Raw genomic sequence first — 57,671 nt, 5'->3', positions numbered from 1 at the left:
ACCACTGCAGCCAGCAGCAGGAGGGCATAGATAAAGACCGTGTAACGCAGTATAATCTTGTAACGGCGGTCCACCACCTGAAAGATAACCAGATTAGCCAACAGCGGCAGCAGATACTCTGACAGTATCATCAAAAACCGCCAGAACTGCGGAGCATCCAGCACATACTGCTTGGAATTGGTGGCACAGACCATCCATGTGAAGAACACTGACATAAAGGCGATGAAGGATTTATACAAGCGCCGCGGCGCCGCCGGACTGCTGGCATAAATAATCATCATTATAATCATGAACCCGGCCAGGGGAATGTTCATTACATAGGGCACGTCCTGGCGGAATATGCGCAGGACCTGGTCGACATCGCTGTCCAGCCAGATTTTACCAAAATAACCCAGGCTGTGGGCTGTGGTGGAATAAGCATGTATTCGTAAAACCTTGCCCCCGGCATCCTGCGGCAGCGACACAATATGCCAGCGCTGCCCGTATGACAGAAAGCTCGGCTTAAAATCCCCATACTTATAAACACACACCTCATCCACCCAGACTTCAAAAGCCTGGTCCTTGGTCTGCATGAGCAGCGAGGCATCATGGGGCAATATATCCGGCAGGCTGGTCTTTAACCATACGGTATTCACACCATCCGCCACCGGCGGTGTCTGCGGAAAATCCAGCAGCTGCCACTCCCCTTGCGCCGCTGCCGCAACATCGCTCTGCCAGTACCATCTGCCGGCCAGTTCAGCCGCCATGCCTTTGGCCGGGTGAATAAACAGCAGCGACAAAAAAAGGGAGCTGATAAACACCAAACCAGCCAACAGGTATTCCGGGAATCTCCTTGTCTGCATGTCTATCGCTCACCTCATTTTGCAAAAAGCTCCACCGGATTACCGATAGAGCTTTATTTAAGACTATTGTCGAGTTATGCCAGAACGCGGGCCAGACGCACGAGTTCCGGGTTAAGGGTTTTCTTATTGTTTACAGCGTCAAAGAGATTTACGCCCACAACCTTGCCTTCATTGAAGCCGAATACTACGTTAGTAGCGCCGGAAATGATGGCCAGGGCTGCCTTTTCACCCAACATGGAGGCCTTGATACGGTCCTCAATCGTCGGGGAACCACCGCGCTGAATGTGGCCCAGTACGGACACACGGGTATCAATGCCTGTCTTGTCCTCAACGACTTTGCCCAGGCCCACAGCGGAACCAGCACCTTCAGCTACCACGATAATGCTGTAGCGTTTGCCGGCATCGTACATAGCCTTCAGTTCATGGCACATTTCATCAAGGTCATATTTAACTTCCGGTACCAGTACATACTCAGCACCACCAGCAATACCGGCCATCATAGCCAGCCAGCCGGAATTACGTCCCATAACCTCTACCAGCATAATGCGGCGATGTGCAGACGCCGTATCACGGAGCTTATTGATGGCATCGACGATAGTGTTGGCTGCCGTATCACAGCCAATGGTGTAGTCCATGCCCCAAACATCGTTATCAATGGTACCAGGCAGGCCGACAATGGGCATACCAGTTTCTTTGGAGAGAAGGGAACCACCCGTCAGGGAGCCGTCACCGCCGATGATAACCAGACCTTCAATGCCACGCTTAATCAGATTGTCGAAACCTTTCTTACGGCCTTCAGGAGTTTTAAACTCCATGCTGCGGGCCGTGCCCAGGAAGGTACCTCCGCGCTGAATCATATCAGACACGCTGCGGCTGGTGAGCTCTTCGATATTGTCGTCAATCATGCCGGCATAGCCATCGTAGATACCATAGACTTTAACACCCTCATGCAGGGCAGTGCGAACCACTGCACGAGCAGCCGCATTCATTCCAGGGCTGTCGCCGCCAGAGGTCATTACGGCAATTGCTTTTTTAATCATGCAAACATCTCTCCTATATAGAAATCCATAAATAACACTATCAATTCATAGCATATCTACCTATTATTTTACGCAAGTAACCTGGAAATGTAAAGTATTTACGCGCAATTTGTTCGGTAAATATAAAAAAGGAAAATATTAAAGCCTTCCCCCAATGGGGGAAGGCTTCATTAAAGAAATATCTTACACCTTCATGATGCCCAGGGCATAGCAAACGATACCGAGAGCAAAGAGACCAAAGATAATCCAGATGGCGTTAACCTTGCGGCGCAGGAGAGCCATGCAGGCGAAGGTCATGAGCAGGGGAACGAGACCCGGCATGAGCTGGTCGAGGATACCCTGAACCGTAGTTACCACATGTTCACCCTTAGCATTGGTAATCTCAGATACAACTACCGGAATGTTAACGGAAGTCCATTTGTTTACGAGAGCACCCATAACGAACAGGCCGAGGATGGAAGCACCTTCAGTAATCTTCTGCAGCTTGTTGCCTGCCACGTCCTGTACAACATCAGTACCTTTAGCGTAGCCGTACTTAATACCGTACCAACGAACGCCGAGACGGATGAGGTTGAAGAGTACGAAGAACAGGATAGGACCGATGATGCTGCCGGTCAGAGCGAAGGAGGCACCGAGAGCAGCGGTAATCGGGCGGAGCGTACCCCAGAAAATCGGGTCACCGACACCGGCCAGAGGGCCCATCATACCAACTTTGATACCGTTGATAACACCATCAGGAATGTCAGCACCGTTGGCTTTCTTTTCCTCAAGAGCAGCCGTAATACCGATAATCGGTGCAGTTACGAACGGCTGAGTGTTATAGAATTCCAGGTGACGTTTGATAGCCTGCTTGAGTTCTTCACCTTCATACAGACGGCGCAGAATAGGCACCATACCAAAGCAGTAGCCGAGGCCCTGCATACGTTCCATGTTCCAGGATGCCTGCAGGAAATTAGAACGGACGAAAGTCCAGAAAAAGTCGCTAGAAGTAATCTTCTTTTCCATTATATAATCCTCCTCATAACCAACAATTAGTCGAGTTCGTCATCAAGATCGCTGGAGCTGGCAGCAGCAGCCGGAGCAGCAGCAACTTCCTGGTACTTAGGATTGAGCTGTACATAAACCACAGCGCAAACGAGGCCGATAACGCCCAGAGCAACCAGGTTGAAGTTCGTGAAAGCAGCGACAACGAAACCGAGGAAGAAGAACGGCATGAGGTACTGTGCACCCATCATGTTGATAACCATTGCATAACCAACTACTACGATGAAACCACCAGCTACCTGCAAACCACCGGAGATAACGGGAGGAATAGCATTGAGCATGTCCTCAACAGCACCCGTACCAACCGTCATAGCAACGAGCAGAGCGGGGATACCAACGCGGAGGCCCTGCAGCAGCAGTGCGCCATAGTTACAGAGGTCAATACCGAAGAGGTTGCCTTCTTCAGCATAGTCATCAGCTTTGTGCTGGAATACCACAGAAACAGTCTTACAAATGATAGCCAGAACCTGACCAGCAGCTGCCAGCGGCATGGCGATAGCGATACCAGTTGCCACATCCTGATGGCTGGCAACAACGAGAATCGTGGAAATTACGGATGCCAGAGCAGCGTCCGGTGCGATAGCTGCACCGATGTTCATCCAGCCCAGAGCCATCATTTCCAGAGTACCACCAATGATAATACCAGTTGTCATATCGCCTAAGATAAGTCCGGTAACAGTACAAGCGATCAGGGGACGGTGAGTCTGCATTTCATCGAGGCAGGAACCCATACCCGCAATCGTTGCGAAAATAAAGATCAGCAAAATTTGCATAGTGCCCATTATATATTCCCTCCATTATTTAAATCCTGTGACAGCAGGCCGGCATACACCCCAGCCTGCCGCCACAAAAATACGGCCAATTATTTGAGAACATCCATCAGCATAACTTTCTTATCCGTATCTACCTTGCGGATTTCCAGTTCAATGCCTTTTTCGTTGAGTTTCTTGAAGGATTCGATATCCTGGTCATCAACGGAAACAGCACCGGTAATCTGATGTTTGCCTTCCTTAAAGCTCATGCCGCCGATGTTGACACTCTTGATATCCACACCATGTTCAACCATGTAGAGCACACTGGTCGGGTTCGTGAACAGGAGCAGGCATTTTTCGTTTTCATACTTCGGGTTGTTGTAAACGCGTACTGCCTTTTCGAGGTCAACAACATGGGATTTGATGCCAGCCGGAGCAACCTGCTTTAAAAGCGTTGCGCGGATGGTATCCTTAGCCACATCATCATCGCAGACGATAATGCGGGTGCAGCCCGTAACCTTGGACCAAACAGTAGCTACCTGACCATGAATCAGACGGTCATCAATTCTTGCAAGTACAATATTCATTACAGTTCCTCCTCGTCATCATCAGCAATCTGGCTGGCATGGAAGGTCTGCAAGCCGCTGCGGCCAGCTTCCACTGCACGTTCCATCAGAGCCTTGATATCCGAACCATCATCAGCCAGCTGCGCGCTGCACATCTCGATGAGCATCGGCAGGCTTACGCCGGTAACAATGCCATATTTTTCATTGCTGATAACCAGACGGCAAGCGGCGTTGTAGGGGCTGCCACCGAACAGGTCATTTAAGAACAGCACACCATCTTCGCAGTCAAGACCTTTGATAGCCTCTTCATACTTAGCCACCACATCATCCGGGCCTTCACCAGGAACCAGCGTAACAGCAGCAACATTTTTCTGCTCACCACAGATCATTTCGCAGGAACGAACAAGTTCTTCAGCAAAGATTCCGTGAGTACCAACAATAATACCAAACATTTGCATTACCTCCTAAATATTTTCTCAAAATTACCATTTATGGTTTAATTTGAATGCTTTTGGCTTTTTTGCCTTACGCCCCTATATAATGCAAACAGCGTGCCAACTTTGTGTATCAAAAGCGAAATTTTATTCTTTCGTTTGTTTTCCCTAGGTTTTCCACGTTTTTTTCATAAAAATATTTGACTTATGATACTATAAATGATATTTTGATACACTTTAATACACTCTTCGATACTCTTTTTATAAAAATGACCGTCATCACGCCAAAAAAAATACACTATGACAAATGTCATTGTCATAGTGCATTATCTGTATCACAGCATATTCGCCATAAAATAATATTCATCTTCGTCAAACCGCAATTTCAGCGTTTCGTCAAAGATTTGTGCAGCCTTCTTCAAGGCTATGAGTTTCTTTTCGTCCACCGCTGACTTGTCATCCTTATAGACCAGCGGGCTGCGGGTTACAACGCGTTCCAAAGCACAGCCGCAATGTACCAGCAGGCGCACGCGCAGCGGATTGGACAGGTTTAAATGCAGTTCCTTTTCCAGCTGCCTGTCAAAATCCAGTAATACACTCATGACTTTGGCCGGATTCAGGAAGGTCAGGAATCTTTGCAGGGATTCTTCGCACAGGCGCTGTACGACCATAGTGTTTTTTCCCTTGCCATCAGCCACCGGCGACATAATATGTATGTCACTGCCAGCCACCAATTCCATGAGGATACGCTCCCCTTCCCCGTCAATCAGCTGTTCCAGCGGAATAAACGGTACATTCATTGCCGGTTTCTTCATGCCCACCGCCGCTACGATATGATACTCAGCGGCAATCTCCGTCAGGCGTTCCTCCAGGTGCATCACTCCCACGGGAATGACTTCCATAAACCTGCCGGCATGACGCAGTACATCTTCGACCAGCGCTTTTATCTTCATGGCTGCCCCGTGGCCTGACGAGCAAATGGTCACAATGGCGTCCTGTGTATTAAGCGGTTCTTCATGTGTATCAACAGCCTCATACCCTTTGAAACTGCGCAGGGATTCATAGATACTATCCAAATCCATACCGGCGATATCCACTTTGCGCATGGCCTCGAGTATCAACGGCGTCGATACCATGTCCAGCGTCCGTACCGGAATTTTGAGCTGTTCCGACAGCGAGGCCCCGATATTACAGAGCGAGCCCATATCCGCCAGTATCAGCACGCCCTTTTGGCATTCCATACCGCGCAGCATGGCCGTCGTCTGGTCCAAAATCTCCTGGGGATTGACCTCCAGCGGCATATCAATGGCAATGATATCCGTATTAGTGGAGCTGAACAGGCGCTTGGCCACGTCCACCATGGAGCTGGCTGTATTCTTGCCATGCGTGGCCACCAAAATGATGATTTTTTCTTCGAGTTCATCATCATTGGCCGACTCAATCAGCAGGGCGATGTATTCGATTTCCGCCTGCGGTACGCCGATATTATAGTGTTCCTCAATCAGGCCGCCGATTTCCTCTGCCACGCGCATGTACTCGGAATCCTGCGGCAGCGCCCCTTCAATCTCCGTGTAGGGAATGGTTTCCTTGGACTTGACACGTTTCAGGAACGCGGATAAATGCAGGCTGAACGCATAAAGGAATCTGTCGCGGTAACTGCGGTTCATGCGCTTTTGCACATACAGGGAAACCTGCTCCGAGAAATCCACCAGCGTTTCGTCCACTATCTTTAACAGCCGTTCCCGGGTGGTCATGTTGACGGAATGTTTCTTATTATATAGGTCTTTAACGTAAACATTCACATCTGTAGCCACAATCTGCTTGATGAGTTCATCGCTGATACCCTCACCTTTGAGCAGGGCCACCTTATTTTCCACCACCTGGTAAAGGTTAAAGCCTTCCTTGCTGCCTTCGTCTGCCAGCTTGAATTTACCGCCCGGCGGTGATACAAGGAGCGGTTCACTGACGTACTGCGTCAGTTCGGCCAGAGCCTGCCGGTTGGCCGACAGGGTAAGCAGCCCATCCCTGACACTGGCCGGCAGCATGCGGAAATCAGCCTCGATAAAGCTCGGATTGTCGATACCATTCAAAAAAGCCTGCGCACACAGCAGCTTGATATTGGATTTCAGCTGGCCGACATTGCCGGTACCGATGCTGCCAATCAGGGCTTTTACCGCCTCCACACTGATACGGATAGGCTTTTTGACGCGCTGCGCCTCTTCCATAAACAACAGTTTCAGGATATCCAGCTTTTCTTCCAGGGTGCGTTCGGCCAGCGGCTTAATCGTGATGATATTGGGAATACGGCGCACAAAGGTTTTGGTCAGCGCAGAATTAGGGTCCTCCGTAGTAGCGCCGATAATCAGCACCTTGGCCCGGCGGCTGCGCGTTGTTTCACCCAGACGGTTGAACGTACCCGTATCCATAAAGTAGAAAATCATTTCCTGCCCTTCCGGGGGCAGACGGTGGATTTCGTCCAGGAACAGCACACCGCCGTCAGCCGCCTCCACCAGGCCGGCCTTAGCCGTATCCGCCCCGGTAAAAGCGCCCTTGATATGGCCGAACACATGGGAGATGAGGAGCTGCGGATTGTTATAGTAATCAGCGCAGTTAAAGGTGATAAACGGAGCCTCTTCCCCAAATTTTTTCATGGCCTTGCCATAAGCAAACATCATATGGGCAAACAAGGTCTTGCCGACACCGGTCTGTCCCACAATCAGGGTATGCAGGCCATCAGGCGGATAGAGGATAGCTGCCTTCCCCTGTTCCACCTGCCGTTTAAGACTCTTATCCGCACCGATGAGCCGGGCAAAGGGATTTTCGTCCTGACCGCCAGCCCCGAACAGGCGCCGGCATTCTTCTATATCCCTGAACTGATACGGTCCCTGGTCCAAATCCACATTCAGCAGAGCAGCCAGCGTTTCCCTGTCAAAATAACGGACAGGACGGCCGGTAAACTTGACGATTTTATCCTGCCGGTGCAGTTCATTTAGTTCCTTGGATACGTTATTGCGCAAAATATCCAGCTTATCTGCTATTTCCTGCGCGTCCAGGCCAATCTGACCTGTCAGTTTATCCGCCGGCAGCTGTGCCGACTGTTCTTTTATATAGGTATAAATTCGTTCACTGCGTTTCACTGTATCACTCCTATCGATACTCTTCCTAGATAATATAACAGTGTATTAAAAATAGCAACTACAACCAAACAAATTTATGCCATCAACACAAAATAGGTACTTAAGTCCCTACGAATGCTTGCACCAACGCCTTCTAATTGTTATAATTGTATATAGTTTACGGAAAGTTTTATCTGATAAAGGAGTAGCCTATGGCAAACGTCTCCGCTATCATTCCCAAAGAATTCACTCCTACCGTATACGAAGCACTAGAAACACAAGACAACGTAATCTTTTTCCAATGGGATTTGACAGCTGATACATTCAAGCTCCGCAAGAATACCTGCAGGCACCGCTATGACCTGCCTGCCCGTTTTACCCGTGCCTCGACACGACTTGCCCTCGACGGTATAGTCCATCCCGACGATGCCAACATGCTTGAATCCTATTTTCACAGTATTTTTCATAATCACTCCGCAGACCAGCGTCATCAGCTGTCTGCCCGGCTGCGTCTACGCGGCCGCAAAAAGCCACAGTGGTTATGGTCAGAAATACGCCTAATTACATATTATAATGATAAGCATATCCCGGTAGTTGCCTTTGGCAACATTCGCAATATACAGGCCGAACGGCTATGGCAGGAGCGGATAAACCGCCGGGCCAGTATCGATGAACTCACGGGCCTGCTCTGTAAAGGAACAGCCCAAAAGCAAATCTGTACGGCCCTGCGCCAGCTGAGTCCGGAAAAAGACTCTGTCACCCTGCTCATTGTCGATGCCGACGATTTTAAGTCCATCAATGACACCTTCGGCCACCTCTTTGGTGACGCGGTCCTTAGGGAAATGGGCCGGGCCATCAATAGTAATTTCCGGCAAACCGATATCAGGGGACGTATCGGCGGCGATGAATTCATCGTCATGCTGCCAGGAATGGCCAGCCCGGAAGTTACAGCCAGGCACTGTGCCCGCTTGTGCCGCAGTCTGTCGCGAGTGTTTAATGCCGGCAGCAAAACTCATGCTTTTTCCATCAGTGTGGGAGCTGCACAGTTTCCACAGCATGGTCAAAGCTACCGGGAGTTATTCAATCATGCTGACCAAGCCTTGTACGAGGCCAAGCGCCGCGGCAAAGGCCAGTATGTACTGTACGACCATGATATGCCGATAAGTTCCGAGCTTATCGGTCGGCAGGACAACTCTGCCGCGGCCGTTTCATCATCCCAGGCAGTCCACGATACGGAACAGTCAGAAACCATTGTGGAACTGCAGGCGCGTGTCCAGGAATTGGAAAGCACCCTCAGTTGTATGGAAAAACTGCTAAACTCACTTTTGGTCAAACAGTAAAAAAAATGACACCAAACAGGATTTTGGGGATTATACCTGTTTGGTGTCTTTATCTATTTACGCGAACATAGGGAAGCCCGCTTGGTATTACTGAAAGGGGATTGGGGAACTAGCAGTAATACCTGTTGAACACTACATGCTTATTATATGTCATAATAACGGCCCCACAACTGTAAATTTATCCAATAATTGCCCCTCGCAGTTATAAAAAAATACAATCACCTGACATATACGCAAGTTATATGGAATGACGCACAATCCGCAAAGCCAGGCAGGCCACATAATACCTGCCCCGTACTTCAGAATGTGCCAGATTGACGCCCATGACCGTTTCAATCTTCCGCAGGCGGTTGCGCAGGGTGTTGGCATGGATAAACAGGCGTTCCGCTGCCTGTGGCAGGGATTCATTCTCCTGAAAGTATATCTCCAAAGTGTGCATATAATCCGTATGATTATCACCATCGTATTTAATCAGCGTCCCTAAGGTTTCCTGCACATAATCGTCCAATTCCTCAATGCGGATATGGGACAGCAGTTTCAAAACACCGAGATTCTCATAACAGGTGATACCGTTTTCCGGCTGCCGGAAACGCCCCAGGCTCAGCGCCTGCCGTGCCTCCTGAAAGCTGCGGCAGATTTCCGTCACGCTGTAATGCAGCCGGCCAATGCCCACGGAAAATGGCGGTATGTTCGGAAAGTCCTGTTTGACTTTGGCCACAGCGTCCGCCATAATTTGTGCCAGTTCACTCTGGCTGCGCGGCGGCGTACGGTTTTCCTCAAAGAGCACCACCAGCTGCATACGCAGCAGCATCAAAATCGGCTGCACAAACCGTGCCGACAGCACGCGCATCCACTCATTGTCCAGCTCAGCCAGCAGCTGGTCATTTTTATCTCCAGGCAGTGGCTTGTCAAATTCGACCACGACCACATGGTGCGGCTTATCAAAATTCATCTTCCAAAGACGCCCCATGCGGATAACTTCTTCTGCCGAGCTAAAGTTGTTATACAACACATCATACAAAAACGGGTCCCTGTGCTGCCGCTGGGTTTCCCGTATCTCCAGCTCATGCCATAGCAAAAAAGTCATGTGCCGGGAAAGTTCTTCCAGCACAGCCAGGCCATCGGCTTTCAGCTGCTCTGCCGGACAGTCAGCTATCAGCCAGCCCAGCACCCGGTCATCCTGCTCCAGTTCCCGTATCGTCAGTTGCGCAAAAACCGCCATGTCATGACGGATAAACGCCTGCCGGCGGTTGCGCAGCAAAGAGAGCTGCGCTGGCGGAAAAGCAGCCGTCTGGCAGCGCAGATCTCCCCGGTCATCTAATAACAAAAACTCTATATCTGTAAGCTGCCGGGCCAGAGTTATCTTCCCCTCAGGAGTATGCTCCTGCCATAAAGCCGCAGCTTTACTTTCTTTCCTCATTTTTATTTTCTTCCCCTCGCCAAAAACATATTGGCTCTTTCCCCTTAATAAACTTCAATGCCGGCTGTGTGTACTGCTCGACCATATTATCGCGGCGAATTTCCGCGTCGCAGTCAATCTGACACACGCCCAAAGCCTCGACAGGACATGCTTCGACACACAAGGGCATTTTTCCTGCCTGCAGCCGTTCCCGGCAGAAATCACATTTATCAACTTTCCCCGTCCGCGGCAGGATAACTGGCGCATGAAACGGGCAGGCACCCACACACCGGCCGCAGCCGATACATTTAACACTGTTATGCAGTACTATCCCGTCACGGTGTTTTTCATAACAGCCTACAGGACAAACCCGCATACATTCCGGGGAAACGCAATGATTACAGGCCATGGTCAAAAATCCCTGTTCCCGGCTTTTTTCCGACAGCAGGCGTACACGCCGGTACCCATGCAGGGTGTCCGGGTGCTTATGCTGGCAGGCTAGTTCGCAGGCCCGGCAGCCTACACAGCGTGATAAATCAACCGAAAAACCTAATTGACGCAGTTTCACTGCCCTTCCCTCCCTTAGAATTATGCTATACTATATATAGTATGATACCACAAAAATACCAGAAAGGGGGCTAAATATGTGGCCCAACGCACAATTGATTTAATCCGCTGCCTCTGCAGCTACCCCGGCACGGACTGCCAGCAATGTGCAGAGCACTGTCCGCAGCAGGCAGTCAGCCAGCGGCAAATCGACGCTGCCAAATGCGACAACTGCGGACTTTGCACCGCCCATTGTCCCGTGGGCGCTATCCTGAGCGATACGGACTATGACAGCGGTCTCAACAGTGTTCGCAGCCTCACGCCACCTGTTCTGATGTGTCAAAAAGCCAGCCATCAGGGCTTTCCCTGTCTGGGCTTTTTAAACCGCCGTATACTTTGGGCGCTGGCAGGTTTGCAGCCGCTGGCCATCGACACCTCCCGCTGCCAGGAATGCAAACCTGCCGTAGCCCGGTGGCTGGCAGCAGAAATCGACGCCTGTAATGACGCCCTGCAAGCAGCCGGCCGGCCCCTGCTAAAACTGGTAAAGGTCAAGCCGGCACCTGCCACGCCGCCGGCAGCGGTAGGACGGCGCTCTTTTTTCCGGTCGCTGTTTAAGGCCGCCTCCAACGAGGCCCAGAAAATGGCACAGGCCCAAAAGCAATACCAGTACGCCTTCGACCCTGTGGTCTGGCTGGAAAAACAGCACGCTGCCCCCTGCAGCCTGTTCCCCGGACTAAAAATCAACAGCACCTGCAGCCACTGCGGTCTCTGTATTAACATGTGTCCGGAAAAGGCTCTGCAGTTTAACAGCGGCCAACTTATTTTCACCGCGCAAAAATGCAGCGGCTGCGGCCTTTGCGTCAACAGCTGCCCTGCCCATGCCCTGCAGCTGCTGCCGGAGTACACCGGCCAGCAGGAAATTCACTGACAAAGGAGTTAGCAGTATGTTTCACCAAGATAATTACCAGGTGACCCGTCATATCTGCCCCCGTAACTGCTATGACAGCTGCCCCATGCTGGCCTACACCACAGGTGGCAGAATCGAAAAAATCACCGGCGACAACAGCGTGCCTGGCGCCTCCAGTCATCTCTGCGCCAAGGGAGAACAAATCCTCGCCCAGGTCTACCACCCCAAACGCATTCTCTATCCCATGCGGCAAAAAAAACGCGGTTCCGGACGCTGGCATAGGATTTCCTGGACTGAGGCCTTTGACCTCATCGCCCAGAAAATAATCAGCCTCAAAGAACGCTACGGCTCCACGCTGCCCCTTTGTCTAAACAAGTATTCCGGTAATTTCGGCCTGCTCCACTATGCCCCGGAGGGACTGTTCAATTCCCTGGGGCCCACCACACAGGTCTGCGGCACCCCCTGCTTTTCCTCGGGAATTGACGCCCAGCGGCTGGACTTTGGCGGCAACAAGACCATGCCCATAGAGCAGCTCCGGCACGCCAGGCTCATCATCCTGTGGGGTGTTAATCCTGCCTGGACCTCCATACATACCATGACTGCCATTTATAACGCCAAACAGCAGGGGGCCAAAGTCGTCGTCATCGACCCGGTATACACGGAAACAGCCCACAAGGCCGACTACTACATCCAGCTGCGCCCCGGTAGTGATACAGCCCTGGCCATTTTACTGCTGCAAATACTTGATAAGCGGCAGGCACTCCATGTCGATGAACAGCACGTCCTTGGCGCTCAGCCCCTGCTGACGTCTATACGTAAAGCCAGACAGGCGGAATTATTGGCCGCCGTTGACCAGCCACTCGCCACTGTGGAATTTTTAGCCGGTCTTATCGCCGACAGCCAGCCCATGCACATTTGGTGTGGCTTTGGCCTCCAGCGCCATATTCACGGCGGCCTCACCATCCGGCTGATTGACGCCCTGTCCATGCTCACCTGCAACATTGGCCTTCCCGGCGGCGGTGTCAACTTTGCCGATACCGGCATGTGGGATTTTCCCCAGCCTATCATCGCCAAGCGCCCGGATACCCGTTTTATCAACATTAACAACTTTGCCCATGAACTGCAGCAGCTGTCAGACCCGCCGGTAAAATTCCTCTGGGTTGCCTGCCGTGACCCGTTGCGGCAGGATATGGCCCTGCGCGATTTACGGGCTGCCTGGCAGGATTTGGAACTCGTGGTTACAGCCGATAAGTTCATGACCAAAACAGCGCAAATGTCCGATATATTCCTGCCCGTAACAACTGAATTTGAGTCACTTGATGTATTCGGCGGTTATTTCCGCCATTTTCTGGGTATCAACGAACCGGCTATCCCCCCACGTGGTGACGCCCTCAGTGACCTGGAAATTGCCCGCCGCCTCGCAGTGCGGCTGAATGACCTGGCCCCCGGCACCAGCAATTTCCCCGTCCATAAAAATGAATCTGAACTGCTGGACGAAGAACTGCCGCCGGAACTCTGCCAACAGATGGGCCTGCACAGCTGGCATGATTTATATCAAAAGCCTGCCCTGTTCCCCCATGCTGAGATTCCCTGGCAGGACCACAGCTTTGCCCATACCGATGGTAAATTCCACTGCTGCGAGCTGCCAGCGGACCTGCGACCGCTCCTGCCCTCCATCGCCTTTCCTTTTCATCTTATAACTCCGCATGTGCAGAGTTATATCAACGGCCAGAATCATACCAAGCTGGAAAGCGCCCCTATATATCCTGTGGTTTATATTCACCCGCAGCCGGCCCGGGAGCGCGGCCTGACCAACAATCATCCGGCGATTATGGAAAACGAATATGGCAGCCTGACCGTGACCATAAAGTTCTGTCCTGACCTGGCCTCAGACATCCTTCTCAGCGCCCAGGGTACCAGCCGGCATGGCGGCTTAAATGTCCTGAACCCCGGCCGCCCCACCGATTTGGGCAGCCTCAGCACCGGCGCTCCCGGCGTAGCTATTTATGATGTATTTGTAAATATCCGGACCTTAAGCTGACACCAGCACCTAAACAAAGCCGGAAGGTGATACCTATCTGCCGCTTGGACGGCTGCGCCGTCAACCGTTGCAGAAAGGCCTCACCTTCCGGCTTTTGAATATACCTTATTAACTTGCAATAGAAAACTTTAATCTATTAGCACAACCCCTGCTCCATAAAGCCGCGAATGGTCTTTATCACGCCATGCTCGGCATTGCTGGGTGCCACAAACCGTGCCGCCTCTTTTACCGGCGGAAAAGCATTTTCCATAGCATAGCTGTAATAGGCCGCGCCCATCATTTCTATGTCGTTCATATAGTCGCCAAACACCGCGCATTCTTCCGGTTTCAGTCCCAGCCGTTTCTGCAAAGCCTTGACAGCTGAGCCCTTGGTCGCGCCCTTATTGGTCACGTCCACCCAGTAGGCACTGGCCAGCACCACCTGCATGGAATCATAGTACGGCGCAAACAGCGGATAGATTTTTTCTGCCGCGTCCCCATCAGGCGTAAAGAAAGATATCTTGATGGGCTCCTCGGGGATATCCTCAAAGCTGTCCACCACTTCCACCAGCCGGAAATATTTTTTCAGTTCATCCATCTGTGCCTCTGGCTGTTTATCACGCAGCAGGTACACTGTCTCCTTGCCGCAGAGGACATTATAAATACCATCATGGTCATTCATACTGTTAAAGATTTCCGCCGCCAGCTTATGCTCGATAACGTCAGAAAACAGTTCCTGCCCATGCTGGCGCACGATGGTGCCATTATCGCTGACAAAGATAAATCTGTCCTCATACTTCTTAAAACTTTTCAACAACGAAAAATACTGCCGTCCGCTGGCCGGTGCAAACTGCACACCACGTTCATGCAGTTCTTCCATTACTGCGTCAAATTCCTCCGGCAGCTGGCCGTTTTCATCCAGCAAAGTGCCATCCATATCGGACAAAATCAACTTTATCATGCAAATCTCCTTATCTCGTACTCATAAACAATACCAAGTATAACAAATCCCTGTATACATGTCGATAGTATACAGGGATTTTTGTCTTAAATAATATTGTTAATGGTCCAGGCCAGCAGATGGTCCTCTACCGCACAGCCGACATGGTCGGCAATTTTTTTCGTATCGGCATGGGCACCGGCCGCAGCTACACCCACATCCGCGGCGACCAGCATTTCATTGTCATTGAGGTAGTCACCGCAGGCAATAATCTTTATGCCGGGCAGCTGCTGGCGGATAGCGGCCACCATGGCCCCTTTGGACACGCCCCGGGCCACAAACTCATAGTAATTATCCTCGGAGTAAAACCCGTTGCCCAGGGCAGCTACGCCCATTTCTGCCGCTAATACCACATATTTTTCCAAATGTGCATGCTGGTCACAGGCAAAGAATTTAAGCCAGGGCGTTTTGCCGGTATCAGTCAGTTCCGCCAGTTCCGTATGGGCATAGCGGTAATATTCATGTGGCAGCCGGGGGTCATCATTGGCCGCCGGCGTAATGATATGGCAGTTATCCGCCGTATAGACCTCCAGGCAGGCCTCTGGGAACTCCTGCAGGCACCGCCGGGCAAAGGCCGGCCACCGCTGCTGCTCATCACCGGCGGTCAGTGGCATGGTTTTCAGCACCTGCTTATTTTCCCAGTCATACAACATGGCGCCGTTAAAAAACACCGAGGGCGCATTGATGGGCAGGTCTTTCACATAGCCTGCTGACGCCTCCGGGGTACGGCCCGTGGCTATGGCAAAACGTCCGCCCTCTGCCACAAACGCCTCTATGGCCTGTCTGTTCTCCTGGGAAATTACACCGCCCCGGGGAATAAGCGTCCCATCTAAATCCGAAATAATCATTTTTCCTGTATATTTTCCCATAATGACACTCCCATCTATGCTAACAATTACAGCCGTATGCCCTCGGTTATTTCCTGCATAAAAGCCTTTGGGGTTGTATGCAGATATTTCTTAAAAGCCTGCGTAAAGTTTTTGTAATCGCCAAAGCCTGTCTTTTCCGCCACTTCATAGACGCGCCAGGTACCGGCCTGCAGCATTTCCACGGCCTGCTGCAGGCGGTACTGCACCAACAGGCCGCCGAAAGTCTGGCCCGTTTCCTCTTTGAGCTTGCGCGACAGATAGCTTGCCGAAACGCCCAGTTCCGCCGCAATAGCCTCACCGCTGAGCCGTCCCTGATAACCGCCCTCAATGCGTTTGAGCACCTGCTGCACATAGGGATTGCCCGTATGATAAGCCGCACGCAGGCCTTCATTCCATGACAGTTCCTCCTGTCCGGCATTCTCCCTGCCAGCGCTGATTTTAGCCAGTGTCTTGGCCAGGTCAGCCTCATTGACCGGTTTTAAGAGATAATCGCTGACACCGAGTTTCAGTGCCTGCTGCGCATAAGAAAAATCTGCATAGCTGGTCAGATAGACGATTTTGGCAGGATTTTCTGCAGTTTTTAGTGCCTCCGTCATGGCAATGCCATCCATCACCGGCATTTTTATATCCGTCAGCACCACGTCCGGCCGGGTAGCAGCAATGACTTGCAGGGCCTCTTTGCCGTTGGCGGCCTCGCCTACGACCTTAGCCCCCAGTTTCAGCCAGTCAATGGTACAGACCAGACCGCGGCGGATTATTTCTTCATCTTCAACGATAACCAAATTAAGCATGTTCCTGCTCCTTCCTGGCCAAAGGCAGACACAGGCGAATCTCCGTGCCGCCGTCCGGCGGACAATCAATGGTCAGTCCGTATTCCGTACCGTAAATCAGCTGCAGGCGCCGCTGGACATTGAATAAGCCCCGGTGCCCCGTGTTGTTTTCACTGCCAGCCAGCAGTTTCTGCAATTCCGCCAGCTGTGCCGCGTCCATGCCTTGACCGGCATCCTTTACCAATACCAGCAGCCGGTTATCCCTGACCTTTATCCGGAAAACAATCCGCAGCTGCCCCTCGGCATCTTCCCCGTATTTAATGGCATTTTCCAAAAGCGGCTGAAACAGCAGCTTGGGTATTAAGGCCAAACGTGCCAGCGTGTCAATGTCAGCCACAAATTCCAGCCTGTTGCCAAAACGGTACTGCTGAATCTTCATATAGCTTTCCAGATATTTAATATCTTCCTGCAGTTCGACCTGCCGGCCGCCACTGGCTATACTGTAACGCAGCAGCGCCGACAGGGCCATAATCATTTCCGTAGCCGCACTCGGGTCAAGGCGCACCATGAATTTTATATTTTCCAGAGTATTAAACAGAAAATGCGGATTAAACTGCGACTCCAGTTCCCGCAGTTCGGCAATGACGGTGAGGTTGTCCACGGCCTGTGCCGTCAGCTTGCTTTCCCGGGCAATACTGCGCAAAATCAGCGGCACCATGAGCAGCACGGCCAAAAGGATAGCCCCGGCGCCAATCGCATAGCGTATCAGCAAGTCGGACACGTCCGTAACGGCTTGCAGGTAATACGTCTCCCCACCGAAAGCCAGTGTCTGTCCGGTAATATAGTATACCCGCTGCCCCGCGGAAACCAGGCCATTCTGCCCGTAAGCAAAGGGGTGGCGGACTTTGCGGTAATCCACAACATCACCAGCGGCTTTCACCAGTCTGGCATTATCAAGGCTGTCGGCCAGAATAATCCCCGTGCGTCCGTCACCAGCCAGCTGCTGCAAGTAAGCCGGCGGCAAAACATAAATGAGGAATCCTGCCACCTGCCCCTTAACACAGACCGCCTGCCCACATAGCAATGCCTGCCCGTACTCACCAGGCAAAAACTCCTGCTGCACAGTCTGCGGCTGGGCGTACAGCCGCGACCACAAGCCCCAGCTATGGTCAACAGGCAGTAAGTCAGACGGCAATGTATCCCGGCTGCCCAGGACAACCTTCCCGGCCGTATCCACAAGGAAAAAATCTACGCCCCGCTGGCTGGTATCATGATGGAGCCGCCCAAAGGCCGCCGCTCGCATACCCATATCATGTTCCCAGACCGCAAAGTCCGGTACATTGCCCAAAAACTCTGCCTCCACCGCAGCCCGTTTGGCAAAATCATTGCTGATACCTGTCAGCACATCAGCCGCCAGTTCCCGGCTTTCATGGTTTACGCCCGTGACGGCATAACGCCAGCTGGCCAGCATGAGCAGTGCCCCCAGCAAAGCCATTATCAGCACAGGCACCAACGCATACCAGGCCAGCGCCCGCTGCAGACGGGACTCAAAATAACGGTGCATGAGGGAGGCTCCTTTCTTTGCAAAGCTACTACTATTATAGCGAAAAAACACTGGCATTTTCAAGATAATACATGCCGGGGGAGGGGCGTGGGGCAGCTACTTTCCGCTTGTCCTTGCTGCTAAAATGCTTTTTGTCCTCATGTAGATGGAAAAATCAAAACTCGCTATCGCTCAAACAATAGATTTTTCCATCTACTGACAGCGGAAGACAAAAAAACATTTCTTAACGCAGCAAGCCCAACGCTCCAATCAGCTGCCCCACGCCCCTCCCCCAAGATACTTTTCAGCCAATACCGCCACCTATCTTCGCTTTTGGGTTGTGCCGGATGACTTGCCATAAGCGCAGCGTTTGACCTTGAACGTCAAGAAATTATTTTTGCCACACATAAAACTATCGGGAAAAAGCCGTTGTTTGAGCGTTAGCGAGTTTAGGCTTTTTCCCGATAATAAAAGGGCAAAAATAATTTTAGTTCAAGGTCTAAGCGGAGCGTTGGCAAGTCATCCGGCACAACCCCTGACGAACTGTCACGGAAAGACTGCCTGATGGAAAAAATTTGTTTTAGCCAGCGGTCAAAGCGAAGTCGTGGACAGTTTTCCCGTCCGGCTGTGCCCCGCTTTCTTACTGCACGCTGGTGAAGATATCTTTGAACTTATCCAGCCATGCTTTCTTGTTCTTATTCACAACTTCTTCGTTATCCAAAATGGAGTTAATCTCCGTCTTGGGCAGCAGGCCTACCGGTGCTGCTACGTCATCGCGGACACTGCGGCGATGGAGTTTCTGCGTAATGAGCGTCTGTGCTTCCTTACTGGTGATGAAGTCAATGAACTTCTTGGCATTTTCCATGTGCTTGGCATTCTTGATGATATAAATGCCGTCTGGCTTGGAAATTACGCCTTCCTTCATGTAAACCAGCTTAACCGGCGCACCATCGGCAACGTATTTAGCGCCGCCTTCTTCAAAAGTCAGGCCCACGGCATATTCACCATCAGCTACGCCTTTATATACAGCGGAGGAACCAGACAGCAGCTTGCCATCGAGATTCTTGGCCAGTTTCGTCACATAATCCCAGCCTTTGTCCGGGTCACCTTTACCCATTGCATAGAGCATATTGATAAGGTGTTCATAGGAAGAAGAAGATTTTGACGGGTCAGCAAAAGCGATACGCCCTTTGAGTGCCGGATTCAGCAGGTCCTCATAACCTTCAACCTTCACATCACCAATCAGATTGGTGTTAATCATGATAACACTGGGAATATCCGTGAAACGCGTGATAGAACCTTCGACATTCTTGAAGTCCTTCTGCACATGGTCCTCATTAACGGAACGATATTCCTCAAAGAGGGCTGCCTTCGGTTTCATGGTCCCCAGCGAACCGCCCCAGAAGATATCGGCCAAAGGATTTGCTTTTTCCGATTCCACACGTTTCAAAAGCTCACCAGTACCGGCAGCCACAACTTCCACTTTGACGCCGCTTTGTTTTTCAAACTCCTCCACCAACGGATTGATAAAAGCCAGCGGATGTGGGCAGTAAATGACGACTTTGTTTTCATCACTGCCTGCAGATTTGCCTGCCTGCTTGGTGTCCCCACCACCGCCGCAACCGGCAAAACACGTGGTGAGCATTGCCGCACCTAAAAGTCCAGCAATAATTTTTTTCAGCTTCATAACGAAACCTCCCTTTGATAAAATATGACGTCATACCATCTATAACGTAACATCCCGGCGGCCGGAAACCTTGAAGAAGATAACCATAGCCGTGATGGTCGTTAACGTAAGTATAGTGGACAGCGCTGCCGCTGTACCATAACTGGCGCGGATAACCTCCGTATAAATAGCAACGGACATGGTTTTCGTCGCCCCTGTAAAGAGGATTACCGAAGAACTCAGCTCATTGATAGCCGTAATCCACGAGATAATAGCACCACTCATTACCCCGGGCAGCATCATCACCGCCGTGACCTTGAAGAAGGTCTTGACCGGCGACGCTCCGAGGCTTATCGACGCCTCCTCGAGGCTCGGGCTCAGCTGGTAAAGTATCGCGGAACTTGACCGCAGGGTGTACGGCAGACGGCGGATAACCAGCGAAATGATGATGATAATCGCCGTACCGGACAGCAGCATGGGGTCCTCATTGAACGCCAGCAGGAGCGTAATACCAAGTACCGAACCGGGAATGATATACGGGAACATGGTCAGCGTATCAATAATATCCGTCAGCCAGCTCTTTTTCCTGGTGGTCAGGTAAGCTACCGTCATGCCCAGGAACACAATCATGGCCATTGCAGCGGTACTGTAAACATAAGTGTTGGTAATGGCCGTCCCCAAGGATTCAAAAATCGTGCGGTAGCTGTCCAGCGAATAACCGTCGACGAAAATAGAACCATTGGTTTTGAGGAACGACGTGTAAATAACCACCAGCTGGGGAATCATTGACAGGGCCACCAGCAGGTAAATGCAGACATGCATGATGACATTTTTAATCCCCGTCATCTGTCCCACTGGCAGTGGCCGCAGGGAACTCATGGTAAAGGATTTTTTATTGACAACATACTTCTGCAGCATGAAGATGGTCGAAGTAATCAGCACCATAATCGCGGCCATAGCGGCGGCAAAATTGGCCTGGTCGCCTACTTCATTGATGAATTCCGAGTAAATCATGACCGGCATGACGTTGAAACCTTCACCAATCAGCATTGGTGTACCGAAGTCGGCCATGGCATTCATGAACACCATGAGCGCCCCGGCCAAAATGGTCGGCGTAATCAGCGGCAGCATGATGGTGACAACCTTCTTTATCCCACTGCAGCCCAGACTTTCCGCCGCCTCAATCAGCGCCGAATCGATATTTTTCATCGCCCCGGCCACATAAAGATAAATAAACGGATATAGTTTCAAAGTCAGCACCAGAAGAATCCCGGCAAAGCCGTAAATGGAAGGGAAATCAATCCCCATGCCGGCCAGCCACTGTGTCAGAATACCACTGCGGCCGCCAATCAAAATCCAGGAATACGCACCGATAAACGGCGGCGAAAGCAGGGAGATGATAATACAAATCTCCACTACGCTTTTTCCGCGGACTTTAAAGAGCGTCATAAAGTAGGCCAGAGCCGTACCGATAATTACAGCCAGCACCGTCACACAGGTAGTGACACTGAAACTGTTAATCATCGACTGATAATAGTATTTACGGTCAAAGAAGTGGGTGAAGTTCTCCATGGTGAATTCCCCGGTCATCGCGTCCTGGAACGCGCTGAGGAACAAGGAAAACAGCGGATACATCAGGAACAGGCCGAAAACCACAATGGAGAGCAGGGTTATCCACGCCCAAAAGTCCCATTGGAATTTCTTATTCATTTTCCACCACACCTTCCATCAGGCTCTTGCTTCCATCTGCCCGGAACACGTTTATCTTGGCGGCATTGGGTTTCAGATAAACCGTATCGCCAATTTCCAGAACCTTTTCCGCATGTCCCAAATCCTGACTGAACTCGATAGCCGGCTGGTCGGGCACCAGCATATCCTCCGGGAACTCCAGCCCGTAAGTGACATACTTGCCCAGGAACACCTTGGTCTTGATGGTGCATTTCACGCCCTGGCCTTCACCACAGATGGAAAATTCCTCCGGACGCACGGCAATGGTCACATCATCACCGATTTTACCTTCCTCACTGAGCGTCTGCATGGGCAGCACGAAACCGTCGGCAAAGACCACGGCCTTGCTGCCGCCACTTTCTTCGATACGGCCTTTAAAGAGATTGGAGTGGCCGATAAACGTGGCAACAAACACATTATACGGACGGGTGTAAATAGTATGCGGCGATGCCGTCTGCTGAATCACACCTTTTTTCATGACCGCAATGCGGTCGGAGATGGCCAGCGCCTCCTCCTGGTCATGGGTAACATACACCGTCGTAATGCCTACCTGTTTCTGTACCTCCCGGATAGCCGAACGCATTTCCACACGCAGTTTGGCGTCGAGATTGGACAGCGGTTCATCCATCAGCAATACGCTCGGATGAATGACAATGGCGCGGGCCAGGGCCACACGCTGCTGCTGGCCGCCGGATAATCTTTCGGGGAGTCTGTCCTGATACTCCGTAATCTGCACCACATCGAGAATCTTATCGACTTTCGCCTTCATCTCGTCCTTCGGCATATTGCGGAGTTTCAAGCCGTATTCCACATTTTCACGCACCGTCAGATGGGGGAAAATCGCATAGCTCTGGAACACCATGCCGATGTTGCGCTTATGCGCCGGGATATCGTTAATAACCTGGTCATTAAAGCGAATCTGACCGCCTTCAATGCTGTTAAAACCGGCAATCATGCGCAGGAGCGTCGTCTTGCCGCAGCCCGATGGCCCCAGAAGGGTGAAGAACTCTCCGTTTTTAATATTCTGCGTCAGCTGGGGTATTATCGTCAGGTCCCCATAACGCTTAACCACCTTATCCGCCGTAATGGCAACACTCATTGCCCTCTCCTCCATTCGCATTGTCTATTATTTCTTAGTCTATAGTTATTGTAAAACTCACAAAGATAATAAACAATCCAAAATACAGGATAAATGTCAGCAAAAATGAACCTGCCTTGACTGGTCAACTTGTCATTTTCTGTGTATTATTGTATTATAACTATGTATTATCTAATATAATCTTACAATAAATATAGATAATACATAATTACTTGTCCAGTACACAAAAGCTGACGCCTGACTGTAAAGCTGTCAGTTTTTTGACTGGTCAAATTTATTTGGAGGTTTTACTTATGTTAGGTCTTATCATTGCCATCATCGTGGTGGCGTGGGTAGCCCGTTTTGTGCTGAAAAAATATCCGGCACAGCCAATTCTGTTTACGGCCGGTATCGTGATGATGATACTGACCATTGCCTGCGGGCTGGGTGAAATTCTGCCGGCCAAGCAGACGACCGGTTCGCCGTGGCTCGATATCATTCAGTCCATCAGTCTGGCCTTTAGCAGCCGCGCTGCCAAGCTCGGCATGATTATCATGCTGATTGGCGGTTTTTCCAAGTACATGGACTGCATCGGTGCCAGCACCGCCCTGGTCAGACTGGCCATCAAGCCCCTGCAGAAACTCGGCCATCCTTATGTAGTATTGGCTCTGACGTCCATTCTGGGCAATTTCCTGGCTATGTTCATCAGCTCCGCCTCAGGCTTTGGCCTGCTGCTCATGGTGACCATGTACCCCGTCCTCGTCCGCCTCGGTGTCAGCCGTATCGCGGCCTGTGCGGTTATCGCCACCACTTCTGCTCCCGGCTGGGGGCCGGCCGGTGCCGACAGCATTTTTGCCGCCGAACTCATCGGCATGGAAATCGTACCTTACTTTATGCAGTATCAGGTCCCCGTCGGCCTGTGCACTGTCGGTGCGCTGGCACTGGCTCACTTCTTCGTCCAGCGCCACCTCGACGCCAAAAATCCTGACGCCATGGCCGGCAAGGACGTTTCCGCAGCCGTAACCGCTGAACAGGCCAAGGCGCAGGAAACGCCTGACGTCCCCGGTTTCTACGCCCTGCTGCCAACTCTGCCGTTGCTGCTGGTGCTGTTCTTCGGCCTCAATGAGGGCACGGGTATCAAGATGGACATCAATCTGGCTACGCTGCTGTCCATCTTCATCACCATGCTGATTGAATTTCTCCGCCATCGCAATGGCCTCAAAGCCTGCAAGGACATTGCCGCTTTCTGGAACGGCATGGGCCTGCAAATGGCTACGGTTGTCACCCTGGTTGTCGCCGCCGAAACCTTCTCCAAGGGCCTTATCTCCCTTGGCGCTATCGACACCCTGATTCAGGGCGCACAAAATGCCGGCCTCGGCGGTATCGGTATGATGTTTGTCTTTGTCGCCATCATCATCGCCGCCACCCTCATCACCGGCAGCGGCAATGCCACCTTCTTCGCCTTCGTGCCGCTCGCCCCGAAAGTGGCCGCCCTTTCCGGCATAGCTCCGGTACTGCTGGTTCTGCCGATGAACTTCGTTTCCAACCTGGCGCGCTCCATGTCGCCAATAGCTGCCGTCATGATTGTCGTCGCCGGTGCCGCCGCCCTCTCCCCCATGGACCTGGCCAAACGCACCTTTATCCCCGTCGCCATTGCGACCATCGTCAATATCGCCGTTACGCTGATATTGTTCTTCTAAGAATCATATAATTACAACGCCAAAAAAGGCCAGTGCAATTTCTCTTACGAGATACTGCACTGGCCTTTTGGCGTATTTACGAACCGCCTGTCTATTTATTTCAGGAAGTTAATCACATTGCCCAGAATCGTGCCTACCACACAGAAGTCAGCGTCACTGAACGTGGTATTGGCAAAGCCCAGGTTGCCGAGTACCGGCATCAATAACGGGCATGGGGCATGGCCACGCCGGGACAAACCACAATGTACGGCCCCATTTCCCGGACACAATCAACCATGCGTTCCACATAACCGTCACTGACTGCTCCGGATTTTACGAGTATCTGTCCGGCACTGCGCACGGCCTCTGACCAGTCACGCGCCTCACTTTCCAGTTCAATCATCTCCGGCGACAGCAGGTCAGGCAGGCCCAAAGCCTTGCTTTCGGTTATCTGGCCGCTATCGCTGAATTTCTTGTTATAAAAGTAGGCTATCTGACTTTCAATGACCTTTATCTCCTCGACCGTGGCGATGGGTGACACTCGCAGGACAGCCACATGTTCCAGCTCCAGCGGCACCGTACTGATTACCATATCTATACCGGCCAAAGCTGACTCTTCGAGCTTATAGAGGGAAACTATTTTGCTGATATGAATGTAAGGCAGATGGTTTTTGAGCGTCATCGCCAGCAGATTGGCCGTGCCTACACCATTGCCACACACCAGCAGCACTTCCAGTTTTTTGTTTTGCAGCAGGCGTTTGCGTTCTACGGCTGCTCCCAGGTGAATGGTCAGATAGCCAATCTCATCCTCGGTAAAGGCTATCCCCATATTCCGGGTAAGTTTATCCGCCGCCTTGTGAGCAATCATATACAAGGACTGATACTGCTCTTTTATCTGCCCCAGCAGGGGATTGGTCAGTACAATGCCAAACCGGGCCCGTTCAATAGCCGGCTGCAGGTGCATGGCCAGATTATAAATGAGTTCATCATCATTTTGATAAATATCACCGAGCCAGACCTGCGCGTATTCCACCAGCTTGCGAGCCAGTTCCAGCGCGCTGACATTGACCTCCTGCCGCTGCTGTTTTTCACCTTTGACGGAAAACAAATAGATACGGCTGTGCAGCAATTCCTTGGTAATGTACTGGACTTCGCCGGCCTTGGCCGCGTCCTGATGGTAAGCGGTCATACAGGCGGCAATCTCCTTCGCCAAAGCCTTTAGGCCCTCGCCTTCATTGCCCAGGAACTCCACCTGCCGCTGCTGCCGCAGGCGATAGCCCTGCTGCAGGCGGCGCAGCTGCACTGCCAAAGCGCAAATCATACGGTTGGTTGACATGTCATTGCCTAAAATGCCGTATTTATTCAGCAGGCCGATTAAATCAGCCGCCATTTCCTGCAAAGGCAATGCCTGCGTGTAATCGTAGAAAGGCTGCTGCTCCGGCAGTATCTCACCGGCTGTCACCCCGGCGCGGAAATCGTATTCGGCCCGGGCAAAGATATGAATATACATATCCCGTATATCCTGCTCGCTGCCGCCCACTCTTACCCCGGCACCGCGTTTGGACTCATAAGTCAGCCCCCGGCGCTCCAGAATTTCCTGAATGGGTTTTAAATCGGCCAGCAGGGTATTACGGCTAATCTGCAATACCGCTGCCATTTCATCGATGGCATGCCAGCCCGGCCCCAGCATGGCCAGTATGATATGATACCGCCGTTCCTTGGGACTCATAAACACGGGGTTTTCCACGGCAACCGGCTGGCTCTTGTCCGGTGCGGCCTGTTCCAGCCAAACACCTTTATGCGCCTTGCGGCAGATACGCATATTGCTGCCTGCCAGTTCCTCTGTAAGTAAATCCAAATCATAATGTACTGTGCGCACAGATACATGTAACAGTTCGGCAATTTTTTTGATGGTCAGCGGTGCAGCCGGGAATGCTGTCCCCAACGTTTTTAACAGCCGCTGCCGTCGTTCTGTTCCTTCGATTGTCATCACCCCCTGTTTACATTGTCTATTATACGGTAGCTATACAAAGGCAACAAGCCCGAATGCTTGCATGAATAATCATGCAAGCATTCGGGCTTTTGTTTCATATATGATTGTTATTTGTTCTGATAACGGAATCCCAGCCAGAGCACCAGCAGCCACACCGGCAGGATATACACGGCCAGGGCCATGCCTTCAATCTGCGTCATAAGTATCCAAATACCCAGCAGGAAGACAATGCACACATAGTTGATGACAGGATACCAGATGGCCTTAAACTTCGTATCCTTGCCGGCAGCCTGACAATGCTGGCGGAATTTCAAATGTGTGATGACAATGGTCAGCCAGCTGATGGTAGCTGCAATCGTGGCAATCGACATGAGCAGCATAAATATCTGTCCCGGGAAGAAGTAGTTCAGGGCCACACAGATAAGCGTAATCCCCGACGACACCATAATTCCCCGCACCGGTACGCCACGCCGGGAAAGCTGTCCCAGAAACTGCGGTGCCTCATTTTTCATGGCCAGGCCGTACAGCATACGGCTGTTGCTGTAAATAGCGGAGTTATAAACAGACACCGCTGCCGTCAGCACAACAAAGTTTAAGATATGAGCCGCTGCCGGAATCCCCACACTCATAAAAATCTGCACGAAGGGACTCGACTCCATGCCCACCTCATTCCAAGGCCACAGCGCCATGAGTACCGCCATGGTGCCCACATAGAAAATCAGAATACGCCAGATAACCTGATTGATGGCCTGCGGAATGGTCTTAGCGGGATTTTCCGCCTCGCCGGCAGTGATACCGATAAGCTCAATGCCGCCGAAGGAGAACATTACCACGGCAATAGACAGGGCCAGTCCCCAAAGACCGTTGGGCAGGAAGCCGCCATTTGACCAAAGATTGCTGAGATTATCCGGGAAGGGCTGCGGATTTCCCAGCAGAAGATAAAGCCCCAGCACAATCATCAGCACAATGGCTGTGATTTTAATAAGCGCCATCCAAAATTCCGTTTCCCCATAAAGTCTGACGTTTATCAGATTCAAAGCCGTAATGGCCACCAGACAGATAAGCGCCGCAATCCACTGTGGCAAGTCCGGAAACCAAAACTGCATGTAAATCCCCACCGCCGTAAGCTCAGCCATAGATACCAGCACATAGTTAAACCAGTAATTCCAGCCGGACATAAAGCCGGGGAACTTTCCCCAATATTTCGTGGCATAATGGCTGAAAGAACCGGACACCGGCTCATCAACCGCCATTTCTCCCAGCATACGCATGATGAAGAAAATCATGATACCGCCGATTAAGTACGCCAGCATGACCGCCGGCCCTGCCAGGGCAATTGTCGAGGCCGAACCATAGAACAGGCCCGTGCCGATAGCGCCCCCCAAAGCAATCATCTGCAAATGGCGGTTCTTCAGTCCCCGTTTTAATTTACCGTTATCGTTCATAAAATTAGTCCCCTTCTAAATAAAAAAGTACCTGCCTATTATAACGCAAAGGCAGGTACTTTACAATATTACAATGTTACATCAATAACGCTGTCTGTCCTTCAAGGCGCGCTCTACTTCCCGTTTGGCAGCTTTTTCATGTAAATCCTGCCGCTTGTCGTAGTTGTGCTTACCAGAGGCCAGTGCCAGTTCCAGTTTAGCCTTGCCGTTTTTGAAATAAATCTTCAGCGGCACTAAGGTGAAACCTTTTTCCCTTGTCTTGGCAAACAGCTTGACTATCTCGCTCTTATGCATCAGCAGCTTGCGGGGACGCAGGGGGTCATGATTAAAGATATTGCCCTGTTCATAAGGGGAAACATGCATATTTTCCACAAATATTTCCCCGTTCTTGATGACGGCATAGCTGTCCTTGAGATTGGCTTTGCCGGCACGCAGGGATTTTACTTCCGTGCCCTGCAAGGCCAGCCCGGTTTCATAGGTTTCATGAATGAAATAATCATGACGGGCCTTGCGGTTTTCACAGGCAATTTTCATCCCTATGTTTTTCTTGCCCATTTATCTCACCTCGAGATTATTTACTGTTTCCCGTACCGCCTTCTGTTTTGCGGTGCGGCCGCGGACGGCGGGAACCCCGGGATTTCTTGGACTTTTCCTTCTCGGCCTTGGCAGCTGCCGCTGCCATTTCCCGTTCTTTCTTTTCGTGGTATCCGGGAGGGTCAGGCCAAACGGCACTGTTAAGCCCCGTCACATAAACACGATGATACCCGGCCTCTTTGTCACTGCGGCGTTCTTCCCGGTTGCGGCGGTTTTCGCCGCGGAAGGAACCTGCCCCCATACGGCTTTCCTTGTCAGCGCTCTCCGCCTTGCCCGGCCGGCGCTTGCGTTCTGCCCTGGGCTTACGGCCTTCGTTCTCGCGCTTTTCCGTCTGGGGCAGCTTTTCCCCGGACGCACCGCGCTTTTTATTGCCATGACGTCTGCGAGCTGTTTTCTGCTCCTTCTGTCTGGTTTCTTCCTCCGTCAGCATGGGCTCAGCAATGAGTTCGTCCTCGAGCAGTGGCTTGACCTGCTTTTTCGGGCGGGGAGCCTTGGCCTTTTTATCCCCTTTGCCCTGTTTGCTGTTATTGCCCGGCTTAGCAGGGCGCTCCGGCACATACTGGCCGTTGTCTTTCAACACAAAATCCAAATTCCGTTCCTCCACATTGGCGCGCGCCAGGATAACTTCCACTTCATCCCCCAGACGGTACTGGGTGCGGGTGCGCTCACCAATCATTGCATATTGTTCTTCCACGTATTCGTAATAGTCGTTGGTCATGGTGGACACATGCACCAGACCTTCTACGCCGTTATCGAGCTCCACAAAGATACCAAAAGCCGTCACGCCGCTGATAACGCCCGTAAATTCTTCCCCGACAAATTGCGCCATATACTCAATTTTCTTCATATCGGTGGTTTCCCGTTCCGCCTCAGTCGCCAGGCGCTCCCTGTTGGAAGTGTGGTCAGCGATTTCCGGCAGTACAATTTTGAGTTTGGCCTGCCGGTCAAGGGGCAGGCTGCCGGTAGCAAAGGTTTCCCGGAGCAGGCGGTGTACGATTAAGTCAGGATAGCGGCGAATCGGTGACGTGAAATGGGTGTAATATCTGGCCGCCAGACCAAAATGTCCCAGACTCTGCTCACTGTATCGGGCCTGCTGCATGGAGCGCAGGGATACCGTGCTGATAATCCGTTCCTCGGGACGGCCTTCCACCTTCTCCAGTACCTGCTGGACATCGATAGGTTTAATATGCCCCTGTTCATCCTGCTTTACAAACAGACCGAAAGCCGCCAACAGATTATTGAGGCGCTCGATTTTTTCCTCTGAGGGCTGCTCATGTACGCGGTACATAAAGGGCAGGTTCTTGGTATCCATGTGCTTGGCCACCGTTTCATTGGCCGCGAGCATGCATTCTTCAATAATGGACTCTGCCAGACTGCCTTCACGCTTGATGAGTGCCACAGGGTGACCATTTTCATCGAGCTTTACCTTTACCTCCGGCAGGTCAAAGTCGATGGAACCGCGGCGATGACGCTTAGCCTTCAAAGCTCCCCGCAATTCCGCCAGTGTTTCCAGCATGGGCAGAATATCGCCATTGTCCGACAGGAACGGCTCGGCCTTATCCACCAGTACCTTGTTGACAATATTGTAAGTCAGGCGGCGGTAGACGTGAATCACCGTCGGCAAAATCTCATAACTCGTAATCTCGCCTTCCGCGCTAATCTGCATTTCACAGGCCATAGACAGGCGGTCAACGCCGGCATTCAGGCTGCAAATACCGTTGGAAAGTTCCTTGGGCAGCATGGGAATAACCCTGTCCACCAGATATACACTGGTGCCACGAGCGTAGGCCTCCCGGTCGAGCGGCGCGTGTTCCTTCACATAATGACTGACATCGGCGATATAAACGCCCAAAAAATACGAACCGTCCGGATTTTTCCGCGCATAGACACCATCGTCCAGGTCCTTGGAGTCCTCGCCGTCCACCGTGACAATCTGCAGGTCACGGCGGTCAGCCCGGCCCTGATATTCAGCCGGAGATGGTTCCTGCTCCACCGCGTCAGCCTCAGCCTGTACATCTTCGGGGAAAGTTTCTGAGAGCTCATACTGACGCATTACGGACAGCACATCTACGCCGGGGTCACCGACCTTGCCCAAAACTTCAATGACTTCACCCTCAGCGCTGCGGCGTCCGTTGGGCCATTTCGTGATTTTTACTACGACCTTGCTGCCGGTCTTAGCGCCTTTAAAAAACTTTTTGGCCACAAAAATATCCTGCGTGAGCTTGGTATTATCAGGCGTCACAAAGCCAAAAGTCTTGCTGCGTTCAAACGTGCCAACAATTTTTTCGTTGGCGCGTTCCAAAATACGGATTATCTCGCCTTCCCGGGAACGGCCTTCTTCCTGCGCCGGCGTCACGCGGGCCACCACGCGGTCACCATGCATAGCCGTACCGATAGCACCGGCCGGAACAAAAACATCCGTTTCATCCTCAGTTTCCCGTACATCGGGAATGATAAAGCCAAAGCCTTTGGCTGTCATCGCTATCCGGCCCACCACCAGATGCATACGGCTGGGCACACCGTACAAATCGCTCCGATTCTTGATAATGGCCCCTTCTTTTTCCAGTTCTTCCAGGGCTACGGGAAAATCAACCAGTTCCTCATCCGTCAAGCCCATAGCTTCGCCTAAATCTTCCTCAGTCAGCGGTTTATATGCACTTTCCCGCATATAGGCGATGATTCTTTCTTTCAAATCCATGCGTTCTCCTTACAGATATTTACGATTCTCCTACAGAACTACAGAATGTTTAAGCACGCCAATGCCCCCGGCGTCCCAGGACGGACGTCACGGGCGTAAATCCCCGGACGGGATTTCTGACCGCTGTTTCTTTTCGTCCATTTCTTACATCAAGGAAATGAACCTTGCTTATTTCTGCAGGAAGGCCACAGCCTCTTCAAAAACTCTCTCTCGTTCGCTGGCCAGGGGCAGCAGATGCCCCGATTTTTCCAGCCAGACAATGCGTGCCTGACTCTGCACATGAGCCAGAATGTAATCGGCGCTGACCGGCGCCGCCGTATGGTCGTCACGACTGTGCATAATGAGCAGCGGCGCCGTGACTTCTTCAATGGCTCCTTTGGTTTTTTCGATAACCTCTACCAGCTCATGAATGGATATCAGCGGCATTTTCCGATAAGTGCGGTTTGCCGCCGGCGGTACGTCCTTCAGGCGGCGGCGGGCCTTGGGCACATAGCCGCCATAGCAGGCCTCACGCGGCGGCAGCGCCGCCAGGCCCCGTTCTTCTGGAATAAAGATGGGTGCCGCCAGCGTCACCACATGGGAAACAACTTCTTCCGTCGCCAGCAGCAGGGCAAAGAGTCCGCCCATGGAGTGACCAATGACGGAAATTTCCTCACAACAGCCGGACAGCAGCGCATAGCCGTCCCGGACGGAATCCATCCAGTCCTCCCAGGTCATGTGGCTCATGTCCTCCACCGTGGTGCCGTGACCGGCCAGCCGCACGCCCAGCACCGTAAAACCTGCCTTATTTAAACGCTCTCCCAGCAGCAGCAATTCTGCCGGCAGCCCCGTAAAACCATGAATCAGCAGAACACCTTTTTTGCCCCCTGGCATAAGAAACGGTTCTGCTCCCGGTAATATCATTTTTCCACCTCCACGCCGCTGCGTCCTCTGACAGACAGCAACGAAAATATCCCTGCTCTGAAACGCAGAACAGGGATGTGTCGCTTTTTATTAGCTGGTCATTTTAGCGATGACCATGGTGATAATCGCAAACAGGATAGCCAGTACCACAGTCACACGCGCAAGCAGGGCATCCATACCGCGTGCCTTGCCGGAAAATACGGTATCAGCACCGCCGCCCATGCCGCCCATGCCGGCAGATTTTGCTTCCTGTCCCAGTACCGATGCAATGAGGCCGATGGCCACCAAGGCATCAATTATCATCAAAACGGTAAGCATTTATAAAAGCCTCCCTTTAATTACAGTTTCCAGATCATAGTAACACAATTTCATAGCATTTCGCAAGTTTTTTCGTCGCTTTTCACAGATAATCTTGGAACGTTATTTATCAGCATTAAATTTTAATTGCCGCTTATACATCGACAAACGGGAATGTGCGTTCGAGCTCCTGCAGCCATATACCATTATTGTGGTCGTAGGTACGAATGACAATTTTGTCTTTGTAGATATAAAGCGAGTTCGTATAAAGTTTTTTGGCATCTATTGTCGGATTATGGATATTCACCAGATTCCTATTCACACGGTTCACACTGATATCGGCATAGCTGTCATTTGTTGGCGGTGTATGGGTGTGGCCTGATATCCATAGACTGCCCGGCGGCACCGCTGCCATGATTTCTGCCAGTTTCGTATCCGGCTTAGCTGTGGCTGACACGGTATTTATCTTCTTATTATAGGTGCGCAAAGTTCCTTTTAACGGCCCATGACAGAAAAAGAGCACGGGCCCGTTTTTATGGGTGGCAATCTCCTGTTGCAGCCAGGCAAGCTGTTCCGCTGACAGCTCCACGTTGCTGCCGCAACCGTCCGGGGATAAATAGAGCAGGCGGCAGTTCCCCACATCACGGGCATAATAAGCCGCCGGCAGGTGATAACGTTTTTGAAAGGCTGCGAGCTTGGCCTTTTTCTCGCTCAGTGTCCCCTGCGCTAATTTCTGCTTTTTCTTGTTAACAGGTTCATCTTTATAGGCATAGTCATGGTTGCCGGCTACAGCATAGTATGGATAACGCAGGGCGCTGACATACTCGTCCACCACTTTAAACTCCGCCTCTTTGCCATAACGCGCCGCCAGGTCACCGAGCAGTGCCACCTCGTCAACATCTGTCCAGGCATTTATGGTTTGGAGTAGTTTTTGTTTTTTCTCCCAGACATTCTTTTGGTCAGCCGCAGCAGGAAAAGACTTAGTCCGCACAGGCAGGTGCAGGTCACTGATGAGTACGATATGGTAATAGTCTTTTCGCCCACCGGCTGCAACCGTCGGCACATAGCCCAAAGACAGGCAGCCGATAAAAGCCGCTGCCGCCCGTAAAAATTCCCTGCGTTTCATAGTTGTTGCCTCCCCCGCTCTATATATTTACTGCCCTGTCAGTATACGGCACTATCATTTGCTATTTTCCACCTGCCTGTGCTTTTTTCCTCCCTGCACAGGAAAAGCCCCTGCAAGTTTTTCACTTCGCAGGGGCTGCTTGTTTATTATCTTCTAATTTGTTTATGCCTGTATCGACCTAAAGCCACTGGCCTTATGCAGGCGGTTCATAATCGCCAGGCCCAGGCCAGCCGCCGTCGTGCCTTCGCCCAGCAATACGTCAGCCTCTTTATCGTCAAAGGAGCGCAGAGCCTCATAAATATTAGCAGCAATAGCGGGGAGCTTGCCCTGATGACCGTAGTCAGCCATCAGCTCCCGGGGCACAATATCGGCCAGTTCCTGGAGTACCTCATGGCTGGCCATAACCCCCACAGTATGCCCTGCAGCCTGCAGGCGGCTGATTTCCTGCCTGAAAGCCCGTACCATTCTGGTCGGCATGCCTTCAATAAGTGTCAGCGGCGCCTTGGGCGCGTAATGCGTGTATTTCATGCCCGGGGCGCGTGGCACGGAATCTTTCCCCACCAGGGCCGGGTCAATAATGACATTGCCTGCCCCAAGCACTTCTTCGAGCATTTCCTTTGTAATCGCGCCGGGACGCAGGATAACAGCCTTGTCCCCGACAGCATCAACAATGGTGGATTCCACGCCAAAATCACAGCTGCCGCCATCGAGAATCAAGGGTATTTTCCCGTCCATATCCGTAAGCACAGCCTCTGCCGTTGTGGGGCTGGGGCGTCCGGAGATATTGGCCGATGGTGCCGCAATGGGCACGCCGGCGGCCGCGATTAAAGCACGCGCCACATCATGCTCCGGCATACGCACGCCCACCGTGGAAAGACCGCCGGTAATTCTGTCCGGCACCAGACTGCGCCGTGGCAGAATCAAAGTAATGGGGCCGGGGCAGAACGCCGCCAGCAGTTTTTCCGCCTTGTCGGGAATAGCCGCTGCCACCTGGTCTATCATCGAACGATTGGCCACATGAAGAATCAAAGGATTATCCGACGGACGCCCCTTGGCCTGATAGATTTTGGCGCAGGCGTCAGCGTCAAGGCCGTTGGCCCCGAGCCCGTATACGGTTTCCGTGGGGAACGCCACGACCTCACCACTGCGGATAAGTTCCCCCGCTGCGTGCAAAGCGTCCCTTTGCCCCTTTACATTGTCTATCTTAATCAGCTTGGTTTCCATTTATTATTTATGCCTCTTTTGTCCAGGCCACAACCACCCGGTCAATGCCTGCATAGTCCTTTAAGATTTCCGTCCGGTCAATGAGCGGATTGGCCTGTGCCAGTCCAGCCACGTCCTGCGCCTGCTTTATGCCGACCTCAAAAGCCATAAAGCCCCCCGGTAGGAGCATGGCCGGTGCGTCTGCACAAAGACGGCGGTAAAAATCAAGTCCGTCTGCACCACCAGCCAGTGCCGTATGCGGTTCACTTAACTGCACATCGGCCGCCAGCCCGGCAATGTCGGCATCAGGAATATACGGAGGATTGGAGAGAATTGCCGTATAGCTGTTGCCCTGCAATGGCGCCAGTAAATCACCGGTGAAGAACTGTGCTCTGTCTGCCAGATTCAACGCCGCCGCATTTTCCTCGGCCACCGCCCGGGCCGCCGGCGAAATATCCACTGTAGCGAGCTGCGCGTCCTTGACAAAATGCAGGACACTAAGCCCCACCGCCCCGGTGCCCGTACCAATATCGGCAATCTTTGGCGCAGTTGCGCCCAGTTTTCGCAGGTTATCCACGGCGGCCTGCACTAAAATCTCCGTATCGGGACGGGGTACTAATGTATCTGCCGTGACCTTAAAGGTCAGACCCATAAATTCTTTTTCGCCCAGAATATAGGCAACAGGCACATGGTTAATACGCTGTTTTATCATACCGCGAAACGCTGCCAGTTCTTCCGGCTGGAGCGGTTCATCAAAATGCACATACAGGTAAATCCGCTGCTTATTCAGCACATGCCCCAACAGCACTTCCGCGTCAAGACGGGGGGATTCAATCCCTTTTTGCGTAAAATATTCCTCTGTCCATTTGAGGATTTTACCGATTGTCCAGATTTCACTTGCCATTACTTCACCTGTTTGAGTCTTTCCGCCTGGTCTGCGGTGATGAGGGCATTTAAGATTTCGTCCAGGTCGCCGCTGAGTACCGCGTCAATACGGTGTAAAGTCAGGCCAATACGATGATCCGTCACCCGGCCCTGCGGAAAGTTATACGTGCGGATACGCTCGCTGCGGTCGCCGCTTCCCACCTGATTTTTACGGTCAGCAGAAATGCTGTCCATCTGTTCCTGCTGGGCTTTATCCAAAAGTCTGGCCCGCAGTACCTTCATGGCTTTATCCTTATTTTTGAGCTGAGAGCGCTCGTCCTGACACTGCACCACAATTCCTGTAGGAATATGGGTTATGCGGATAGCACTTTCCGTACGGTTAACGTGCTGGCCGCCGGCACCGGAGGCACAATAAAGGTCAATATGCAGGTCGTTGGGATTGATATCCACATCAACGTCCTCAGCCTCTGGCAGCACGGCTACCGTCACTGCTGAGGTATGAATACGGCCGCCGGATTCAGTCGCCGGTACGCGCTGCACGCGGTGCGTGCCGCTTTCGTATTTGAGCTTGCTGTAAGCGCCAAAGCCCGTCACCATGAAGGAAATTTCCTTGTAGCCGCCCAGTTCCGTGGGACTGGCGTCGATGATTTCCATCTTCCAACCCTGCCGCTCCACATAACGGCCATACATGCGGAACAGGTCACCGGCAAACAGCGCTGCCTCCTCACCGCCGACACCACCGCGGATTTCCACAATGACATTCTTATCATCATTGGGGTCTTTGGGCAGGAGCAGAATCGGCAGCTGGCCGTCCAGTTCTTCCTTGCGGACCTTCAATTCCGCCAGTTCGTCTTCCACAAACTTGCGCATATCATCGTCCAGGGCCTCGGCAAACATGGCCTTGGCCTCGTCAATGCCCTTGACTACCTCTTTGTATTCCCGGAACTTTTCCACAATGGGTGTCAGACTGGCATGTTCCTTGCTGTATTTTTGCCAGCGGTTCATATCGGCAATTACATCGGGGTCACTAATCAGCGACTCCAATTCCAAAAATTTATCCTCAACTGCTTGGAGTTTTTCCAGCACTTATTTCACCTCAAAAATTATTCCGTAACCATAGCCGCTGCCTGAGCCTCTGTTTCTGTCTCAGCCGCAGCCGGCTCTTCATTTCTGTATTCACCGCTGCCCGGCAGGATTTCTTCCGCCGGCAGTACCGCCTTCAACGACTCAATGGCTACTTCCACCATGTCATCCTCAGGGGGACGTGTCGTAAGATACTGCAGCCAGAGCCCGGGCTTGATAGCCGTCTGAATTATGCTGTTGTCACTGCGCCCGGCCAGACGGATTATCTCATAGGAAATACCGGCCACCACCGGCAGCAGCAAAATGCGGCTGGCAATGCGTTCACCCAAAGAAGGCCAGCCCAAAAAGGCAAAAACGAAGATGGACACCAGCATGACAATCAGCAAAAAGTTAGTGCCGCACCGGGGGTGGAGCCGCGGAAATTTCTGTACATTCTCCACCGTCAGCGGCAGACCTGCCTCATAGCAGAAAATCGTCTTATGCTCAGCCCCATGATACTGGAACACCCGCCGAATGTCCTTCATTCGGGAAATGCCCCAGATATACAGCAGGAAAATCACCAGCCGCAGGCAGCCTTCCATCAGATTCAAAAACATCGGGTCAGCCGTAATGACATGGAACAACTTGGCCGCTCCTGTGGGAATGGCTATAAAGAGAATACTGGCCAAAACCAGGGCAAAGACAATCGTGCCGGCCATTTCCCTGTCTGTCAGCTGCTCGTCCTCCTCCCCGGCCATCTTGGCTGAGTAAGACAAGGACTTCATGCCGATGACCAGCGACTCTATCAGGGCCACCGTCCCCCGTAAAAAAGGCTTTTTCAAAATTGGATAACGGTCGCTAATGGAATTTACCGGTTTCGTTTCCACCTGAATTTTTCCCTGCGGGTCACGCACAGCCGTGGCCGTGAGCTTGGGGCCGCGCATCATCACGCCCTCAATAACAGCCTGACCGCCTACCATCAATTTATTTAATCTATCACTCAAGGTCTTTCCTCCTAACTTTCACAGGAAAACACCACATAATCAATATTTAGAACGTTCCATTTTCTCCAATATAGTAAATAAAGCAGAGCAAAATGCTCTGCTTTACCATAACGTGTCTTACTTCTTGGCGTAACGCTTGTTGAACTTTTCGATACGACCGCCTGCCTGAACGTCACGCTGACGACCCGTGAAGAACGGATGGCACTTGGAGCAAACATCGACGCGCAGTTCCTGCTGCGTGGAACCAGTGGTGAACGTGTTGCCGCAACCGCAGGTTACCTTTGCTTCGAAGTATTCCGGATGAATACCCTGTTTCATTATTTACACCTCGCTTTCACCCCAACGAAACTGGGAATTGATACAAGCAAGCTATGCGCGAGCTTGGTTTAGACCTAGCTTACCTTGTGGGGCAAAGCCAGTCAAATTTTGACTTGGAACCAGACGTCAGTACGTCCAGTACCCGAATATTATAGCACGCTGCTTTTCACTATGCAAGAAAGGAAATAAAATTTGCTTGAAAATTTTTCGTCCCTATACGATAATACTAATATCAGAATACGAAATAATATGCTTGCTATATACAGAAAGGATTATTTATGGCAACTCAATCAGTAAAACACCAGTGCAGTTTCTGCAAACGCACCATTGAAGTCCGCAATCAGTACGATATGCCCATCTATGACCCCAGCACGGGGTTTGCAATTTGCAGCAACTGTATCCGCGAAATCAATCATTTTCTTGATGAACACGCTGCCGCCCAGCAACAGGACGAAAAACAGGTCTTTGCCGGTCAGCTCGATGATATTCTTGCCAAGAATAAGCCGCATATCATCAAACAGTACCTTGATGAGTACATCATCAATCAGGACCGCGCCAAAAAAATTCTCTCCGTGGCGGTCTACAATCACTACAAACGCATGAAATACGGCTATCAGAATGATGACGGTACGGAAATTGAAAAGTCCAACGTCATCATGCTCGGCCCGTCCGGCTGTGGCAAGACGGCCCTGCTGTCCCACCTGTCCAAACTGCTCGACATTCCCTTTGCCGTAACTGACGCCTCCAGCCTCACAGAGGCCGGCTTTGTCGGCGCTGACGTGGAAGTGGCTGTGCGCAACCTTTACTACGCCGCGGACAAGGACGTGGAAAAAGCCGAACACGGCATTATCTATCTGGACGAATTTGACAAAATCGCCCGTAAATCCGGCGCCAACAACTCCATCACCGCTGACCCCGGCCATGAAGGCGTACAGCAGGCCCTGCTCAAAATGCTGGAAGGCAGTGTGGTGGAATTCACCTCCCGCGGCCAGCGCAAGCACCCGGAGGCCCCGACCATCAAAGTCGACACGAAAAACATTCTGTTCATCGTCGGCGGTGCTTTCGTCGGCATTGACGAAGTAATTGCCAAGCGCCTCAACAAGGCCAGCTCCATCGGTTTCGGTGCCGAGGTTCAGGGCAAGGACGACAAGCCCAAGTTTGATGAACTCATACACAAGGTACGTCCGGAGGACCTCATGCAGTATGGCATTATCCCGGAAATCATCGGCCGTCTGCCGGTAATCTGCACCCTCGAAACCTTGGACGAGGACGCGCTCCTGCGCATTCTCACCGAGCCGAAAAACGCCCCGGTCAAGCAGTATCAAAAACTGCTGGCCATGGACAATGTGGAACTCGAATTCCAGGAGGACGCCCTGCGCGCTGTGGCTCGCAAAGCCATCGAACGCAAGACCGGAGCCCGTTCCCTCAAAGGCATAATCGAGGATATCATGCTCGATGTCATGTTCGACATTCCCAAGTCAAATGAACCGCGTAAAGTCATCATTACCAAGGCCTGCATTGATGAAAATGCCAAACCTGAAGTTGTGAAGAAATAACAAAATCCCTGTCTGGTTATCTTTGCCAGACAGGGATTTTTTATTATCTAAATGACAGTCACATGTGTTTTGCCGGTATGGGCCCACGGGACAGGGCAATAGCCCCGGTGCGGGCGATTTCGATAATCTCGTATTCCGAAAGAACTTCGATAATGCCGTCAATCTTGCTCTGCTGGCCCGTAAGTTCAATGACCACATTTTCCTGACTGACGTCTACGATATTGGCCCGGAAGATATTGACAATATCAATGAGCTCCGCCCTGTTTTCCCGGGTGGCCCGGACTTTTATCATCACCAGTTCCCGGGCGATGGAGTCCACTTCCGTGAGATTTACAATCTTAATCACATCGATGAGTTTGCTCAGCTGCGTCATGACCTGGTCCAGTTCGTTCTTGGACTCCACTGATACCACGATATTGATACGGGTGACATCGGCCTCCTCCGTATAGCCGGCGGAAATGCTTTCGATATTAAAGGCCCGGCGGCTGATAAGCCCTGATACATGCGTGAGGACACCGGGTTTATTGTCTACGAGAACAGCCAGTAAATATTTCTTCATCATTTGCTACCTCCCAGCACCATTTGGTCAAGCCGCTTGCCGCCCGGAACCATCGGGAGAACATCTTCTTCCTCGGGAATCAGTACATCGATAAGGGCTGGTCCTTTTTCGGCCATAATCTTGGGCAGTACCGTTTCCAGTTCCTCTTTTTTCGTCAGACGATAGCCCTTTAAGCCCATGGCCTCCGCCAGTTTGACAAAATCCGTCTTGCCCTTCAGTTCGGACTGCGAGTAATGATGGTTGTAGAACAGGCGCTGCCACTGGCCCACCATGCCCAAAATGCAGTTGTGGACGATAACGACCTTCACATCGATATCATTGTCGGCAATAGTGGCAAATTCCTGACAGTTCATCATGATACTGCCATCACCCGTGATTAAAACAACCTTGCTGTCCGGGCAGCCCACCTTGGCGCCCATAGCCGCCGGCAGGCCGTAGCCCATTGTCCCCTGACCGCCGGAGGTCAGGAAATGGCGCGGCTTATACACATCGAAGAACTGCGCCGCCCACATCTGGTGCTGGCCTACATCGGTAACCGCAATGGTATCCTTGTCGGACAGCTCGCTGACTTTCCGCAGCAGAGCCCCCGGTTTTATAGCCTCTCCCTGCTCCACATAGCTGAAAGGATGTTCCGCATGCATTTGCATGACTTCCGCTTTCCACCCCTGGAATTTCTCCGCCAGCTGTCCACCAGCAGCCTGCAGCTGCTGATTAAAGCGCGGCAGCGTCCAGCGCAGGTCACCCAGTACTTTTAAATCAGCCGTCACATTCTTGTTGATTTCTGCCCGGTCCAGCTCAAAATGCAGGATTTTAGCCTTAGGCGCAAAGCCGTCTACCCGTCCTGTCACCCGGTCACTGAATCGCATACCGATACACAGCAGCAGGTCGCATTTTTGAATCGCCATATTGGCGGCGTAGCTGCCATGCATGCCGGCAAAGCCCAAAAAGCCTTCGGTGTCGGCAGGTACAGCGCCCAGCCCCAGCAGCGTGGAAGTTACAGGCACGCCCAGCGTTTGCGCCAGTTTCTGTACCTCTGCAGACGTATCGGAGCTGATCACTCCACCTCCGGCAAAAATCAAGGGACGCTCAGCCTTCTGCACCGCTGCCACGGCAGCCGCAATCTCGTCCTCGTTGCCATCATAAACACCGGAATAACCGCGCAGGTTCACAGTTTCCGGATACTTGTAATCAATCTTCGCATCAAAGACATCTTTCGCCACATCAATGACCACCGGTCCTTTGCGGCCAGTGCTGGCGATAAAGAATGCCTCTTTGATTATCCGCGGCAGGTCATTAACATCTTTCACGAGATAATTATGTTTCGTTATCGGTGTCGTAATACCGAAGATATCAGCCTCCTGAAAAGAGTCCTTGCCGATATAGGGATTGGCGACCTGACCGGTAATGCAAACCAGCGGCACTGAGTCCGTGCAGGCCGTAGCTATCCCCGTAATGAGGTTCGTCGCCCCCGGCCCGGAGGTGGCAAATACCACGCCCACCTTGCCAGTAGCCCGGGCATAACCATCAGCCGCATGGATAGCGCCTTGTTCATGCCGCGTTAAAATATGCGGAAATTTCATCTTATATACAGCATCATAAAGTGTCAGCACCGCGCCCCCCGGATAGCCAAACACCATTTCGACGCCTTCCCTTTTCAGGCTTTCCAGTACTGCCTGAGCACCATTCATCATCAAAGCCAGCCCTCCCCAAATTGTTTACAGTTGATATAATAATCCACTAATTATTATACACTATTTGTATACAATATTACAACGAACATTTTCATTTATACTTATAAAGCGGCACTAGGCAGCAAGTACAAGCAAAAATATTTATGAAATACTAAATTCTATTCACACAGAGAAATTACATTTTGACGGTCAGTTCGTGCTAAAAATTATCCCGATAATACGTGCACGGGGTTCACGGGGGAGTAATTTTTCTGCCTCCGCTAAACGACACACCTCGTAAAATACTGCTGTCCAGTTACCTGCGCCGGGCAGGCCAACGGCGCTCCTTTCAGCGTAGTTGCTTAGCTAAGCCCAACAGTGTGCCGGCCTTCGCTGCGCTTAGGCAGTCGCTCCCCGCATAAAAATCACTCCCCCGTTCGCCCCCACAAACGGCCTGTACAATTGCCACGAACCCGTTCTCCCGTAACAAGAACATCGATGTGCTTGTTACCTGTCACTGAGAAAGAATCATTTTACACGGACGTCGCTTAGGGCGGAGGTGGTGATGCTTTTCGCAGTGGAACGACTGTCCGAACGCAGTGAGGACTGGCCCACAAACAACAGTCCCTGGACATTGAGCTGAACCATCGCGCCGACTGCTTGCCGGCGCATGCAGCTGGAAAAGACCAAACTTTTGCTGGTGGGTCATTCAGTGCAACAGCGAAAAGTATTACCACCTCCACCCGACTGAGCTGAAACAAATAAAATAAAGCAGGTATTGACCGTCAAACTGCAATAAAAAAATCTGTTGACGCTTTTCGTCAACAGATTTTTCTCTCAGGGTATATTCCCCTGCATATTTAATGTTTTATATCTTCCAGCCGCACGCTGGGGTCCAAAATAACATCATTTATACCGAAATAAGTGCATACATGTATGCGCGTCAACCCATTATCGTAATCATCATAAGCAATATGACGCAATACCCGGCGTCTTTCCGGAATCGCACTTGGCGGCAGCGTTACTACAAGATTGCCGCGATTGGCCTCATAAGCAATATGCCCTACACGGATAGCGTCCTCCTGCCAAATACTATGCATTACCGCCAATGTAGCAATCATGATAAAGCCCACAATACACAGTCCGCCGCGGCGCAAAATCTTAGCCGCATCGCCTTCCAGCAATACTTTTGCCACTGCCGGTATCCGCAGGATAACCACCGCACCGATGATGAAAATAACCGAAGAGCTGTATAATGCACGCCCAGGGAAGGACGGTGCGCCTACCACGACAAAATTGTTAAAGAAAGCCAGGCCAAGAAGGAACGCACCATAACGCAGTTCCGGGAAGTCAGCTGCCAGCTGTTTCCAGGTAATCTGCTGTTTCAAGGAACGGATTCTGTCCTTAAACAGGCCAGTGCGTTCAATCGTCACCAGATATACCCAGGCCACTGCCAGCACATACAGCAGAACCTCTTCCAAGCTCTCCATAAGATTGTTGAAGTGCTCCAGCGTCAACGGGTCGCCCAAACCGATGGGAACCAGCAGTACCTTGACAATGGCTGCCTCGATGATATTTGACATAAAACCGTTGGTGGAGTATGATACTAAACTCAAAAGCATAAAGCCCAGTAAAACAAAATGTTTGCTGGGGCTCTGGCTGGTTTCCGGAACTTCCAGACCGCGCTTGCGTGCCGCCTCCATAAACAAAATGCGGCAAGCCAGAACGAGCGTCAAAATGATGGGAATCATATACATAATCATTTCCAGGTTGCCCGGAATCTGATTAAGGAAATGGAACAACCAGGAGCGGTCCTCATCATCAATAATACGCTGCTGATTACCCGGTGAAAACAGGCAGGCCACTGTGCCGATAATGGAACCGACAGCCCCTGTAATCATCCAGCCCTTAAGCAGGCCGCGGCGTTTAGCCAGGTACGTACATAACACGGCCAGCAGGGACGTGGTAACAGTCAGATTTTCCACCGAGCAGGCACCAATCATGCCCAAAATAAACATGACCGGCATGAGCCACCACTGCGTGCCTTTCATATTGCCTGCCAGAAAAACATTGTAAGGCAGCAGAAAAATAGCCGCCAGCAATCCGGTCCACATATAAACAGCAGAACCGCAGCACCATAAGATTACTTCCCCAAAATGCGAAATTCCCAGCCAGGAAAACAGCCCCATTAAGAGCAGCGCCTTGGGCTCACGCAAAAACTGCCAGTCACGGCGGCAATGCATCAGCATAACGGCCAGCATCGCACAGAACACAAAAGCATTGGCCCAGTTATACCAAAATTTGCCTACCCACATAAAGAAAAACTGGAAGAAGAAACTCACCAGCCGCCCACCATGGGTTATGTAATAGCGTTCCAGGGAATACATAACATCTCCCATGGACTGCAAATGTTCACCGGTACGCCAGATAACACTGTGCCAGTAATCATCCCTGTACATGGGCATCCAGGCATTAGCCACATACATTATTATGAAAAAACCTGCCAATATAGCCAAGCTCATTCGTACTTGTTTATTCTGCAACTTATCCTCCTACTTTCTATCTTTAACTCGTCACGGCAATAAACATACCAAATTTGTTAACACACCGATTCATTATACCTTAGCAATTTTCTTTGTGCAAGCTACACGATTTCCTCGTGTTCTTCCTTTAATTCCTGTGCCAGTTTAATCAGCACTCTGGTTATCCGGGCACCATCAACCTCTTCGACGTAGAACAGGTTGCCCAGTGCTGCCGCCATCTGACCGATACGCGGTTCCGTCCCGATTTGGTCATAGAGCCAGCCGCCGACACTGTCCACTTCCTCGTCCTCCAAGGGGATTTCCAGAATATCGGCCAGTTCCTCCAGCAGCATTTTAGCGTCAACAGAATATACATTATTGCCACGGGATTCCGCAGTCGGACGTTCTTCGTCGAATTCGTCCTGTATATCGCCCACGATTTCTTCCATAATATCCTCGATGGTCACCATGCCGGCAGTACCACCATACTCATCAACCACAATAGCCATCTGACTGTGACTGCCCTGCATAGTTTTCAACAATACATTGACGTCCATGCTCTCCGGCACCACCAGCGCCTTTCTGGCTAATTTTCGCAAATGTGGTTTCTTGCCGCTGGCCATGACCTTCATCAGGTCCTTGACATGCAGAAACCCGATAATATGGTCCTTATCCTCCTTGCATATCGGATATCTGGTCATTTGTTCAGACAGAATCACGTCCATGTTTTCCTGCCAGCTGTCCTCCAGATATATGACCACCATATCCGTCCGCGGTGTCATAATTTCCCGGACATTCAGCTCGGTAAAATCAAAAACATTGTCCACGAAATCCGCCTCTGTATCATCAATCAGCCCCTGCCGGTGGCTCTCCTCCATAAGCAGGCGGATTTCCTCTTCCGTGTGGGCTGACTCACTTTCGCTGGCGGCCTTAAAGCCCATACGGGCTGTTACCCAGTTGGCCACGTGATTTAACAGCCAGACAAACGGATACATGACTTTATGAAAAATCAGCATAGGCAGGGCAACCGCCAGCATGATTTTTTCCACGTTTTGAATGGCCATGGTCTTAGGCGTCAGTTCGCCCAGGACAATGTGCCCGGCAGTGATGATGGAAAAGGCGATGACCAACGACAGCGTATGCCCCACCATATCGTCCAGGCCTGCCAGCTGCGTGAGCGGCAGGATAAGCTGCGCCACCACAGGCTCACCAACCCAGCCAAGCCCCAGGGACGCCAGCGTAATCCCCAGCTGCGTCACCGACAAAGAGGCGTCAAGATGGTCTGTGAGCCTTTTTGCATACACCGCCCGGCGGCTGCCTTCGGCAATCAGCGTTTCCAGTCTGGAAGAACGGATTTTCACACAGGCAAACTCCGCCGCCACAAAAAAACCGTTCATAAATATCAAAAATGCCACGAGTACCAGCTGCAATAGTATCGGTACAATGTCCAAATTCTACTCCCTCCATAAATATGCACAAAATCCGCCGGGTTTATTTACCCACAGGTTTAGCTTTCCCCTGCCGCGTCTTTGTCACTTTCCCCTTGCTCCCCTGAGCTGCTTTGTTCTTTTTCCGGCCACCGGCTGGTTTATCGCCGCCCTTTAAGGGCTTAAATTCTATACCGAGTTTCTTCTCGAGCTGCGCGAGCTTATAGGCCTCCTTGTTATCAGCCAGTGTGATAACAGTCCCCTTGGCCCCGGCTCTGGCCGTACGGCCGGCTCTGTGCAGGTAGACCTGCGCATTTTCCGGCAGGTCAAGATTGAACACATAATCAACGTCCGGAATATCCAGCCCTCTGGCGGCTAAATCCGTGGACAGCAATAATTTTATGCGTCCGGCCTTAAAATCAGCCACCGCCTTCTGCCGGGCCTGTTTGTTATTATGCCCCAGCAAGGTGCCCACCATAAAGCCTTCATAGCGCAGCTGCGCCAGAATTCTTTCGGCGTCAAATACCTTGTTGATAAAGACCAGACCTCTTTTTACTTCCAGCCGCCGGGCTAAGTGCCGCACGGTTTCTACCTTGTTGCGGAAGGGCGTCATGCGGTAAAGATTCTCACGCCGGCCTTGAGCAGCGCTGTCCTCTTCCACTTTAATGACTTCCGGGTGCTGCAAAAAGTCGGCTCGTTCCAAAGCCTTTTTCGGTGCCGTTGCCGACACCAGCACTACCTGCCGCTCAGCCGGCAAAATCCGTACCACCGCAGCGGTATTATCGATGTTCTGGTCATCAAACAAACGGTCAAATTCATCAAGCACCAGCATTTTTACGTTATGGAGCTTTAATTTATTCTTTTGGGCCAGCTCCAAAATACGTCCGGCCGAGCCCACGATTAACTGCGGCTTGTCTTTTAATTTGTCCATCTGCCGGGCTATGTTGGCACCACCGATAAGCCCCTGCACCTTAATGCCCAGGCCAGCCCCCTGCGCAAGTTCCCGGGCAATCCCGGCAATCTGCATGGCCAGCTCATAAGTCGGCGCTAAAATCACAGCCTGGACATCACGGGAGGCAGCATCAAGGCCCTGCAAGACCGGCAGCAGATACGCCAGCGTCTTGCCCGTGCCCGTTGGCGCCTGCGCCACCAGATTGCCGCCGCCCAAAATTTTGGGAATAACCGCCGCCTGCACCGGCATGGGATTTTCAATTCCCTGTTTCTTTAATACATCAGCTAGGTTTTCGCTGACGCCCAGTTCTATAAAATTGCTCATATTTCTTGCCTTTCTTAACGCGCATTAAAGCCTGCCAGAGCGAGGACACAATAGGCCTGCGCTCAAACAGACTATCACATGAAAGCATTATACCATAAAAGGCCAAACAACGCATAAAACTTCCCCACTAAATATGCCCCAGCCTTATATTCTGCCTAAAAGCAGGAAAATCACCTTACAACAACGAATTTTTTATGATATTGATATCGTATCCCATAGTCACGGAGGTGTATTTTATTTTGAGAAAAATATTTTTACTTTTAGTCATAACCATGAGCCTGGCCCTGCTGACCAGCAGCTTTGCGTTTGCCGCCAATGTCGGTCAAGGCAAAAAAATTCTCTTTGTGCCCCTCGACAATCGTCCCATCACGGACAAGGAAACTGTCGATGTCGCCAAAAAACTCGGCTATGATGTGGTCGTCCCCCCGGAAAATCTCTTAGGTACCCGTGAACAACACGGCAACCCGGACGGTCTTTGGGACTGGCTGCGTGCCAACGCACCCGGTGCAAAAGCCGCTGTAGTTTCTACCGATGCCCTGCTCTACGGCAGTCTCGTGGGCTCTCGCAGTCATGAACTCACGCAGGAACAAATTGCTGACAGGGTAAACCGCTTTCAAAAACTCCATCAGGATTTTCCCCGTCTCCCCGTCTACGGCTTTGGCACTATCCTGCGTACCCTGCTGACCGCTACTCACTCTGGTGCAGGTATGGAGCCGGAAATCTACCAGCAGAACGCCGTAAAAATCTACGATTACAGCAAGCTGCGGGATAAGGCAGATATGGGGCAGGCCTCCAAACAGGAACAGCGTGAAATGCAAAGGCTGGAAAAAGAAATTGCCCCGGCGGTCATGGAGGACTGGGCTCACCGCCACAACCTTAATTTCAGCGCCAACAAGTCCCTTATCGACCTTACGGGACAAAATGCTTTATCCTTCCTGTTCCTCGGCGGCGATGACGGCGCCTTTTACTCCCAAACCCATTACGAATTCCGCCAGCTGCGCGAGTACGGAAAGAACATCGGCAAAACAAAATTTCAAATAACCTCCGGCGCTGACGAACTGGGCATGGTCATGCTCTGCCGCGCAATTCTTGACGACAAACGGGATATCCCCTTTGTCTACACGGCCTACAACGTGGGCAAAGGTGCAGACACCATTCCCAGCTATTGCGTAGAAAAAATCGGTGATGATGTAGCCAATACCATTATCGCCGCCGGCGGTATGTCGGTGCCCGCTCCCCAACGCGCAGAACTCGTTTTTGCCGTCAGCACCAACGCCGATGGTCAAACGCTGGAAGCCAATTCCCCCAAAAACACCATCAAGCCCCGCAAAGGAACCATGCCGTTTGTAAAGATGGTCAAGGACTTTGTTGACAAGGGATATCCTGTAGCCGTAGCCGACATTGCCTATGGCAACGGTGCCGACAACGCCCTGATGAACGAACTGCACAAAGCCGATTTGCAGTTCAAACTGCAGGCCTACGGTGGCTGGAACACCGCCACTAATACCACCGGCTTTCTGCTGGGCACCGGCCTGCTCACAAAATGGATGGATAAACAATCCCGGGACGAACTCATGCTGGCCAGATACTTAGAGGACTGGGGCTATCAGGCCAACGTCCGCCAAAGCCTTGCCAGTGCCGTATGGAGCCAGCCCGGTTTCAACCACCAGACAGGCAATCTGGACGGCGCACGCAATTTTGCCGCTGCCAAAGGTACTGAACTGCTGCAAGATTTTGCCCAGCAGAATATCAACCTGCCAGCAGGCCTTTCCTTAGCAAAACTTCACATCACCCATCCCTGGAACAGACTGTTTGAATGTGAAATCTTCTTCTGAAAAATTACTTTCTTGACTTTATCATAAGCATAGCCGGGGTAATCATTGCCCCCACAATGCAATGTACGCAATAAGCCCGCTGGCTGGTAATGCCTTTCCTGAGCGTTTGACGCTTGCGTCTCAGCGCAGGAAAGATATTGCCAGCCAGCGGGCGTCTTATTGTATAAAATTCTACGAATCCAACAATGGCATGCCCTTATTATCATCAAATGTCGCAGTACACCGCGGATAATTGCTGCAGCCCCAGAACGCCCCGTTTTTGCCGCGAATCAGTCTTAAATGGCCTTCCCGGCACTTGGGGCACAGATATTTATCATCAGCCGCTGTCTTTTCCTTGGCGGCCTTTTCGAGCGGATTGGCCGAATACTTGGGCTTATCACCCCAGTTCTGCCACTGGCGTGGCGCCGGACGGCTGGCCTCATAGCTGGCCATATCTGCCGCCATCTGCGCCTCATAATCGGCCGCAGCAAACAGGGAATTTAAATCTGCCATATCCTGGGCACTGGGGCCAGTCCCCGTCTGGGCATAAGCCACCGTAGCCACTCGGGGCGCAGTACGCACGCTCCCACCGCTCTGTCTGGCCAACTGGCTGGCTGACACCGCCGCCGGCGCAGTGCTGCGCGCACTTCTGGCCATACGTGCCTTAGCATCGTCCAAGTCCGGCTTGCCGTCCTTATCATTGCAGGTCATGCGGCATTTGGGATAGTTGGAACAGCCCCAGAACAGGCCGTTCTTGCCCTTGCGCTGTGTCAGTACACCGCTATGACAGCGCGGACAGACATTTTCGCCTGTGACTTCCATTTGGGCATTGCCGGCCTTGCCGCAGAGTTTTTTGGTAAACTCTATCTGACCGGTCAGAAATTCCTCTAAGGTACCATCGCCCTCCGACATGGAGTGCAGCTTATCCTCCCAAATCGCCGTGGAATCAGGATAGGTCATTTCATCAGGCAAAGCGTCCACTAACAGATAGGCCGCCGGCGTAGGTACAAGATATTTTTTCTTGCCCTGTTTCTGCATAAACTTACGCTTGACCAAATCCTCGATAATCGTCGCCCTTGTCGCCTCAGTGCCAATACCATAGACATCTTTAAGCTGCTTTTTAGCCTCGGGATTTTTCACATACTTGTGAATTTCCTTCATGCCGGCCAGCAGCGTGGACTCTGTAAACCGCACTGGCGGTTTAGTGGCCCGCTGGGTAATATCGCCCTTTTCGTAGGCAACATTATCCTTTTTCTTCATCACGGGCAAAGTACCGTCGCTGTCCTCACTATCGTTTTCGCTTTCGCTGTCCTCATCAGCAGCTTTTTTCTTAGCTGTCTGATACATGACCTTCCAGCCTAAATCACGTTCTGTACGGCCACTGGCAGTGAAAAGTTCTTCCTTGTAAGTGACTTCCACCTTAGTCTGGTCATAAAGGTGTACGGGATAAAACTGCGCCATATACCCCCTGGCAATCAAAAAGTACAGATTGCGCTCCTCCGTGGTCATGGTCTGCATATTAGCCTTGACCGTTGTTGGAATGATGGCATGATGCGCCGAAATCTTTTTGTCGTTCCAGGCCCGGCTTTTTATTTTCGTATCCACCTTAGCCGTCCAGCCCGCGATTTTTTCATCACCGGCCTGTGCCAGATTCGTGATAATCTTCACTGCGTCCCCAAACTGATTGGTTGGCAGGTACTCACAGTCAGAACGCGGATAAGTCGTGAGCTTTTTCTCGTAGAGTTTTTGTGCCGTATCGAGTACTACCTGTGGCGCATAGCCAAACATCTTGCCGGCCAGCACCTGCAAAGACGACAAGGAAAACGGCAGCGGCTGCGGTTCCTGCTTTTTCGCCTTTTGATAGGCAGAGATTACGCCCTCGCGCGGCTCCTGCTGGAACTCGGCCAATTTGGCCTCCGCCACTGACTTGTCAATCAGGCGGTTTTCGCTGTCCAGCCCGGCCATGGTATCCTGTGGTTTCCACTGCGCCGTAAAATGCCCATTAGCATGGGCAAATTCTGCCTTAATGGTGTAGTAATCCACTGGCTTAAAGTTCTCAATCTCGCGTTCACGCCGCACGACCAGCGACAGTGTCGGCGTCTTTACCCGGCCAATGGGCAGCACCAGCTTGTCATGACCAGCCCGGCGCGCCGCCAACGTATACGCCCGGGAAAGATTCATACCGATAAGCCAGTCGGCCCGGGCTCTGGCCAGTGCCGACTGTTTGAGATTGAAAAAGTCCGCATTATCACGCAGATTGGCATTGGCCTTTTTGATACTGGCCTCGTCCAAAGCGTTCAACAAAATCCGTTTCACCGGCTTTTTATTGCCGAGATAGTCCAGTACCTCATCGACGAGCAGCTGTCCCTCCCGGTCCGGGTCTCCCCCATGGACGATTTCATCACACCTGTCAATGAGCCCCTTGACGATGGCAAACTGTTTTTCACAGGATTTATCTACGAAAAGTTTCCATTCCCGAGGGATAATAGGCAGATCCTCTGCCCGCCAGCGTTTGTACTTCGGGTCGTACTCATCGGGCTCCGCCTGCCGCAGAATATGGCCAAACAGCCAGGTCACCACGCCTTCGCCGGTTTCCAGATAGCCATCACCACGGCGCACCGGCCCCTTTAAACACTTGGCGATTTCCCGGCCCATGCTGGGTTTCTCGGCAATGTATAAACGCACTTTAAATACACCTCATAACACTAGAAAATCAGTCTGTACAGGCCATAGATAAGCAGTCCCAGCCAGCACAGCACAAACAATGACGCCATCACCAGGATAACGGGCATATAGCGGAGCATTCGCCCGGCCTGTTCCTCGGCATAATACCGCACATGCCGGGGCAGCATTTTGGTAAGTCCCATAACCGCCGCCGGCACAATCACCACATCGTCAATCACGCCGGCCAGGGGAATGGCGTCAGGAATCAAATCTATCGGACTCAGCAGGTAAAGGATTGCCGCCAGCAGCAGGCCCTTGACATTCCTCGGTGTATCCCGGTGCTTTATGGCTACAAGCATCACCAGCAAATCATAGCGAAACAGTTTTAAAAAGGTCAGGATTCTCCGCATTTTTTGCCCTCCAATCTATAAGCAGCACTTACTCCGTCAAGGCCCCGGCCAAACGTTCGGCCAGCAGGGTATAGCGCTTACGGGTACGGTCATTTTCCACCGCTGTGTTGAGCGCCGCCTTCGTCCCCAACAGAATCACCTGCTTGCTGGCTCTGGTCACTGCCGTATACAACAGATTCCGCTGCAGCATGATGTAATGCCCCGCCGTCAACGGCAGGATAATTACAGGATATTCACTGCCCTGACTCTTATGGACACTCATGGCATAAGCCAGCTGCAACTCTGTCAGCTCATTTTTCTCATAATCAACTTCCAAGTCATCACTGAATTTGACTGTCAAATGGTCGGCCTCCACCTCTGTGATAAAGCCGATATCACCATTAAACACCATCTTGGTGTAATTATTCTTCGTCTGCATGACTTTATCGTAAAGGCGGAAGGTACGCACGCTGCTGGTATATTCCGCCTTATGCGGGGCCGGGGGATTAAGCGCTGCCTGCAGGAGCTTGTTGAGATTTTCCACGCCGCACTCCTGCCGGTGCATCGGCGAAAGCACCTGCACATCTGTCAGCGGATTCCAGCCCTGCGCCGGCAATACTTCCGTACACAGCTTGACAATGCTCTGTGCCGTAACATTGGCGTCATTTATCTCCCAGAATTGGAAATCGCCGGCATTTTGACAAACCGGCAGACGCCCGGCATTGATAGCATGCGCATTTAAAACGATACTGCTGGCCTCGTCCTGCCGGAAAACCTCTGTCAGCCGCACGCTGGGAATCACTTCCGAGCGCAGTATATCTTTGAGCACCGCTCCGGGACCGACAGCCGGCAGCTGGTCTACATCACCAACCAGTATCACATGACAGCCATCGGGCACTGCCGCCAAAAAATGCTGCATCAACACAATATCCATCATGGAAACCTCGTCGAGAATAATGGCGTCCGCCTCCAGCTGTTCATCAGCATCTTTGGCAAACATGGAGGAACCATCTTCCTGCCGGCCGCCCTGTGCCTCCAGCATGCGGTGTACTGTCATGGTTTTGCGTCCGGTAGCCTCTGCCAGCCGCTTAGCTGCCCGGCCGGTCGGTGCGCCTAAGAGTATCTCGCAGCCGGCCATTTCCAGCATATCGATAATGCCGCGTACCACGGTGGTTTTACCGGTACCAGGGCCGCCGGTCAGCACAAAAATGCCGTGCGTCAGCACCGCGGCCATAGCCTCCTTCTGTGCCCTGGCCAGGTCCAGGCCCGTCATTTCTTCCCAGTCAGCTACCATCTGTTCGGGGCTGGCCACATTCAGCTCATCAGCATAACGCTGCAAATACAGGAGCTTGCGGGCCACCTTCTGCTCTGCCCGATAAAGATATGGGGAATATATTAAGGTCTCGCCCCCCAGCGACTCCACCGACAACCGTTGTTTTTTAAGTTGTTTCTGCAGGACCTCCGCTACGCTGAGACCATCCACACGCAAAAGTTTTGCTGTCCGCTGAATCAGCGGCTCTTCGGGAATGCAGCAGTGACCGTTGAGGGATATCTGCTGCAGGGCATAGTCAATCCCGGCGGCAATGCGGTTTTCATCGTCCCCGGCCATGCCCAGGCTGGCGGCAATGGCGTCAGCTGTCGCAAAGCCTATGCCTTCCACCTCCTGTGCCAGCTTATAGGGGTGATTTTCCAAAACGTCCAGCGCAAACGAGCTGTACTTCTTAAAAATCTTCGCCGCCAGGGCCCCGGACACACCATGACTTTCCAGCCAGAGCATGATTTCACGGAGCTCAGACTGCGCCGTATATGATTCCACAATCTTTTGCGCCGTCTTTTTTCCAATGCCCTCCACCTGTTCCAACAGGTGCGGTTTCGTCTCAATGACCGTCAAAGTATCAGCACCAAACTTCGCCACCAGACGGCTGGCCATTGCCGGGCCCACGCCATCGATAACGCCCGACGCCAGGAAACGTTCAATCCCCTCCACACTGGTAGGAGCCTCCAAATGAATGCTCTGCGCCTTAAACTGCTGGCCAAACCGGGGATGTGTCACCCATTGACCAGTCAAATGTACCTGCTGCCCCACCAACGGCGGTTCCGCATTCAAGGTAACGCTTATCCGGCTGTTCTGTCCGGCAGGCTGCAGGCGAAAGACAGCAAATTTACCGTCCGGGCTGGCAAAAATAATGCTGTCCACCAGTCCTGACAACTCTTCACTTTGTGCCCCGCCCCCGAAATTCAAGGTCATTGTCTCCAAACCTGTTGCCACTGCCTGCTCCTTTCTGCGGCCCTATAATACCTTACCTGCTTATTCACTCGCTGCCAGTCGTTCCCATTTGGCATATCGTTCCTCAATTTCCTGCTCTTTGGCGGCGTATGCCTCCGCAATTCGCTGGCTTTCTACCGGATCAGCCTGAATCTCCGGCTGGTTCATCTGATATTCCAGTCCTTTGAGTTCGGCCTCCGCCATCGCGATTTCCGCCTCAGCACGCTGAATCAGCTCCTGCCGCTTGCTATCGCTCATGCTTTGGATTTTACCGGCCTCAGCCCGTTCCTTCGCCGCCTGCCGAGCCTGTTCCTCCGCAGTATGCTCTATCTGACGGCCGGCCTTCTTTGCCTCTTTGGCACGTTTTTCTTTTTCACGCTGCGCCTTTAATTTCGCCGCTGCCTCCGCGGTCTGCCGTTCTTCGGCCTCCGCCTCCAGCTGCGCAGTTTTTTTCAGCAAATAGTATTCATAACCACCATTATACTCCGTCAGGCCGCCATTTTCTAATTCCAGAGTGCAGTTGGCTACCTTGGCCAGGAAATAACGGTCATGGGAAACCGTCAGGAAAGTGCCGGGATATGCCATCAAGGCCTCCTCGACAGCCTCCCGGGCCGGAATATCCAAATGGTTGGTCGGTTCGTCCAAAACCAGGAAGTTAGCTCCGGTCAGCATGAGTTTTAAAAACGCCACACGGGACTGCTCGCCACCTGACAAGTCCCCAATTTTCCGCAGCACCTCATCACCATGAAAGAGAAACGCCCCTAAGTAACGGCGTGCCTGTTCCTCATCTACACCATAGGCGTACATGATTTCGTCCAGCACCGTCATATCCATGTGCAGGCCTTCATGCTGCTGGGAAAAATAGCCGATCTTCACACGCCTGCCGATTTTTATCCGTCCCTGGCCAGCCTCCAGTTCCCCTACTAAAATCTTCAGCAGGGTGGTCTTGCCCGCACCATTGGGGCCCACCAAGGCCACACCATCGCCATTGCGAATAAGCAGGGACACGTCCTTAAACACTGGCTCTGCACCATAGGAAAAGCCCACTTCCTCGAGCTCTGCCACACGCTGAGCACACTCAGGCGGCTTATGGAACGCAAAGTAATTAAAAGCCGCAGCCTCCGGCGGCAGGACAATCCTCTCCAAGCGGTTCAGCTGGCTCTGACGGCCGCGGGCCTGTTTGGATTTAATACCGGCCTTGTACTTACGGATATATTCCTCCGTCTTTTTGATTTGTTCCTGCTGTTTCTCGTATGCCGACTTCAACGCCTCACGCCGTGCCGTCTTGACACGCATAAAATAGGTATAATTGCCCTCATAGGTCACAGCTGTATGATTATCGAGCTCTACAATCCGCGTCGCCACTTTATCCAGGAAATAACGGTCATGGGAAATAATCAGCACGCCGCCCCGATAGGTGCGCAGAAAACCTTCCAGCCATTCAATCATGGCAATGTCCAAATGGTTGGTCGGCTCGTCCAAAAAGAGGAAATCCGGCTCACGTAATAGTGCCTTGGCCAGGCAGATACGGGTTTTCTGACCGCCGGAAAAATGCTGCACATCTTTCTGCAGGTCATCATCACTAAAGCCCAGACCATAAGCTACACGCTTGATACGGCTTTCAAATTCATAACCGTTTAACTGCTCAAACCGTTCCACGACTTTGCCATACGTATCCAGCAGGGCCTCGTCAGCGGACTGGGCGATTTCCTTTTCCAGCTGCCGCTTTCGCTGCGCGAGTTCAATTATATCAGCAAAGGCACGTAAAAACTCATCGTAAAGTGTGCCTTCACCAAAATCGGCCTGCTGTTCCACATAACCGATGGACTCCGCCGCATCCAGCTGTACCGTACCACTGTCAGCCTCTTCTTCGCCCAAAATAATGCGCATAAGCGTGGTCTTGCCGGCACCATTAGCGCCTACCAGCCCTACTTTATCGCTGCCCCGTACTTCAAAATTGACATCTTTGAACAATTCATCAATGCCAAAGGACTTGGCCAGGTTCATCACCTTTAAAATACCCAAATTGCAGTTCACCTCAAATATAGACAAGCAGACGGAGCATGGCTCCGTCTGATAAAAAACTTATTTCTTATAATCCCGTCCGATATGGACTACAGCCTGATTAGAACTGCCACCGTCCATAATCACACAGGCAAAGGGCATGCCATAAAACACATCCGTATTACGCGTGGAAGTCGTTATGGTCGTCTGAGTACGCGTACTTGTTTTGCCCGTTTCCACGCCGGAAATGATAAAGCCCTTGCGCTGCAAAATGCTGGCCACTTCAGCCGCCGCCCCGTTGATACCGCTATCGTTAATCACCATAACGGAAATCTCCTGCGGTTTCATCGGCTCCTTGCTCTCCGGCGCTGCCTTTTCTTCAGTTCCCCGAATATTGCCGGAAGTTTTCTTATCACTCAACAGTTTAATCCCAGCCGGCAGGTTCTTCATATAGGTATCTTCTGCTGCCTGCGCCTGTTCCTGTTCTTCAGCGGTCAGCGTCAAACCTAGCTGCTCAGCCATCAGCGAGCGCAAATCCGTAATATCGGGAATCCAATAGCTGACGTCCTTTATATAAGCAGGCTGTCCCGGCACCATCTGTGCCGTCAGGCCCTTGTCATGCACATCCTTCATCATCCCGGCAAAATCCAATAATTCCCCGAGACTCATATCTGTCTGCACCGCCGAGCGGATTTCTTCCACCAGCTTGGGCAAACGCGGCAGAACACTGGGCGAGACAACTTTTTCCAGCACCGCCTTCATAAATTTCTGTTGGCGGCCAATGCGGCCGATATCACCTTCACCATCACGATAACGTACATACTGAATGGCCTTATCACCGTTTAAATGCTGCTGCCCAGGATAAAGGTCAATGACCAGACCACCGTTATCATCCCAAGGATCTTCATAGTACATGCGCTTTTCCACATTTATATCGATACCGTCCAGGGCGTCAATAATACGCGAAAACGCCTTGGTGTCGATGATTATATAATGGTCGATAGGATTGCCGAGCAGCTTTTCCACAGACTTCTGACTGAGCTTATGACCGCCATAGGCGTAGGCATGATTTATTTTTTCAAAGCCATTCCCCTCAATATCCACCCGGGTATCACGGGGCACCGACAGCAGCGCTGCGCTTTTCTTGTCCTTATCCAAAGCCGCTACCATCATGGTATCACTGCGGCCCGTATCGCCTTCCCGACGGTCAACACCTAAAATCAGGACGCGTGCTATATCGTCCTTCTTTTCTACCGGACTTTCACCGCCCATAAGGCTCGCACTTATACTGCCTCTATACTGATTAGCTGCCATAACACCAGCCCATACCACCAGGAATGTAAGGACAATCCCCAACATCCATTTTACTCGTTTGAAACTGCGCTTAGTGCGTTTCTGCCGCATAGCTTTATCTATCTCCTCTAACACAAGGGTAAAATTCAACCTACTAAGTATAACAAAGATACTGACCTGTGTAAACCGTTATCACCCCTAGAAAGACACAAAAAAAGCACCCCACAGGGTGCTTTCGTCTAACTGGCAACGCCCTATCCTCCCAGTCCGTCTCCAGACAAGTACTTTCGGCGTATGAGTGCTTAACTACTGTGTTCGGTATGGGAACAGGTGGAACCACTCAGCTATCGTCACCAGATATTCT

The 57,671-nt window shown here is 51.8% G+C and carries 45 protein-coding genes and 1 rRNA gene (1 of these 46 running past the window's edge); 6 read left to right on the top strand and 40 right to left on the bottom strand.

What is annotated here, in order from left to right; translation table 11 throughout:
• The 7 genes from DL94_RS0109245 to DL94_RS0109215 all read right to left on the bottom strand — a co-directional run.
• Positions 1-842 carry the 5' portion of a GGDEF domain-containing protein gene (locus DL94_RS0109245; protein ID WP_037371670.1) on the bottom strand. The gene continues 898 nt to the left of window position 1, outside the view, so only the first 842 of its 1,740 coding nucleotides appear in the window; it begins with the start codon at positions 840-842; the stop codon falls past the left edge of the window.
• A gap of 74 nt (positions 843-916) precedes the next feature.
• A complete protein-coding gene (pfkA, locus tag DL94_RS0109240; RefSeq protein ID WP_028129911.1) occupies positions 917-1,882 on the bottom strand; it encodes a 6-phosphofructokinase in 966 nt (321 codons plus the stop codon).
• 183 nt (positions 1,883-2,065) lie between these two features.
• The gene (gene manZ / locus DL94_RS0109235; protein WP_028129910.1) at positions 2,066-2,887 is read right to left on the bottom strand and encodes a PTS mannose transporter subunit IID; all 822 of its coding nucleotides are present in this window, start codon (positions 2,885-2,887) and stop codon (positions 2,066-2,068) included.
• Between the two features lie 26 nt (positions 2,888-2,913).
• Entirely contained in the window at positions 2,914-3,708 is a 795-nt protein-coding gene (locus tag DL94_RS0109230; protein ID WP_028129909.1) for a PTS mannose/fructose/sorbose transporter subunit IIC, read from the bottom strand.
• 80 nt (positions 3,709-3,788) lie between these two features.
• Positions 3,789-4,265, bottom strand: coding sequence for a mannose/fructose/sorbose PTS transporter subunit IIB (locus DL94_RS0109225; RefSeq protein ID WP_028129908.1), 477 nt, complete (start codon positions 4,263-4,265; stop codon positions 3,789-3,791).
• Positions 4,265-4,696 carry a PTS sugar transporter subunit IIA gene (locus DL94_RS0109220; RefSeq protein WP_028129907.1) on the bottom strand — a complete coding sequence of 144 codons (432 nt, stop codon included), beginning with the start codon at positions 4,694-4,696 and terminating at the stop codon, positions 4,265-4,267. The genes DL94_RS0109225 and DL94_RS0109220 overlap by 1 nt, the downstream gene beginning before the upstream one ends.
• A gap of 317 nt (positions 4,697-5,013) precedes the next feature.
• The gene (locus DL94_RS0109215) at positions 5,014-7,815 is read right to left on the bottom strand and encodes a sigma-54-dependent transcriptional regulator (protein ID WP_028129906.1); all 2,802 of its coding nucleotides are present in this window, start codon (positions 7,813-7,815) and stop codon (positions 5,014-5,016) included.
• A gap of 191 nt (positions 7,816-8,006) precedes the next feature.
• Between DL94_RS0109215 and DL94_RS0109210 the strand changes: the two genes are divergently transcribed.
• A complete protein-coding gene (locus DL94_RS0109210) occupies positions 8,007-9,134 on the top strand; it encodes a GGDEF domain-containing protein (RefSeq protein ID WP_028129905.1) in 1,128 nt (375 codons plus the stop codon).
• Between the two features lie 238 nt (positions 9,135-9,372).
• Here DL94_RS0109210 and DL94_RS0109205 read toward each other — a convergent pair whose 3' ends face one another.
• A complete protein-coding gene (locus DL94_RS0109205; protein ID WP_028129904.1) occupies positions 9,373-10,554 on the bottom strand; it encodes a PucR family transcriptional regulator in 1,182 nt (393 codons plus the stop codon).
• Complete coding sequence (locus tag DL94_RS0109200; RefSeq protein ID WP_051586398.1) at positions 10,538-11,101, bottom strand: 4Fe-4S dicluster domain-containing protein; 564 nt, start codon at positions 11,099-11,101, stop codon at positions 10,538-10,540. The genes DL94_RS0109205 and DL94_RS0109200 overlap by 17 nt, the downstream gene beginning before the upstream one ends.
• Positions 11,102-11,179: 78 nt before the next feature.
• Between DL94_RS0109200 and DL94_RS0109195 the strand changes: the two genes are divergently transcribed.
• Both DL94_RS0109195 and DL94_RS0109190 read left to right on the top strand, forming a co-directional pair.
• Positions 11,180-12,007: a 4Fe-4S binding protein gene (locus DL94_RS0109195; RefSeq protein WP_028129902.1), complete on the top strand. Its 828-nt coding sequence runs from the start codon at positions 11,180-11,182 to the stop codon at positions 12,005-12,007.
• Between the two features lie 16 nt (positions 12,008-12,023).
• A complete protein-coding gene (locus DL94_RS0109190) occupies positions 12,024-14,027 on the top strand; it encodes a molybdopterin-dependent oxidoreductase (RefSeq protein ID WP_028129901.1) in 2,004 nt (667 codons plus the stop codon).
• Positions 14,028-14,163: 136 nt separating this feature from the next.
• Here the strand turns inward: DL94_RS0109190 and DL94_RS0109185 are convergent, their stop codons facing one another.
• From DL94_RS0109185 to DL94_RS0109155, 7 genes are all read right to left on the bottom strand, one after another.
• Positions 14,164-14,967: an HAD family hydrolase gene (locus DL94_RS0109185; protein ID WP_028129900.1), complete on the bottom strand. Its 804-nt coding sequence runs from the start codon at positions 14,965-14,967 to the stop codon at positions 14,164-14,166.
• 86 nt (positions 14,968-15,053) lie between these two features.
• Complete coding sequence (locus DL94_RS0109180) at positions 15,054-15,875, bottom strand: HAD-IIB family hydrolase (protein WP_028129899.1); 822 nt, start codon at positions 15,873-15,875, stop codon at positions 15,054-15,056.
• Positions 15,876-15,901: 26 nt separating this feature from the next.
• Positions 15,902-16,666 carry a response regulator transcription factor gene (locus tag DL94_RS0109175; RefSeq protein ID WP_028129898.1) on the bottom strand — a complete coding sequence of 255 codons (765 nt, stop codon included), beginning with the start codon at positions 16,664-16,666 and terminating at the stop codon, positions 15,902-15,904.
• Entirely contained in the window at positions 16,659-18,209 is a 1,551-nt protein-coding gene (locus tag DL94_RS15325) for a sensor histidine kinase (protein ID WP_028129897.1), read from the bottom strand. The genes DL94_RS0109175 and DL94_RS15325 overlap by 8 nt, the downstream gene beginning before the upstream one ends.
• 619 nt (positions 18,210-18,828) lie before the next feature.
• Positions 18,829-19,875 carry an ABC transporter substrate-binding protein gene (locus DL94_RS0109165; protein WP_028129896.1) on the bottom strand — a complete coding sequence of 349 codons (1,047 nt, stop codon included), beginning with the start codon at positions 19,873-19,875 and terminating at the stop codon, positions 18,829-18,831.
• A 39-nt stretch (positions 19,876-19,914) separates the two neighbouring features.
• Positions 19,915-21,564: an ABC transporter permease gene (locus tag DL94_RS0109160; RefSeq protein WP_028129895.1), complete on the bottom strand. Its 1,650-nt coding sequence runs from the start codon at positions 21,562-21,564 to the stop codon at positions 19,915-19,917.
• Complete coding sequence (locus DL94_RS0109155) at positions 21,557-22,681, bottom strand: ABC transporter ATP-binding protein (protein WP_028129894.1); 1,125 nt, start codon at positions 22,679-22,681, stop codon at positions 21,557-21,559. Before DL94_RS0109155 ends, DL94_RS0109160 begins: the two co-directional genes overlap by 8 nt.
• 293 nt (positions 22,682-22,974) lie before the next feature.
• Between DL94_RS0109155 and dcuC the strand changes: the two genes are divergently transcribed.
• On the top strand, positions 22,975-24,360 hold the full coding sequence (gene dcuC / locus DL94_RS0109150) for a C4-dicarboxylate transporter DcuC (protein WP_028129893.1): 1,386 nt from the start codon (positions 22,975-22,977) through the stop codon (positions 24,358-24,360).
• A gap of 95 nt (positions 24,361-24,455) precedes the next feature.
• Here dcuC and DL94_RS16075 read toward each other — a convergent pair whose 3' ends face one another.
• From DL94_RS16075 to rpmE, 13 genes are all read right to left on the bottom strand, one after another.
• Complete coding sequence (locus tag DL94_RS16075; RefSeq protein WP_156031778.1) at positions 24,456-24,596, bottom strand: hypothetical protein; 141 nt, start codon at positions 24,594-24,596, stop codon at positions 24,456-24,458.
• Entirely contained in the window at positions 24,560-26,329 is a 1,770-nt protein-coding gene (locus DL94_RS0109140; RefSeq protein ID WP_028129892.1) for a BglG family transcription antiterminator, read from the bottom strand. Before DL94_RS0109140 ends, DL94_RS16075 begins: the two co-directional genes overlap by 37 nt.
• Before the next feature lie 110 nt (positions 26,330-26,439).
• A complete protein-coding gene (locus tag DL94_RS0109135) occupies positions 26,440-27,777 on the bottom strand; it encodes an amino acid permease (RefSeq protein WP_028129891.1) in 1,338 nt (445 codons plus the stop codon).
• An 81-nt stretch (positions 27,778-27,858) separates the two neighbouring features.
• On the bottom strand, positions 27,859-28,332 hold the full coding sequence (smpB, locus tag DL94_RS0109130; RefSeq protein ID WP_028129890.1) for an SsrA-binding protein SmpB: 474 nt from the start codon (positions 28,330-28,332) through the stop codon (positions 27,859-27,861).
• 16 nt (positions 28,333-28,348) lie between these two features.
• Positions 28,349-31,069, bottom strand: a complete 2,721-nt coding sequence (gene rnr / locus DL94_RS0109125) for a ribonuclease R (protein WP_028129889.1) — start codon at positions 31,067-31,069, stop codon at positions 28,349-28,351.
• A 168-nt stretch (positions 31,070-31,237) separates the two neighbouring features.
• Complete coding sequence (locus tag DL94_RS0109120; RefSeq protein WP_028129888.1) at positions 31,238-31,972, bottom strand: alpha/beta hydrolase; 735 nt, start codon at positions 31,970-31,972, stop codon at positions 31,238-31,240.
• Between the two features lie 90 nt (positions 31,973-32,062).
• The gene (gene secG / locus DL94_RS0109115) at positions 32,063-32,290 is read right to left on the bottom strand and encodes a preprotein translocase subunit SecG (protein ID WP_028129887.1); all 228 of its coding nucleotides are present in this window, start codon (positions 32,288-32,290) and stop codon (positions 32,063-32,065) included.
• 133 nt (positions 32,291-32,423) lie between these two features.
• Positions 32,424-33,395, bottom strand: a complete 972-nt coding sequence (locus DL94_RS0109110) for a metallophosphoesterase family protein (RefSeq protein WP_028129886.1) — start codon at positions 33,393-33,395, stop codon at positions 32,424-32,426.
• Between the two features lie 162 nt (positions 33,396-33,557).
• A complete protein-coding gene (locus tag DL94_RS0109105; RefSeq protein ID WP_028129885.1) occupies positions 33,558-34,619 on the bottom strand; it encodes an L-threonylcarbamoyladenylate synthase in 1,062 nt (353 codons plus the stop codon).
• 7 nt (positions 34,620-34,626) lie between these two features.
• On the bottom strand, positions 34,627-35,502 hold the full coding sequence (gene prmC / locus DL94_RS0109100) for a peptide chain release factor N(5)-glutamine methyltransferase (RefSeq protein ID WP_028129884.1): 876 nt from the start codon (positions 35,500-35,502) through the stop codon (positions 34,627-34,629).
• Positions 35,502-36,569 carry a peptide chain release factor 1 gene (gene prfA, locus DL94_RS0109095; protein ID WP_028129883.1) on the bottom strand — a complete coding sequence of 356 codons (1,068 nt, stop codon included), beginning with the start codon at positions 36,567-36,569 and terminating at the stop codon, positions 35,502-35,504. Before prfA ends, prmC begins: the two co-directional genes overlap by 1 nt.
• Before the next feature lie 17 nt (positions 36,570-36,586).
• Positions 36,587-37,525 carry a DUF1385 domain-containing protein gene (locus DL94_RS0109090; RefSeq protein WP_028129882.1) on the bottom strand — a complete coding sequence of 313 codons (939 nt, stop codon included), beginning with the start codon at positions 37,523-37,525 and terminating at the stop codon, positions 36,587-36,589.
• Positions 37,526-37,666: 141 nt separating this feature from the next.
• On the bottom strand, positions 37,667-37,867 hold the full coding sequence (rpmE, locus tag DL94_RS0109085; RefSeq protein ID WP_026759891.1) for a 50S ribosomal protein L31: 201 nt from the start codon (positions 37,865-37,867) through the stop codon (positions 37,667-37,669).
• A gap of 278 nt (positions 37,868-38,145) precedes the next feature.
• Here rpmE and clpX point away from each other — a divergent pair, with 278 nt between their 5' ends.
• Positions 38,146-39,423 (top strand): ATP-dependent Clp protease ATP-binding subunit ClpX, encoded by a 1,278-nt coding sequence (clpX, locus tag DL94_RS0109080; protein ID WP_028129881.1) that lies wholly within the window; start codon positions 38,146-38,148, stop codon positions 39,421-39,423.
• A gap of 58 nt (positions 39,424-39,481) precedes the next feature.
• On the opposite strand, the gene ilvN is transcribed toward clpX, so the two are convergent.
• The 5 genes from ilvN to DL94_RS14620 form a co-directional block, all read right to left on the bottom strand.
• Positions 39,482-39,982, bottom strand: a complete 501-nt coding sequence (ilvN, locus tag DL94_RS0109075; protein WP_028129880.1) for an acetolactate synthase small subunit — start codon at positions 39,980-39,982, stop codon at positions 39,482-39,484.
• A complete protein-coding gene (gene ilvB, locus DL94_RS0109070; RefSeq protein ID WP_037371667.1) occupies positions 39,982-41,673 on the bottom strand; it encodes a biosynthetic-type acetolactate synthase large subunit in 1,692 nt (563 codons plus the stop codon). Before ilvB ends, ilvN begins: the two co-directional genes overlap by 1 nt.
• A gap of 839 nt (positions 41,674-42,512) precedes the next feature.
• The gene (locus DL94_RS0109065) at positions 42,513-44,195 is read right to left on the bottom strand and encodes a DUF6056 family protein (protein ID WP_156031772.1); all 1,683 of its coding nucleotides are present in this window, start codon (positions 44,193-44,195) and stop codon (positions 42,513-42,515) included.
• 101 nt (positions 44,196-44,296) lie between these two features.
• Complete coding sequence (locus DL94_RS0109060) at positions 44,297-45,625, bottom strand: hemolysin family protein (RefSeq protein WP_028129877.1); 1,329 nt, start codon at positions 45,623-45,625, stop codon at positions 44,297-44,299.
• Between the two features lie 40 nt (positions 45,626-45,665).
• The gene (locus DL94_RS14620; RefSeq protein WP_037371666.1) at positions 45,666-46,877 is read right to left on the bottom strand and encodes a DEAD/DEAH box helicase; all 1,212 of its coding nucleotides are present in this window, start codon (positions 46,875-46,877) and stop codon (positions 45,666-45,668) included.
• A 239-nt stretch (positions 46,878-47,116) separates the two neighbouring features.
• Here DL94_RS14620 and DL94_RS14615 point away from each other — a divergent pair, with 239 nt between their 5' ends.
• Complete coding sequence (locus tag DL94_RS14615) at positions 47,117-48,712, top strand: DUF4127 family protein (RefSeq protein ID WP_197020733.1); 1,596 nt, start codon at positions 47,117-47,119, stop codon at positions 48,710-48,712.
• 171 nt (positions 48,713-48,883) lie between these two features.
• Here the strand turns inward: DL94_RS14615 and DL94_RS0109045 are convergent, their stop codons facing one another.
• From DL94_RS0109045 to rrf, 6 genes are all read right to left on the bottom strand, one after another.
• Positions 48,884-51,376 (bottom strand): DNA topoisomerase III, encoded by a 2,493-nt coding sequence (locus DL94_RS0109045; protein WP_028129876.1) that lies wholly within the window; start codon positions 51,374-51,376, stop codon positions 48,884-48,886.
• A 20-nt stretch (positions 51,377-51,396) separates the two neighbouring features.
• Positions 51,397-51,765, bottom strand: coding sequence for a YkvA family protein (locus DL94_RS0109040; RefSeq protein WP_028129875.1), 369 nt, complete (start codon positions 51,763-51,765; stop codon positions 51,397-51,399).
• A 28-nt stretch (positions 51,766-51,793) separates the two neighbouring features.
• Positions 51,794-53,992 (bottom strand): SF1B family DNA helicase RecD2, encoded by a 2,199-nt coding sequence (locus tag DL94_RS0109035; RefSeq protein WP_028129874.1) that lies wholly within the window; start codon positions 53,990-53,992, stop codon positions 51,794-51,796.
• A 60-nt stretch (positions 53,993-54,052) separates the two neighbouring features.
• Positions 54,053-56,035, bottom strand: coding sequence for an ABC transporter ATP-binding protein (locus DL94_RS0109030; RefSeq protein ID WP_028129873.1), 1,983 nt, complete (start codon positions 56,033-56,035; stop codon positions 54,053-54,055).
• Between the two features lie 60 nt (positions 56,036-56,095).
• Entirely contained in the window at positions 56,096-57,418 is a 1,323-nt protein-coding gene (locus DL94_RS0109025; protein ID WP_028129872.1) for an LCP family protein, read from the bottom strand.
• Between the two features lie 130 nt (positions 57,419-57,548).
• Positions 57,549-57,665: ribosomal RNA gene (gene rrf / locus DL94_RS0109020) — 5S ribosomal RNA — on the bottom strand.
• Positions 57,666-57,671: the final 6 nt, after the last annotated feature.

Source organism: Selenomonas sp. AE3005, assembly GCF_000686945.1.
Taxonomy (GTDB): Bacteria; Bacillota; Negativicutes; order Selenomonadales; family Selenomonadaceae; genus Selenomonas_A.
This window is presented reverse-complemented; position numbering and strand designations above follow the sequence as displayed.

Excerpts from the sequence above, each read along its gene's own strand:
- DL94_RS0109120 (WP_028129888.1), bottom strand. The coding sequence starts at position 31,972 with ATGATATTACCGGGAGCAGAACCGTTTCTTATGCCAGGGGGCAAAAAA.
- rpmE (WP_026759891.1), bottom strand. The coding sequence starts at position 37,867 with ATGAAACAGGGTATTCATCCGGAATACTTCGAAGCAAAGGTAACCTGC.
- DL94_RS0109135 (WP_028129891.1), bottom strand. The coding sequence starts at position 27,777 with ATGAACGATAACGGTAAATTAAAACGGGGACTGAAGAACCGCCATTTG.
- pfkA (WP_028129911.1), bottom strand. The coding sequence starts at position 1,882 with ATGATTAAAAAAGCAATTGCCGTAATGACCTCTGGCGGCGACAGCCCT.
- DL94_RS0109140 (WP_028129892.1), bottom strand. The coding sequence starts at position 26,329 with ATGACAATCGAAGGAACAGAACGACGGCAGCGGCTGTTAAAAACGTTG.
- DL94_RS0109225 (WP_028129908.1), bottom strand. The coding sequence starts at position 4,265 with ATGAATATTGTACTTGCAAGAATTGATGACCGTCTGATTCATGGTCAG.
- rnr (WP_028129889.1), bottom strand. The coding sequence starts at position 31,069 with ATGGATTTGAAAGAAAGAATCATCGCCTATATGCGGGAAAGTGCATAT.
- DL94_RS0109175 (WP_028129898.1), bottom strand. The coding sequence starts at position 16,666 with ATGCTTAATTTGGTTATCGTTGAAGATGAAGAAATAATCCGCCGCGGT.
- DL94_RS0109190 (WP_028129901.1), top strand. The coding sequence starts at position 12,024 with ATGTTTCACCAAGATAATTACCAGGTGACCCGTCATATCTGCCCCCGT.
- DL94_RS0109155 (WP_028129894.1), bottom strand. The coding sequence starts at position 22,681 with ATGAGTGTTGCCATTACGGCGGATAAGGTGGTTAAGCGTTATGGGGAC.
- ilvN (WP_028129880.1), bottom strand. The coding sequence starts at position 39,982 with ATGAAGAAATATTTACTGGCTGTTCTCGTAGACAATAAACCCGGTGTC.
- DL94_RS0109040 (WP_028129875.1), bottom strand. The coding sequence starts at position 51,765 with ATGCGGAGAATCCTGACCTTTTTAAAACTGTTTCGCTATGATTTGCTG.
- clpX (WP_028129881.1), top strand. The coding sequence starts at position 38,146 with ATGGCAACTCAATCAGTAAAACACCAGTGCAGTTTCTGCAAACGCACC.
- DL94_RS0109205 (WP_028129904.1), bottom strand. The coding sequence starts at position 10,554 with ATGAGGAAAGAAAGTAAAGCTGCGGCTTTATGGCAGGAGCATACTCCT.
- DL94_RS0109165 (WP_028129896.1), bottom strand. The coding sequence starts at position 19,875 with ATGAAGCTGAAAAAAATTATTGCTGGACTTTTAGGTGCGGCAATGCTC.
- secG (WP_028129887.1), bottom strand. The coding sequence starts at position 32,290 with ATGCTTACCGTTTTGATGATAATTGATGCCTTGGTGGCCATCGGCCTC.
- manZ (WP_028129910.1), bottom strand. The coding sequence starts at position 2,887 with ATGGAAAAGAAGATTACTTCTAGCGACTTTTTCTGGACTTTCGTCCGT.
- DL94_RS0109090 (WP_028129882.1), bottom strand. The coding sequence starts at position 37,525 with ATGGTAGGCGGTCAGGCTGTTATTGAGGGCGTGATGATGCGCGGCCCC.
- ilvB (WP_037371667.1), bottom strand. The coding sequence starts at position 41,673 with ATGATGAATGGTGCTCAGGCAGTACTGGAAAGCCTGAAAAGGGAAGGC.
- prmC (WP_028129884.1), bottom strand. The coding sequence starts at position 35,502 with ATGGCAAGTGAAATCTGGACAATCGGTAAAATCCTCAAATGGACAGAG.
- DL94_RS0109025 (WP_028129872.1), bottom strand. The coding sequence starts at position 57,418 with ATGCGGCAGAAACGCACTAAGCGCAGTTTCAAACGAGTAAAATGGATG.
- DL94_RS0109160 (WP_028129895.1), bottom strand. The coding sequence starts at position 21,564 with ATGAATAAGAAATTCCAATGGGACTTTTGGGCGTGGATAACCCTGCTC.
- DL94_RS0109105 (WP_028129885.1), bottom strand. The coding sequence starts at position 34,619 with ATGGAAACCAAGCTGATTAAGATAGACAATGTAAAGGGGCAAAGGGAC.
- DL94_RS0109035 (WP_028129874.1), bottom strand. The coding sequence starts at position 53,992 with ATGACCTTGAATTTCGGGGGCGGGGCACAAAGTGAAGAGTTGTCAGGA.
- DL94_RS0109180 (WP_028129899.1), bottom strand. The coding sequence starts at position 15,875 with ATGGGAAAATATACAGGAAAAATGATTATTTCGGATTTAGATGGGACG.
- DL94_RS0109185 (WP_028129900.1), bottom strand. The coding sequence starts at position 14,967 with ATGATAAAGTTGATTTTGTCCGATATGGATGGCACTTTGCTGGATGAA.
- smpB (WP_028129890.1), bottom strand. The coding sequence starts at position 28,332 with ATGGGCAAGAAAAACATAGGGATGAAAATTGCCTGTGAAAACCGCAAG.
- DL94_RS0109230 (WP_028129909.1), bottom strand. The coding sequence starts at position 3,708 with ATGGGCACTATGCAAATTTTGCTGATCTTTATTTTCGCAACGATTGCG.
- DL94_RS0109110 (WP_028129886.1), bottom strand. The coding sequence starts at position 33,395 with ATGAAACGCAGGGAATTTTTACGGGCGGCAGCGGCTTTTATCGGCTGC.
- DL94_RS15325 (WP_028129897.1), bottom strand. The coding sequence starts at position 18,209 with ATGCACCGTTATTTTGAGTCCCGTCTGCAGCGGGCGCTGGCCTGGTAT.
- dcuC (WP_028129893.1), top strand. The coding sequence starts at position 22,975 with ATGTTAGGTCTTATCATTGCCATCATCGTGGTGGCGTGGGTAGCCCGT.
- DL94_RS0109210 (WP_028129905.1), top strand. The coding sequence starts at position 8,007 with ATGGCAAACGTCTCCGCTATCATTCCCAAAGAATTCACTCCTACCGTA.
- DL94_RS14620 (WP_037371666.1), bottom strand. The coding sequence starts at position 46,877 with ATGAGCAATTTTATAGAACTGGGCGTCAGCGAAAACCTAGCTGATGTA.
- DL94_RS0109220 (WP_028129907.1), bottom strand. The coding sequence starts at position 4,696 with ATGTTTGGTATTATTGTTGGTACTCACGGAATCTTTGCTGAAGAACTT.